The following is a 57,671-nucleotide window of genomic DNA, read 5'->3' as shown; positions in this document are numbered from 1 at the left end:
AGCCGGCCCCCGGAACCGTCCGGCCGCGGCCCGCCGCCGCGCCGCCACGGTCCACACCCCGAGCCCGGCCAGCAGCAGGCTTCCGGCGCCGATCCCGCCGACCGCGACCGCCGTCATCACGGGACCGCCTCCGCCGCCCCGGCCCTCCGGCGCGGCCACCCGGTCCCCTTCCGCCACCTCGAACGCCCCTCGCGGCACCGACTCCCCCGCGTAGCCGGGGCCGGGCTGCGCCGAGCCCCCGACCCGTACGCGCAGGGTCAGCCCGAACGGACCCTCGCCGAAATCACCGGCCACTCCTGCCGCGAGGTGCACCACGAGGTAATAGGTGCCGGCGAACCGCATTCCGCGGACCTTCTCGGCGGCGGCGTGGCGGTTGGCGTACGCGACCGGTGGCACCGGGGCGAGGGCGGCGGTCGCCCGGCCGCCGTCGTATCCGGAGCCGGCGTCCTCCACCTGGCCGCGCGCCGGATTGTGCAGCGTCAGGCGCACGGCACCGGGCACGTACCCCCGTCCGCCGCCGGAACCGTCCAGTTCGGCGGTCGCGTACAGCTGCTGTCCCCAGTCGACCGGCACCGCGTAGAAGAGGGTCTGCCCCGGGCGGATGCCGTCGCGCCAGACTCCCTGCCCGAGGGGGGCCGCACCGGCGAAACCGGCGCCTCCCCGGCGCCTTCCGGGCTCGCCCGCGGGCGGGGCGGGCGAGGCGGAGTCCCAGGTCCCGGGCGCGCGTGTCGCACCGGGCCGCTCCAGTCCCGGCTCGGAGAACACGGCGAGCTCCAGGTCCCAGGCGCCCGGCGCGGACCGGTGCGAACCGGTCCGCTCGACGGTGACGTGGTAGGTGCCGGCGTCCCGGCAGCGCGTCTTGCCGGGAGAGATCTCCCGCAGGCCCCAGGCGGTGACGGGACGCGGGCTGCGCGCGGCGCCGACGGACGCGCTGTCGAAGGAACAGGAGCCGCCGTCGCCGTCCCGCACGGACACCCGGATGCCGTCGGCGGCGAAGACCGCGGTGCCGGGGCGGGGGACGGCAGTGACGGCGACGTACACGTTCGACGTCCCGTCGAGAGACAGGCGGTAGTGGACCGCGCCGTTCCCCGGCAGGGAGCTCCGGTACGTCTCACCGGGCGCCAGGCGTACGGCGTCCGCGGCGCTGTCCGCCCCCTCGGCCCGCCGGGCGTCCGCGGCGAAGGCGTAGCCGTCCGGCGGTTCGGTGGCCGAAGCGCCCCGGCCCGGCGTGGCGGCCGTGGCGCACAGCACCGCGAGCGTCGTGGAGAGCACCGCGGTCACGGCCGGCCGGCGCCTGGTCACCGTCCTCCGGCGCCCCGGTACGCGCCGGTCCGCCTCACACCGCTCCATCCCCCGCCACCCCTCGTCGTCAGCCGCCGGACCGGGGCCCATCCTGCCCCGCCGCCCCGCGCGCCATCCGCCCGTTCCGTACGACCGTCCGAAACATGCGGCTCTCCGTCCCCTCCCGGCGCGTCGGCACGGCGGACAACACAAAACCCCGACCGCGATGACGGCCGGGGTGATGCTCTGGTGACCGCTGAGTCCCGCGGGACTCAGCACCGTATGTCGTGGGGACTCACGAACCCGTGGGCACGGAGTCAGTCGCCTCCGTCCACAGGTCCTGCTCGGCGCGATCCGCCTGGATCTGGCGGTACACCAGGAGACCGCCGATGGCGGCCAGTGCGACCAGGAGCAGCTTCTTCACCGCGCGACCTCGTCTTTCCTTGACGTAGGGGACCTCTGGCGCCCGACTATACACACCGACCGATATCGATCGGTGACCTGCGTCGGTCCTCAACTCACCGCCGTCGGGCCGCAGTAGGAGAGGGACGAGCCGCCGGGTCCGGAGGGTGGTCACACCTCCACGGAAGGTGACTTTTGGCGGCCCTCCTCCCGTCTCCTCTCTTTTTCGCCCCTCTTGCGCCCATCCGGGTGGTGTTCATCTGAACATCGACGCGTCGGGCACGTCGGTCCGCCACTTCGCGCCGCGCATACACATCATGAGGAAAGTACGCAAATCGCCCGACCCGAAAGTGAGGGGCCATGGCCCGGATCAAGGTCACGCAGCTGTGGACCGCCATCGTCACCGCCTTCCTCGCGCTGTGCACGGCGCTCGGACTCATCACCACGACCGCCTCCGCGGCGGTACCGCAGACCGAGACGGAACGCAACAGCAACAACGACGAGACCAGCGGCACCACCGAGCATACGACGGCACCGGCCCTGTCCCCCTGGATCCGGCCCCACGCCCGGGCCCTGCCTCCCACGATGAAGCAGCGCATCCGCGCCGAGGCTCACGGCAAGGTCCCCAGCTGCCGCCACCGCCCGCTGTCGGACGCGTCCGGGGCCGCGCCGGCCGTCGCCCTCTGTGCCCCCACCGCACCCGCCGAGACGTCGACGGAGCCCCGTACATCGGGCGTCATCCCCCTGCAACGCTAGGCGGCACGGCCCGGCACGGCACGTGCCGCCGCCCGCACCCTTCCCCTGTCGTCACGGCGAACTTGCGTACAGCACGCCCGACACCGATCGGCAAGGCCCGGCGCCCCGCGGAGCGCCGGGCCTCGCCACTGCCCCGGACACGCCGGCCGGCGGGCCGCCACCCGCCACGGACACCCGCCACAGACACCCGCCACAGACACCCGCCACAGACACTCGGCGCCCGGCACTCGGCTCCCGGCCCTTCCGACAGGCCGCCACCGGCACCACGGCGAACACCACAGCGACCGCCCCGACGAACACCACGGCGGACACCACGGCGGACACCACGGTGAACGCCGAAGACCCCCGGTCCTACTGGACCGGGGGTCTTCGTGCTGGTGGGGCTAACAGGATTTGAACCTGTGGCCTCATCCTTATCAGGGATGCGCTCTAACCAACTGAGCTATAGCCCCGCCGCGCTCTGCGGTGTGTGTCCCGCGCGCTGACTCCTGAAGATTAGCGCACGACGCGGGCAGTCCCAAAATCGGTGGTCGGGGACGGGACGAAACCGCCCGTTCCCGGCACCCGCGTCTCCTCATCCACCGGATGCGCGGGCCGGTCCCGGCCGGCTCACTCGTCCTCGGCGAGCGTCAGCTCCACACCGCCGACGAAACCGGCCGAGAGGTTGTAGATGAACGCGCCCAGCGTCGCCAGGGCCGTGGCGAGGACGACGTCGATGACCGCGATGATCGACGTGAAGAGCAGGACGTTGGGCAGCGACAGGAACGACTGCAGGTCGAAGCCGTTGGACTCGTTCGAGCCGGTCGCCTCGGAGATCGTGCCGCCGACCGTCGAGAAGACGCCCATGGCGTCCATGACCATCCACAGCACGGCGGCCGCGACGATCGTGCAGATGCCCAGCGCGATGGAGAGCAGGAAGCTCACCTTCATCACCGACCACGGGTCGGCCTTCGCCACGCGCAGCCGCGCCTTGCGGACGCGGGGCGTGGTGCTCGCGCCCGTGCGCGGCCGGCGCACGGCGCTGCCCGGCGCGGCCGTCTGGTAGGCCTGCGGCGGGTGGTAGGGCCCGGCGGGCTGCTGTGTCCGCCGCTCTCCCGGCAGCGGTGAGGCCGCCTGCGGGGCGGCTCCCTGCGCGCCGGCGCCCGGAGCGGCCGGGCCCGCTCCCGCCGCGTACTGCTGGGTGTGCGGGCCTCGGGTGTCCGTCACAGTTCCCCCCTGGGATCCATGAGTGTCATACGAGGAAGAGGACGAAGACGGGGCCGTCTCCGTTGCGTGCGCGGCGGAGCCACGGCCGCCGCCGTCCGTTTCCGTACCCCTGGGGGTACCGGCCGATCCGGCGCCCGTGGCTCCGCTCACGCTGACTCACTCCTCGTGCTACTCGGCCGAGGGCGCCTCACCCTCGTCCGTGCCGGCGGTCGCGGCGTCGTCGGCGGCCTCGTCGACGACGATGTCGCCGTCGACCTCCTCCGCCTCGCGCCCCGCCTCGGCGTTGCGTGCGATGCCGACGACGGCATCGCGCTTGCCCAGATTGATCAGTTGGACGCCCATGGTGTCACGGCCCGTCTCCCTGACCTCGTTGACTCGCGTGCGAATCACACCGCCCGAGAGTGTGATGGCGAGGATCTCGTCGGTCTCCTCGACCACCAGCGCACCCACGAGCGAACCGCGGTCCTCGACGATCTTGGCGGCCTTGATGCCGAGGCCGCCGCGGCCCTGGACGCGGTACTCGTCGACGGGGGTCCGCTTCGCGTACCCGCCGTCGGTGGCAGTGAACACGAACGTACCGGGTCGCACCACATTCATCGAGAGCAGTTCGTCGCCCTCGCGGAAACTCATGCCCTTGACGCCCGAGGTGGCACGGCCCATGGGCCGCAGGGTGTCGTCCGAGGCGGTGAACCTGATCGATTGCGCCTTCTTGCTGATCAGCAGAAGATCGTCGTCGGCCGAGACGAGCTCGGCGCCGATCAGTTCGTCGTCGGTTCCGTCCTCCCGCGCGCGCAGATTGATCGCGATGACACCGCCGGAGCGCGGGGAGTCGTAGTCCTTCAGCGGCGTCTTCTTCACCAGGCCGGACTTGGTGGCCAGGACCAGGTACGGCGCCGCCCCGTAGTCGCGGATGGCGAGGATCTCGGCGATCGCCTCGTCCGGCTGGAAGGCGAGCAGGTTCGCCACGTGCTGGCCGCGCGCGTCCCGGCCGGCCTCGGGCAGCTCGTAGGCCTTGGCGCGGTAGACACGGCCCTTGTTGGTGAAGAACAGCAGCCAGTGGTGCGTGGTGGAGACGAAGAAGTGGTCGACGATGTCGTCTTCCTTCAGCTTCGCGCCGCGCACGCCCTTGCCACCGCGCTTCTGGGCCCGGTAGTCGTCGGTCTTGGTGCGCTTGATGTAGCCGCCGCGCGTGACCGTGACGACGATGTCCTCTTCGGCGATCAGGTCCTCGATGGACATGTCGCCCTCGTAGGGGATCAGCTTCGTCTTGCGGTCGTCGCCGTACTTCTCGACGATCGCGGCCAGCTCCTCGCTGACGATGCCGCGCTGGCGGGCCGGCGAGGCGAGGATCTCGTTGTACTCGTTGATCTTGGCCTGGAGCTCGTCGTGCTCCTGGACGATCTTCTGGCGCTCCAGGGCGGCCAGGCGGCGCAGCTGCATCTCCAGGATCGCGTTGGCCTGGATCTCGTCGATGGCGAGGAGGTCCATCAGGCCGCCGCGCGCGATCTCTACGGTGTCGCTGCGCCGGATCAGCGCGATGACCTCGTCGATGGCGTCCAGGGCCTTCAGCAGACCGCGCAGGATGTGCGCGCGCTCCTCGGCCTTGCGCAGCCGGAAACGGGTCCGGCGGACGATGACCTCGATCTGGTGCGCCACCCAGTGGCGGATGAACGCGTCCAGGGAGAGGGTGCGCGGCACGCCGTCGACCAGCGCCAGCATGTTGGCGCCGAAGTTGGTCTGCAGGTCGGTGTGCTTGTAGAGGTTGTTCAGGACGACCTTGGCGACCGCGTCCCGCTTCAGGACGATCACGAGCCGCTGGCCCGTGCGGGACGACGTCTCGTCGCGGACGTCCGCGATGCCGCCGATCCGGCCGTCCTTCACCAGGTCGGCGATCTTCTGCGCCAGGTTGTCCGGGTTGACCTGGTACGGCAGCTCCGTGACCACCAGGCACTGGCGGTTCTGGATCTCCTCGACCTCGACGACCGCGCGCATGGTGATGGAGCCGCGGCCGGTGCGGTACGCCTCCTCGATGCCCTTGCGGCCGACGACGAGCGCGCCGGTGGGGAAGTCGGGGCCCTTGATGCGCTCGATGAGCGCGTCGAGCAGCTCCTCGTGGGACGCCTCGGGGTTCTCCAGGTACCACTGGGCGCCGGCGGCGACCTCGCGCAGGTTGTGCGGCGGGATGTTGGTCGCCATGCCGACCGCGATGCCGGCCGATCCGTTGATCAGCAGGTTCGGGAAGCGGGCCGGCAGGACGGTCGGCTCCTGGGAGCGGCCGTCGTAGTTGTCCGTGAAGTCGACGGTCTCCTCGTCGATGTCGCGGACCATCTCCATCGACAGCGGCGCCATCTTGCACTCGGTGTAGCGCATGGCCGCCGCCGGGTCGTTGCCCGGGGAGCCGAAGTTGCCGTTGGAGTCCACCAGCGGCATCCGCATCGACCAGGGCTGGGCGAGGCGCACCAGCGCGTCGTAGATGGAGCTGTCGCCGTGCGGGTGGTAGTTGCCCATGACGTCGCCGACGACGCGGGCGCACTTGTAGAAGCCGCGCTCGGGACGGTAGCCGCCGTCGTACATGGCGTACAGCACGCGGCGGTGGACGGGCTTGAGGCCGTCGCGGACGTCCGGCAGCGCACGCGAGACGATGACGGACATCGCGTAGTCGAGGTAGGAGCGCTGCATCTCCGTCTCGAGCCCGACGGGCTCGACACGCATCGCCAGGGCGTCACCCTCGGGCGTCGTCACAGGGGTGTTCTCGTCGGTCATTGCTGGTGAAGGTCCTTCCTGGTGCGGTCAGCTGAGACCGACTCAGATGTCGAGGAAGCGGACGTCCTTGGCGTTGCGCTGGATGAACGCGCGGCGGGCCTCGACGTCCTCGCCCATCAGGACCGAGAACAGGTCGTCGGCCTGGGCGGCGTCGTCGAGGGTGACCTGGCCGAGGACGCGGTGCTCCTGGTCCATGGTCGTGATGCGCAGCTCCTCGGCGTTCATCTCGCCGAGGCCCTTGAAGCGCTGGACGGAGTCCTCGCGGATGCGCTTGCCGGCCTGGCGGCCCATCTCGATCAGGGCGTCGCGCTCGCGGTCGGAGTACGCGTACTCGAAGTCGTCCTTGCCCCACTTGATCTTGTAGAGCGGCGGGCGGGAGAGGTACACGTGCCCGGCCTCGACCAGCGGCCGCATGAAGCGGAACAGGAAGGTCAGCAGCAGGGTGTTGATGTGCTGGCCGTCGACGTCGGCGTCCGCCATCAGGATGATCTTGTGGTAGCGGAGCTTCTCGATGTCGAAGTCCTCGTGCACGCCCGTGCCGAACGCGGAGATCATCGCCTGGATCTCCTGGTTCTGCAGGATGCGGTCGATGCGCGCCTTCTCGACGTTGAGGATCTTGCCGCGGATCGGGAGGATCGCCTGGTACTGCGGGTTGCGGCCGGACTTGGCCGAGCCGCCGGCGGAGTCGCCCTCGACGATGAAGATCTCGCACTTGGCCGGGTCGTTGGACTGGCAGTCGGCCAGCTTGCCCGGCAGGGACGCCGTCTCCAGCAGCCCCTTGCGGCGGGTCAGGTCGCGCGCCTTGCGCGCCGCCACGCGCGCGGTGGCCGCCTGGATGCCCTTGCGGACGATGTCCGCGGCCTCGTTCGGGTTGCGGTCCAGCCAGTCGTTGAGGTGCTCGTAGACCGCCTTCTGCACGAAGGTCTTCGCCTCCGTGTTGCCCAGCTTGGTCTTGGTCTGGCCCTCGAACTGCGGCTCGCTCAGCTTGACCGAGATGATCGCGGTCAGGCCCTCGCGGATGTCGTCGCCGGTGAGGTTGTCGTCCTTCTCGCGCAGCAGCTTCTTGTCCCGCGCGTACTTGTTGATCAGGGACGTCAGCGCGGCGCGGAAGCCCTCTTCGTGGGTGCCGCCCTCGTGGGTGTGGATGATGTTGGCGAAGGAGTACACGCCCTCGCTGTAGCCGCTGTTCCACTGCATCGCGACCTCGAGGGACAGGCTCTTGTCCTTGTCCTCGGCCTCCAGGTCGATGATCGTGGGGTGGACGACCTCGCCCTTGCGGGCGTTGAGGTACTTCACGAAGTCGACGATGCCGCCCTCGTAGTGGTACGTGACGGTCTTCGCCTCGCCCTTCTCGTCGGCGCCCGCCTCGTCCGCCCCGGCGGTGGCCTTCGCCGACTCGCGCTCGTCGGTGAGCCTGATCGTCAGGCCCTTGTTGAGGAACGCCATCTCCTGGAAACGCCGCGACAGCGTCTCGAAGGAGTACTCCGTGGTCTCGAAGATGTCCGGGTCGGCCCAGAAGGTGACCGAGGTGCCGGTCTCCTCGGTCGCCTCGTGCTTGGCCAGCGGCGCCGTCGGCACGCCCATCTTGTAGTCCTGCGTCCAGCGGTGGCCGTCGGTCCTGACCTCGACGGACACCTTGCTGGACAGGGCGTTCACGACGGACACGCCCACGCCGTGCAGACCGCCGGAGACCGCGTAACCGCCGCCGCCGAACTTGCCGCCCGCGTGCAGCACCGTCAGCACGACCTCGACGGCCGGCTTGCCCTCGGAGGGCACGATGCCCACGGGGATGCCACGGCCGTTGTCGACGACGCGCACCCCGCCGTCGGCGAGGATCGTCACGTCGATGGTGTCCGCGTGACCGGCCAGCGCCTCGTCGACGGAGTTGTCGACGACCTCGTACACGAGGTGGTGCAGTCCGCGCTCGCCGGTCGAGCCGATGTACATGCCGGGTCGCTTGCGGACCGCGTCCAGACCCTCGAGGACGGTGATGGCACTCGCGTCGTACGAGGCGGTGACCTCGCCGCTGGAGGTGCTCGCCGCGTCGTTCACGCCGGTGTCGGTGGACGGAATGTTCTCGTTGGGGTTGCCGGAATCGGCCACGAAGCGCCCTTTCTGGCACAGCACGAGCCGGGCTCCTGGGGGTTCCCCCCTTCGGGGGGAGGGTTGCCGGAGCGGCTGCGGCATGTTGCGTTGGTAAGCCTTGATCAGCGTTGCTCAGCTTTTCCCGGACGGTCCCCACGATTGGGGCGGGATCGTCTTCCAGTCTACCGGTAGCACTGACAACGATGGGGGTTTGCCGGTACCTGAGCTCTCATGTGGCGCCCTGAACCGTCCTCGGACTACTCCCGATATGCGGATGGGGGCCCCAAGAGGCTCACAGCGCCACTCAGAGCTTTGGGCCGTCAACCCTTGGCTACGTCGGAGTCAGCTCCAGATTCGCAACCGTGTGCGGTTGTACGACAAGAGGGACGCCGCCGGTACGAACACACCGTCGACGCCCCTCTTTGTGATGTCGGTCACGCGTGCACGGCCGCCGGGCAACCTGCCCGATCCGGACCGTTCCGGCCCGTGATCCGGGGCCGCCGGACCCGCGATCCGGTCCTCGGCTCACCCGCGGGCGCCCCGCTCACCCGTAGGTGTCACCCGGCCCCGTACTCCCGGGAGCGCGCAGCGGTCCGTAGCGGCGGGCGGGGCCACCGGGGCCCTGCACCTTGAGCATGCGCACCGAGCCGTGGCCCAGGTCCTCGTTGAGGCGGGCCACCAGGGTGGGCGCGAGCAGACGCAGGTTGGTCGCCCAGACCGTGGAGTCGCAGCGCACCACCAGCACCCGCTCGTCCTCGTCGTACTTCTCCGGCACGCAGTGCTTGGCCACGTCCTCGCCCACGATCTGCGGCCAGCGGCCCATCACACCGCCCACTGCCGCCGGGGTCTCCCACCCGCGCTCGGTGATCAGCCGGCTGATCGCCGAGCCGAGCCGCATCGGGTCGCGGCCGTCGGCGCGCGCGCCGGACCGCAGGCCGCCGCGCCGCGCCTGCTTCTTCTGCTGTACCGCGTCCCCCCGCGCGCGTGCAGCCTCCCGCGCCGCCCGCAGCGCCACGCGCGCGAGGTCGACACCGGAGGGCTCGGGGGTCTTCCCGGGTACGGATCCGTCGGGGCTCATCCCTGCTCTCCCCTCTCGCCCGTGCACGTTCCCGCCGTCCTCACACGCGCTCGACCGTCCCCTCGGAGACCGCGAACCGCGCCCCCGCCAGCACATGCGGTACGTCGTCGTCGACCGCGGCCGTCACCAGCACCTGCTCGCCGGGCGCCACCAGCTCCGCCAGCCGTTCGCGGCGGCGGGCGTCCAGCTCGGCGAAGACGTCGTCGAGGACGAGCACCGGCTCGTTGCCCTCGGCGCGCAGCAGGTCGTAGGAGGCCAGCCGCAGCGCCAGCGCGTAGGACCAGGACTCGCCGTGGGAGGCGTATCCCTTGGCGGGCAGCTGGCCGAGCCTGAGCAGCAGGTCGTCCCGGTGCGGGCCGACGAGGGTGACGCCCCGCTCGATCTCCTGTCTGCGGGCGTCGGCGAGCGCGGCCAGCAGCTGCTCGTGGAGGTCCTCGCGCGTGTGGGCCTCACCCGGGGCCGACGGCTTGTACTCCAGGGCGATGGGCCCGCCGCCGGGCGCCAGCTGCTCGTACGCCTTGTCGGCCAGCGGCTGGATCGCGGCGATCAGGTCCAGGCGCTGGGCGAGCAGCTCGGCGCCCGCGCGCGCGAGGTGCTGGTCCCAGACGTCGAGGGTGGACAGGTCCAGGGTGCGGCCGCCGTGCCGGCGGGCCAGCGCGGCCGACTTCAGCAGGGTGTTGCGCTGCTTGAGGACGCGGTCGTAGTCGGAGCGGACCCCGGCCATGCGCGGGGAGCGCGCGGTGATCAGCTCGTCGAGGAAGCGGCGCCGCTCCCCGGGGTCGCCCTTGACCAGGGCGAGGTCCTCGGGCGCGAAGAGCACGGTCCGTACGATGCCCAGCACGTCACGGGGCCTGACCTGTGAGGACCGGTTGATGCGGGCGCGGTTGGCGCGGCCCGGGTTCAGCTCCAGCTCGATCAGCTGCTGCCGGTCGCCCTGGCGCACCTGCGCCCGGACGATCGCCCGGTCGGCGCCCATGCGGACCAGGGGAGCGTCGGAGGAGACGCGGTGGCTGCCGAGGGTGGCGAGATAGCCGACGGCCTCGACGAGATTGGTCTTGCCCTGCCCGTTGGGGCCGACGAAGGCGGTGACGCCCGGGTCCAGCGGGACCTCGACCCGGGCGTACGAGCGGAAGTCGGCCAGCGACAGATGCGTGACGTGCATGGTCGTTCGCCGACCTCTCCAACCTTCGGGTACTGCTTACTTCTTCTCGACCGCGTGGCCGCCGAACTGGTTGCGCAGCGCCGCGATCATCTTCATCTGCGGCGAGTCCTCCTGGCGGGAGGCGAACCGCGCGAACAGCGACGCGGTGATCGCCGGCAGCGGCACCGCGTTGTCGATCGCGGCCTCCACCGTCCAGCGTCCCTCGCCCGAGTCCTGCGCGTAACCGCGCAGCCCCTCCAGGTGCTCGTCGTCGTCCAGGGCGTTGACGGCCAGGTCGAGCAGCCAGGAGCGGATGACCGTACCCTCCTGCCAGGAGCGGAAGACCTCGCGGACGTTCTCCACGGAGTCGACCTTCTCCAGCAGCTCCCAGCCCTCGGCGTAGGCCTGCATCATCGCGTACTCGATGCCGTTGTGGACCATCTTCGCGAAGTGGCCCGCGCCGACCTTGCCCGCGTGCACCGAGCCGAAGTCGCCCTCGGGCTTGAGCGCGTCGAAGACCGGCTGCACCTTGGCGACGTTCTCGGCGTCACCGCCGTACATCAGCGCGTAGCCGTTCTCCAGGCCCCACACACCGCCGGAGACACCGCAGTCGACGAAGCCGATGCCCTTGGCGGCCAGCTCGGCGGCGTGCTTCTCGTCGTCGGTCCAGCGGGAGTTGCCGCCGTCCACGACGACGTCGCCGGGCTCCAGCAGCTCGGCGAGCCGGTCGATGGTGGTCTGGGTGGGCTCGCCGGCCGGGACCATCACCCAGACCACGCGCGGGCCCTTCAACTTGCCCACCAGCTCTTCCAGGCTGTGGACATCCGCGACGTCCGGGTTGCGGTCGTATCCGATGACGGTGTGGCCCGCGCGGCGGATCCGCTCGCGCATGTTGCCGCCCATCTTGCCGAGGCCGACGAGACCGAGCTCCATCAGTTGTGTCCTTAGGTGTGCGAGGTGGCGTGACGGCACGTCCGTGCCCGGCGGCCCGCACCCGTCGGGGGGCGGGCCACGGCACGTCGTACCCACGTCCGAGCCTAAACCCGGACGTGCCCGCACAGCTGTGGGCGTACGCGCTCAGACGACGCCCTCACCTGCGGATTCGTCCGGGCCCGCGCACCGGGGCGCGGGCCGTCGCCGGTCCGGGACGCGGTCAGCCGCTGAGCCGCACCGGCATGATCAGGTACTTGTACGCCTCGTCCGCCTCGGCGTCCACGGCCGGCTTGCCGCTGAGCAGCGCGGGCTTGGTGGACGTCGTGAAGGAGAGCTGGGCCACCGGGGAGTCGATGGCGCTCAGGCCGTCCAGCAGGAAGGTCGGGTTGAAGGCGATCGAGATGTCGTCGCCCTCCAGCTGCGCGTCGACCCTTTCCACAGCCTGTGCATCGTCGCTGGAACCGGCTTCCAGGATGAGCACGCCCTGCTCGAAGCTGAGCCGCACCGGGGTGTTGCGCTCGGCGACCAGGGCCACGCGCTTGACGGCCTCCACGAAGGGCGCGGTCTCGATCACGGCGACGCTGTTGAACTCCGTCGGGAACAGCGTGCGGTACTTCGGGAGGTCGCCCTCCAGCAGACGGGTCGTGGTGCGGCGCCCGGCGCCCTCGAAACCGATCAGGCCCTCGCCCGCGCCCGAGCCGGACAGCGCCAGGGTCACCTGGTCGCCGCTGGTCAGGGCCTTGGCGGTGTCCAGGAGCGTCTTGGCGGGCACCAGGGCGACCGCGGAGGCTTCCGGGTTCTCCGGCTTCCACAGGAACTCGCGGACCGCGAAGCGGTAGCGGTCGGTGGAGGCCAGCGTGACCGTGTCGCCCTCGATCTCGATGCGCACACCGGTGAGGACGGGCAGTGTGTCGTCGCGGCCCGCGGCGATGGCGACCTGCTGCACGGCGGAGGCGAAGACCTCGCCGGGGACCGTGCCCGTCGCGTTCGGCATCTGCGGCAGGGCCGGGTACTCCTCCACAGGCAGGGTGTGGAGTGTGAATCGCGAGGTGCCGCACACCACCGTCGCCCGTACACCGTCTGTGGAAATCTCCACCGGCCGGTTGGGGAGGGCGCGGGAGATGTCGGCCAGCAGGCGGCCGGAGACGAGGACCGTGCCCTCCTCCTCGACCTCGGCCTCCACCGACACCCGCGCGGAGACCTCGTAGTCGAAGCTGGACAGGCTCAGCTGTCCGTCCTCGGCCTTCAGCAGCAGGCCGGCGAGGACAGGCGCCGGCGGACGGGCCGGGAGGCTGCGTGCCGCCCAGGCCACTGCCTCCGCGAGTACGTCGCGTTCCACCCGGATCTTCACCGTAAGCCGCCTCCTGCTGTTGCCGGCGCTTCTCGCCCTGCTTCGCCTTCGTCGTCTGACTCGGTGTCGCGGGCCCCTGGGGAGGGAAGGACACCGGGGTCCAGTCTGACGCACCGCACTGACAGCAGGTGCCCCTCGGGGTCAAGTCGTACCGGGCCGCGGCCGGAGGCGAGAGGGCGAGTTGTGCACAGGCCCCGCTTCGAAACGGATTCCGCGCTCTCTCTAGTCGGACGTAGTAGTAGGGCCTGTGGATACCGTGGATAACTACGTTTCCCCAGCTCAGCACGGTGATTTTGTCCACCGGCCCTGTGGGTGACACCCGTGGACAACCCGGGGTCTCTGTGGAGAACGGAAAGTTCTGCACACCCCATGCACAGGCAGGGGCGACTTCTCCCCAGCGTCGTCCCCAGTTTTACCCGTCTTTCCCACAGCCCAATCCGGCACCTTCATGTGACGCCTTTCACTCGAAGCGGTGAGAAGGCGGGTCGTGTTGCCGAACAGTGGACAGCCATGTGGAGAAGCTGCCGATGCCTGGGGACAAGCGTCCTCAGCCTGTGGATCGACCGTGGACAACGCGACGGCCGGTATGCGGGTCGCCTTGTCGTCCACAGGCTGTGGATAACGTTTGTCCACTAATCCACAGGCACCTGACCTGGGCCGATGATCTTTCGCCGCGCGGCCCTGTGGACAAGATCGGGACAACTTCCCAGTCCCCAGGGTGTGGACGCAAGAAAGTCGGCGGATCTGTGGAGGACGGCCGTAACTCCGCAGGTATTCGAACGCCGGGGCCGGCAGCGCGACGTCGCCGTACGACGGTGGAGCGCGCCGTGCGGGCCGGGAAGCGGCCGACGGGGCGGGACGCGGGAGGCGGTGGGTGGCGAAGTGGGCAGATCTCGCCACACGCGAGGGGTGGCGGCGCGGGGGCGGCTCGGAGGGGCTGTGCGTGGCGTGGAGGGTCCTGCGCGGCGTAGGCGGGGTCCTCGCCGGACACGCGGACGCGCGGGTGATGTGTGGCCGCCGCCCGCCGGGGGGAGGGAAGACCTCCCGGCGGCGGACGGGCGGCCCCGCGGCGGGCACGCGCGAAGGCGCCCCCGGAACCCTTCCGGAGGCGCCTCGGCGACGTGGGCGGCGCACGGCGGCGGTCCGGCCCGTCAGCCGTTCTTGATGCGGTTCGTGAGCTCCGTGACCTGGTTGTAGATGGAACGCCGCTCGGCCATCAGATTCCGGATCTTGCGGTCGGCGTGCATCACCGTCGTGTGGTCGCGGCCGCCGAACAGCGCGCCGATCTTCGGCAGCGACAGGTCCGTCAGCTCGCGGCACAGATACATGGCGATCTGCCGGGCCGTGACCAGCTGACGGCCGCGCGAACTGCCGCACAGATCCTCGACCGTGAGGCCGAAGTAGTCCGCGGTCGCGCTCATGATCGCCGTGGAGGTGATCTCGGGCGTGGAGTCCTCGCCGCCGGGGATCAGGTCCTTCAGGACGATCTCCGTCAGGCCCAGGTCCACCGGCTGCCGGTTGAGCGAGGCGAACGCCGTCACCCGGATCAGCGCGCCCTCCAGCTCACGGATGTTGCGCGAGATCCGGGAGGCGATGAACTCCAGCACCTCCGGCGGGGCGTTCAGCTGCTCCTGCACCGCCTTCTTGCGCAGGATCGCGATGCGCGTCTCCAGCTCGGGCGGCTGGACGTCGGTGATCAGGCCCCACTCGAAACGGTTCCGCAGCCGGTCCTCCAGCGTCACCAGCTGCTTGGGCGGCCGGTCGCTGGAGAGCACGATCTGCTTGTTGGCGTTGTGGAGCGTGTTGAACGTGTGGAAGAACTCCTCCTGCGTCGACTCCTTGTCCGCCAGGAACTGGATGTCGTCGACGAGCAGGATGTCCATCTCGCGGTAGCGCTTGCGGAAGCTGTCGCCCTTGCCGTCGCGGATGGAGTTGATGAACTCGTTGGTGAACTCCTCCGAGCTCACGTACCGCACCCGCGTGCCGGGGTACAGACTCCGCGCGTAGTGCCCGATCGCGTGCAGCAAGTGCGTCTTGCCGAGCCCGGACTCGCCGTAGATGAACAGCGGGTTGTACGCCTTCGCGGGTGCCTCGGCGACGGCGACGGCCGCCGCGTGCGCGAACCGGTTGGAGGCGCCGATCACGAACGTGTCGAAGAGGTACTTCGGGTTCAGGCGTGCGGTCGGCTCGCCCGGCCCGGTCGCCGGCGCGGGCTGCGCGGCCAGCGGTCCCGGCGCGCCGGTGGCGGGCAGGGCGGGGCCGGCCGGGCCGCCGCGGTGGACGTGCCCCGGGCCGGACGGCGGCTCGGGCAGCTCCCGGCGCGCGTCCCGCTGCTCGTAGTCGCCCCGCGCCTGCTCGTAGTCGCCGCGCTGCGCGTCGTGCGACGGGCGCTCCGCGGACTGGGGGGACTGCGGGCGGTAGTCCTGCTGGTAGGCGTCCTGCGGGTACGGCTCCTGCGCGTACCCGTCCTTCGCGTACGGCTCCTGGCCGTAGGTGTCCTGGTTGTACGCGTCCCGGGGGGAGGAGCCGTACGACTCCGGCGGGGGCGACGCGTACGGCTCCCGCTCCGGGAAGCCGAGCCGCTGCTGCTGCCAGCCGTAGTCGTCCTGCGCCGGACGCGGCCAGGAGCCGGGCTCCGGACGCTGGTACTCCGCCGGATAGGCGGGACGGGCCGCCGGGAGCTGGTCGCCGGAGCCGCCCGGCATCTGCTCGGCGCGGTGACGGCCGTAGCCCTCGTACGGGCCGTGCTGGTCGTAGGGGCCGCCCGGACCGGAGGACGGCTCGGGCTCGTCGTAGCGCGGCTGGGGGCGGGCGGGCGGCGCCGGCGGGGCGGCGGGCTCGCCCGCGGAGTCGTCGACGGTGATCGCGATGCGGATCGGGCGGCCGCACTCCCGGCTCAGCGTGTCGCTGACGACCGGTGCGAGGCGGCCCTCGAGCACACCCTTCGCGAACTCGTTCGGTACGGCGAGCAGGGCGGTGTCGGCGACCAGCGCGAGCGGCTGGGTGCGCCGGATCCAGTGCTCGTCCTTCGCCTCGACCCCCTGGCCGCGGCCCTCGCCGAGGAGCTGCTCCAGTACACGCGGCCACACTGCGGCAAGATCGGCAGGTACGTCAGCCACAGGGCACGCTCTCTCACAAGTCCCCCGAACGTGTGGTTCGGGGACGGGTCGGGATCAGACTCGGGCGGCCGGTGGAATCAATCGGCCGGGAGGGGACAAAGGAACGAATCGGAGTTCAGCCACGGTAGTCAGGGCGACGGGTGCGGTTCAAGTTGTTGTCCCCAGCCTGTGGACAGTGTCTCCCCTACGTCACCGGTTTGACCGGATGGCGCAGCCCCGCGTACCGTGACCAGGTCGAGTTGTCGATGGCTGCTGCCGCCTGCCTCCGATGGGCACAGATCGCGTCAGGTGATCGGAAAGCGGTGCACTGGGGCGTAACGCGAGCTACTCGTGGGCGCACGGTGACAGCCAGGACGGCACCCCGCCACCATCGATTTTTACTGGAGCCCCCGAGTGAGCAAGCGCACCTTCCAGCCGAACAACCGTCGTCGCGCGAAGACCCACGGCTTCCGGCTGCGTATGCGCACCCGTGCCGGCCGCGCGATCCTCGCGTCCCGCCGCAGCAAGGGTCGCGCCCGTCTGTCCGCCTGATCCCGGTCAGGTCATGACGTCGTGCTGCCCACCGAGAACCGGCTGAGGCGGCGCGAGGACTTCGCGACCGCGGTACGTCGAGGTCGTCGGGCCGGACGCCCGCACCTCGTCGTCCACCTTCGAAGCGGTGCCACGGACCCGCACGCGCCTGGGGGGAGCGCTCCCCCGACGCGTGCGGGTTTCGTCGTGAGCAAGGCCGTGGGTGGCGCGGTGGTGCGCAACAAGGTGAAGCGCAGGCTTCGTCATCTGATGCGCGAGCGGATCGGTCTGTTTCCCCCCGGTAGCCTGGTAGTCGTACGAGCGCTGCCCGGTGCGGGCGACGCCGACCATGCACAGCTGGCCCGAGACCTGGACGCCGCACTCCAGCGGCTCCTGGGAGGGGGCGCGCGATGAAGTACCCGCTGCTGGCCCTGATCAAGCTGTACCAGTGGACGATCAGTCCTCTGCTCGGGCCGGTGTGCAAGTACTACCCGTCGTGTTCCCATTACGGCTACACGGCCATCGACCGGCACGGTGCCCTCAAGGGGACGGCCCTCACCGCCTGGCGCATCCTGCGGTGCAACCCCTGGTCGCTGGGCGGGGTGGACCACGTCCCCCCGCGCAAGCGGCCGCGATGGCACGAAATGCTGCGTGACGCCTGGCGCGCACGCAGGGGCGGGCCCTCCGCCGCCGAACCGGCCACCGAGGGACAGACTTCTCCCGCGAGTCCGTCGAGTCCTCCGGGCCCGGCCGCAGAGACCTCGTCCCATGCCCAAGGAGCATGATTAGTGGACACGATTGCCAGCCTCTTCAGCTTCATCACAACACCCGTCTCCTGGGTCATCGTCCAGTTCCACAAGGTGTACGGCGGACTCTTCGGCCCGGACACCGGCTGGGCCTGGGGCCTGTCCATCGTGTCCCTGGTGGTCCTGATCCGTATCTGCCTGATCCCGCTCTTCGTGAAGCAGATCAAGGCGACGCGGGCCATGCAGACGCTCCAGCCGGAGATGAAGAAGATCCAGGAGCGCTACAAGAACGACCGGCAGCGTCAGTCCGAAGAGATGATGAAGCTGTACAAGGAGTCGGGCACCAACCCGCTCTCCTCGTGCCTTCCCATCCTGGCGCAGTCCCCGTTCTTCTTCGCCCTGTACCACGTGCTCAACGCGATCGCGTCGAACGACACCATCGGCGTGATCAACAACCGTCTGCTCGACAGCGCGCAGAAGGCCCACATCTTCGGCGCTCCGCTGGCCGCGAAGTTCACCGACAGCTCGTCCAAGGTGGAGGCGCTCGGCGCCACCCTCACCGACGTGCGGGTGATCACGGCCATCATGATCGTCCTGATGTCGGCGTCGCAGTTCTTCACGCAGCGCCAGCTGATGACGAAGAACGTCGACACGACGGTGAAGACGCCGTTCATGCAGCAGCAGAAGATGCTGATGTACGTCTTCCCGATCATGTTCGCCGTCTTCGGCATCAACTTCCCGGTCGGTGTCCTCGTCTACTGGCTGACCACCAACGTGTGGACCATGGGCCAGCAGATGTACGTCATCCACAACAACCCGACCCCGGGTTCCAAGGCTCAGGCCGCCTACCTGGAGCGCCTGCACAAGCGCGTCGTCCACCACGGCAAGACCCGTGGCCGCGGTGAGCGGGCCATCGTCAAGGCCATCGTCGCCAAGGGCCGCGACCGCAACGAGTACGAGCGCAAGTTCATCAACGGGCTGAACAAGGCGGGACTGGCCGCCCAGGCCGACGGCACCATCGTGAAGAGCGAGGCCACGGCTGCCGCGCAGGGCGCGGACGGTGTGTCGGCGACGGATGCCGCCGGCGCTGCCGCCGCCGCGAGGCGGCAGCAGCCGAAGCGGCAGACCAAGGCGCAGCGCCAGGCCGGTGCGAAGGCGGCCGGCGAGCCCGAGACGAAGACCTCGCTGAGTAAGTCCGACGAACCTCAGGACACCAAGCCCGCCGGTGGCAAGAAGGGCCAGCAGAAGCCCGCCGCCGGTACCCGCAGCAAGGCCCAGTCCGGACAGCGCAAGGGTCCGCAGCGGCCCAAGTCCCCGTCGAAGAAGTAAGAAGGAGTCCATCCCGTGACGGAAGGCACCATCTCCGCCGCTGCCGAGGGCGCAGACACTCTGACCCGCCTGGAGCAGGAGGGTGAGATCGCGGCGGACTACCTGGAGGGTCTGCTCGACATCGCCGACCTCGACGGCGACATCGACATGGACGTCGAGGCCGACCGTGCCTCCGTCTCGATCATCAGCGACACGGGCAGCCGCGACCTGCAGAAGCTGGTCGGCCGTGACGGCGAGGTGCTGGAGGCTCTGCAGGAGCTCACGCGCCTGGCCGTGCTCCGGGAGACCGGGGACCGCAGTCGGCTGATGCTCGACATCGCGGGCTACCGGGCCAGGAAGCGCGCCGAGCTCTCCGAGCTGGGTGCCAAGGCCGCCGCCGAGGCCAAGAGCAGCGGCGAGGCCGTGCGGCTCAAGCCGATGACGCCCTTCGAGCGCAAGGTCGTGCACGACGCGGTGAAGGCGGCGGGCCTGCGCAGCGAGTCCGAGGGCGAGGAGCCGCAGCGCTTCGTCGTCGTGCTGCCCGCCTGATCGGCCCCGCGTTTTCCCGGCCCCGTCTGTTGCGCAGGCGGGGCCGGTCTTTGTCAGCCTGATAGTTCTGGTGGTTCTGGTGTCGGCGCCCAGCGCGTCGGCGCGGTACGGAAGGACGGTCCCCCGTGACGGAGGCAGCGGAGCTTCCCCCTGCGCCCGAGCAGGCCCGCGAGGTGTTCGGCGATCGCTTCGCGGACGCGGTCCGCTATGCGGAGCTGCTCGCCGAGGCGGGAGTGCAGCGCGGCCTGATCGGCCCGCGTGAGGTTCCCCGGCTGTGGGAGCGGCACCTGCTCAACTGCGCGGTGCTCGCCGAGGCGGTGCCCGAGGGGGTCACGGTGTGCGACGTGGGCTCGGGGGCCGGTCTGCCCGGGATCCCGCTGGCGCTCGTCCGTGACGACCTGAAGATCACCCTGCTGGAGCCGCTCCTGCGCCGCACCACCTTCCTGACCGAGGTCGTGGAACTGCTGGGCCTGGACCACGTGACCGTCGTCCGGGGCCGGGCCGAGGAGGTCATGGGCAAGCTCCCGCCCGTCCATGTGGTGACGGCCCGGGCCGTGGCACCGCTGGATCGCCTGGCCACCTGGGGCATTCCCCTGCTGCGTCCGTACGGCGAGATGCTCGCCCTCAAGGGCGACACCGCCGAGGAGGAGTTGAAGAGTGCCGCCACCGCGCTGAGCAAGCTGGGCGCCGTGGAGACATCCATCCTGCACGTCGGCGAGGGGATCGTGGACCCGATGTCCACGGTCGTGCGGGTCGAGGTCGGGGAAAGCCCCGGGGGTGTGCGCTTCGCCGCCAAACGGGCGAAGGCGGCCCGGACGGGGAGGGCCCGGCGTCGCCGGGGGTAGCCGGGCCGGGCGGGAGCGGAAGCGCGTCGGCGGCCGGCCGGGTGACACCGGCGGGGCGGAGAGGACCGCCGACGAGACGTACTCCACACAAGCCGCCAAACCTACGCACGCCGGAGTGTCGCGACAGATCGACCAAGGCGGCTGTGCATCGTGTTTCACGTGAAACGTCGCTCACTGCTGCACGGCATCATCGATCGGGGCCGCGCTGCGGCCGAACCCCGCGACCGTAAGCCTCTGGGGTCTCTCACGTCGTCGAAGACGCCCGGGGAGCAGTCTCCCGCCGAAGACGAAGCCCCTTCCCTCGTGGAGGTCACGGAGATGTCCACAGAGGTGGATTTCTCCACAGAAGATCAGACCTCACTGGTTCACGACCCCGAAGGCATGGGAGGCTCTGTTCATTGCGAGCCTGAAGTCGAGGAGAGTGAATCCTTGCGGTCCGACGCCAATATCGCGGGGCCGATGACCGATCCGGTCCCCGGTCCCCGTACCGAGTCGATGGGAGCGGATGTTTCACGTGAAACGCCGCCCCCGATGGACGACACTCCGATCGGTCGAGCTGCCCAGCTGGCGGTGGAGGCTCTGGGCCGCGCCGGCGAGGGCATGCCGCGGCCCGAACAGACCCGGATCATCGTGGTCGCCAACCAGAAGGGCGGCGTCGGCAAGACGACGACGACCGTCAACCTGGCGGCGTCGCTGGCCCTGCACGGCGGGCGCGTCCTGGTGATCGACCTCGACCCCCAGGGCAACGCGTCCACCGCTCTGGGTATCGATCACCATGCCGAGGTTCCGTCCATCTACGACGTGCTGGTCGAGAGCAAACCGCTCTCGGACGTCGTCCAGCCGGTCCTTGACGTCGAAGGTCTCTTCTGTGCTCCCGCCACCATCGATCTCGCCGGTGCGGAGATCGAGCTGGTGTCGCTGGTGGCGCGGGAAAGCCGGCTACAGCGGGCGATCCAGGCCTACGAGCAGCCGCTGGACTACATCCTCATCGACTGCCCGCCGTCCCTGGGCCTGCTGACGGTCAACGCCCTCGTCGCCGGCCAGGAGGTGCTGATCCCCATTCAGTGTGAGTACTACGCGCTGGAAGGCCTGGGGCAGCTGCTGCGGAACGTCGACCTGGTGCGGGGGCACCTCAACCCCACGCTCCATGTGTCGACGATCCTGCTCACCATGTACGACGGCCGGACACGGCTCGCTTCTCAGGTCGCGGAAGAGGTGCGCAACCACTTCGGTGACGAGGTGCTGCGGACGAGCATTCCGCGGTCGGTCCGTATCTCGGAGGCACCGAGCTATGGGCAGACCGTGCTGACCTACGATCCAGGATCAAGTGGTGCCCTCTCCTATCTGGAGGCGGCACGAGAAATCGCGCTGAGGGGTGTCGGCGTCAGCTACGACCCGACCCACGCCCACATCGGCGCCCAGAACAACCCGAACATGGTGGAGGGGATGCAGTGAGCGAGCGACGAAGGGGGTTGGGTCGTGGTCTCGGCGCTCTGATTCCTCCTGCCCCGACGGAGAAGACGGTGGCTTCGGCCGCGCTGGGGAGTGCCGCTTCCCCCTCTCCTGCGACGGTCCCCGGGCTGACGACCGACCGTGGGGTGGCCGCGGCGAAGGTGGCCACACTGCCGCGTGTTTCACGTGAAACAGAGCAGTCCGCAGGGACCGCCACGGAGGTTCCCGCGTCTCCCCTGGGAGCACATTTCGCGGAGATTCCTCTCGACGCCATCACGCCGAATCCTCGGCAGCCGCGTGTGGTGTTCGACGAGGACGCCCTGGCGGAGCTCGTCACCTCCATCAAGGAGGTCGGTCTCCTCCAGCCGGTCGTCGTCCGGCAGGTGGGTCCGGCGCGCTACGAGCTCATCATGGGTGAGCGCCGCTGGCGTGCATGCCGTGAGGCGGGACTGAAGGTGATCCCCGCGATCGTGCGGGCCACGGAGGACGAGAAGCTTCTCCTGGACGCTCTCCTGGAGAACCTGCACCGGGCTCAGCTCAACCCGCTGGAAGAGGCCGCCGCCTACGACCAGCTGCTGAACGAGTTCAACTGCACCCACGACCAGCTGGCGGACCGCATCGGCCGTTCCCGCCCGCAGGTCTCCAACACGCTGCGTCTGCTGAAGCTCTCGTCGGCGGTCCAGCGACGGGTCGCCGCCGGAGTGCTCTCGGCCGGACACGCGCGGGCGCTGCTGGCGGTGGAGGACCCGGAGGAGCAGGACCGGCTGGCCCATCGGATCGTGGCCGAAGGACTGTCGGTCCGGGCTGTCGAAGAGATCGTGACCCTGATGGGTTCCCGGCCGCAGAAGCCGCAGCGCTCGAAGGGGCCGCGGGCCGGCTCCCGGGTCTCTCCGGCTCTCACCGACCTCGCGACGCGGCTCTCGGACCGCTTCGAGACGCGGGTGAAGGTCGACCTGGGGCAGAAGAAGGGCAAGATCACGGTCGAGTTCGCCTCCCTGGAGGACCTCGAACGCATCCTGGGCACCCTGGCTCCCGGCGAGGGGCCGGTGCTCCAGCAGAAGCTGCAGGAGAGTGATTCCGAGGAGACGGATTCCTGATCTCCGGGTGGGCGGGGCGGCTGGTGCCGCCCCGCAGGTGACAGGGCGGACCGTGTCCGGTGTGTACCGGAACAGGCCCGCCCTTTTGCTTTCCCTCGGTTTCGAGGGAATCGCATCGTGGATACGATGCGTGCGGGTATGGCGCACTCACCTGCTGGAACCTCTGAGAGGAAGGCATGGGGCCATGCGAACGATGAGCCGGACCGGGCTGGTGGGCGCAGGGCTGGGGCTGGGCGCGGTCGGCGGGTTCATCGGCAGCCTGCTCAGGGAACGGAGTGCTCTGACAGCCGCCCGCAGCGCGGCGGGCCTAGGAAGCGAGGAACAGCCTTCATGGGGCGTCGGCTCGTACCGCTCACGTTGGACAACCTTCAGGACCTTCCCCAGCGCTGTCGCTCGTGTGTCTTCTGGGAGCTGGACCCCGTCAGCGGCGAGGCCGCGGTAAAGGCGGGCACATCTGCCCTGGAGAAGGAAGCCTGGATCTCCGCGGTGCTGCTGGACTGGGGGTCCTGCGGCCGGGTCGTCTACGTCGACGACGTACCGGTGGGCTTCGTGCTCTATGCCCCTCCCGCCTATGTGCCACGCTCCACGGCGTTCCCCACGAGTCCCGTCTCACCCGATGCCGTGCAGCTGATCACCGCGTTCATCATGCCGGGCTACCAGGGCCAGGGGCTGGGCCGCGTCATGGTCCAGACCGTCGCCAAGGATCTCCTGCGGCGGGGGTTCAAGGCGATCGAGGCGTTCGGAGACGCCCGCTGGAAAGAGCCGGCCTGCCTGCTCCCGGCCGACCATCTGCTGGCGGTGGGCTTCAAGACGGTCCGGCCGCACCCCACACACCCGCGGCTCCGCTTGGAGCTGCGGTCCACGCTGTCGTGGAAGGAAGACGTGGAGATGGCACTCGACCGGCTGCTCGGCGCGGTGCAGAAGGAACCGGCTCTCAGGCCGCTCTGAGAAGAACCACCACCGGAGCGACGATGGACGAAGGGGCCGGCCCTGCCGGGCCGGCCCCTTCGTGTTTCACGTGAAACCAGGTTCCGTGAAACGTCACTCGGCGATGAACTCCTCAAGGTCGCGCACGAGCGCGGCCTTGGGCTTGGCGCCGACGATGGTCTTGGCGACCTCGCCACCCTGGTAGACGTTCAGGGTCGGGATGGACATGACGCCGTACTTGGCGGCCGTACCCGGGTTCTCGTCGATGTTCAGCTTGACGACCTCGATCTTGTCACCGTACTCGGCGGCGATCGCCTCCAGGGACGGCGCAATCTGGCGGCAGGGACCGCACCAGGCGGCCCAGAAGTCCACCAGCACGGGCTTGTCGCTCTTGAGGACGTCCTGCTCGAAGGAGTCGTCGGTCACATTCTTCAGGGTGCCGGCCACGGCGGGCTCCTTAACTGGTTGGTGCGTGGCGAATGGGGGGTCAGACAGTGGTCTTCTCGGGCTCGGCCTGGTCCACGTCGGCCAGCGCGGCGAGGAAGCGCTCGGCGTCCAGCGCGGCGGAGCAGCCGGTACCGGCCGCGGTGATCGCCTGGCGGTAGGTGTGGTCGACCACGTCACCGGCGGCGAAGACACCGGTCACGTTCGTGCGCGTCGAGGGAGCGGCGACCTTCAGGTAGCCCTCCTCGTCCAGCTCCAGCTGGCCCTTGAAGAGCTCGGTGCGCGGGTCGTGGCCGATCGCGATGAACAGGCCGGTCACCGCCAGGTCCGAGAGCTCGCCGGTCTTCACGTTGCGCAGCTTCAGGCCCGACAGCTTCTGCTCGCCCTGGATCTCGGCGACCTCGCTGTCCCAGATGAAGCTGATCTTCGGGTCGGCGAAGGCACGCTCCTGCATCGCCTTGGAGGCGCGCAGGGTGTCCCGGCGGTGGACGATCGTCACGGACTTGGCGAAGCGGGAGAGGAACGTGGCTTCCTCCATCGCGGTGTCACCGCCACCGATGACGGCGATGTCCTGGTCCTTGAAGAAGAAGCCGTCGCAGGTGGCGCACCAGGAGACCCCGCGGCCGGAGAGGGCGTCCTCGTTCGGCAGGCCGAGCTTGCGGTGCTGCGATCCGGTGGCGACGATCACGGCCTTGGCCCGATGGACCGTGCCCGCGGTGTCGGTGACGGTCTTGATCTCGCCGGTCAGGTCGACGGCGACGATGTCGTCCGGAACGAGCTCGGCACCGAAGCGCTCGGCCTGGGCACGCATGTTGTCCATGAGCTCGGGGCCCATGATGCCGTCCTGGAAGCCCGGGAAGTTCTCCACCTCGGTCGTGTTCATCAGCGCGCCACCGGCGGTGACGGCGCCCTCGAACACCAGTGGCTTCAGCGACGCGCGCGCGGTGTAGAGCGCCGCCGTGTAGCCGGCGGGCCCGGAGCCGATGATGATCACGTTACGGACGTCGCTCACGGCTTGATTCCTCGTCTCTGGACTGCGTCATACGGCCTGGGGGAGCTTCTCTGGGAACTCTCACCCCACCCAACGGATCCTAAGGGGCGTGCATTCCCGCTGTGCCCGGGCACACGGAGAGGGCGGACGGGCACGCAGGGAAGCCGTACCGAGCCGGTGGTCCGTACGGCGAAGACCAAGCGTGAGTCTCAGGGAGTGTACGAGCGTTTCAGGAGCACCTTGGCCGCGCCGGTCGAGGGATCGTCCACACATGCTGTCTCGACGATGTAGACGGTGACCCTGCGGTCGTCGGAGATCTCGGACAACACGAGGAGCAGCGCCTTCCTGCCCTGGTAGACGCCCTCCTCCGTGGCGAGCGGCGGGTCTTCCCGGCCGATGCCCTGCTGGACGCACGCGGGGACCGCAGGCTGGGTGAAGACGCGGTTGCCGCTCTCCGGCTCGGTCTGGGCACCGAGGCTGCGCGGCGTGCGGGACTCGCTCCGCTCTCCCTGCCTCTCGGCCAGGAGGGCGGAGACCTGCCGCTGGAGCTTCCCCTCGGAGAAGGTGTCCGCGGCCGAGGACCGGTGGCCGCCTGTCTCCCCCGGCGGCGTACCGTCATCGAGGGACGACACGACCACGGTGCCGAGTCCCAGAGCGGCCGCCGCGAACACGGCACCGAGGGCGGCGATCCTGCGCCGCCCGCTCCGCTTGCCGTCCTTGCGGCCCGGTCCCGTGGTGGAGCGGCGGGCGCTGCCGGCAGGACGGTCGGCCGGTGCCGGTGTTTCACGTGAAACAGGGGCGCGGTCGCTCCTCTGCGGCTCGGGGAGCGCCACCTTGGCCGCCGAGACCTCTCCGGGCTCGGGTGTCGTGGCGCTGAGCAGTGCTTCCGCCGCGAGGGCGGCGTCGATACGGCCGGCCACGTCGGCGGGCATGCGTGGGGGTCCCGGCACTGTGCCGAGCAGCCCCCGGATCTCCTCCAGCGATGCGTAGACGTCCGCGCAGAGCTCGCACGTGTCCAAGTGCCGCCGTACATCGGTGGTGCGTGGAGGTGGCAGCAGGCCCTCGGCGAGGTCGGAGATCTCCGCGACGTCCGGGTGCCCGCTCATGTCCGTCGGCGACGACGTCACGCTCGTCCACCTCCGCCCTTCACTGCGGCTGAATCGCTTGGCCCTGCGTCCGGCGGCCCCGCCTTGGGAGGTCCCGCCGCGGGTGGGACGGATGTCCCCGTCGTCTGGTTCCGTTCCGTGTCCGCCGGCTTTCCGCCGCCGGTGCCGCCTTCGGGGCGCAGATCGGTGAGCAACGGCAGGAGTCGTGCTCTCCCCCGGGCGCACCGGCTCTTCACCGTGCCGGTCGGCACCTCCAGGATCCGGGCGGCCTCGGCCACCGGGTAGCCCTGCATGTCCACCAGGACGAGCGCCGCGCGCTGCTCGGGCGGCAGGGTGGCCAGGGCCGCCAGCAGCCGGCGGTGCAGATCGTTGCGTTCGGCGGGCGCCGAGGCCGACTCGTGCGGCTCCAGCAGCTGCTCCAGACGCTCGGTGTCCTCGACCGGGGCCGTCCTCCGGGAGGCCGCTTTGCGGGCGCGGTCGAGACAGGCGTTCACCGTGATGCGGTGAAGCCACGTGGTGACGGCCGACTGGCCTCGGAAGGTGTGGGCGGCCCGATAGGCGGAGACAAGGGCGTCCTGGACGGCGTCGGCGGCCTCCTCGCGGTCTCCCAGCGTCCGCAGGGCCACGGCCCAGAGACGGTCGCGGTGGCGGCGGACGAGTTCGCCGAAAGCGTCCGGGTCACCTGCCACGTGTCGGGCCAGGAGGTCCTGATCGCTGCTGCCGCCGTAGGCGGTGCCATCGGTCATCGAACCTCCCCCCTGGTGTCCGTCCGGCTCTCAGCCCTTGAAGGTCACATCGGTGATGGCCTGCTTGTAACCGGCGTTGCTGTACTCGTCACCGGATGCGTACGGCAGGGCCGTGAGCCATACGAGTACGTACTGGGTCTTGACCTGCTTGGTGACCTTCACCACCGCGTTGTTCCCGCTCGTCGTGACGGTGCCGATCTTCTGCATCGCGTCGAGCGAGGGCGGCTGCAAGGAGTCGGCCGCGTACAGCTCGACCGTCGTGTGGTTGCCGCCGTAGTAGAGCCCTATGTCCGCGGTCGAGATCTCCTGTGCCGAGCCGAGGTCGTAGACGATGCCCACACCCGGTTTGTACGGGGCGAGGACCGGGCCGTCGATGAAGCTGTTGGTCCGCCAGTACGACGAGCTGTCGCCGTCGTAGGTCTTGCCGACGTCCGCCGGGTGCTGGGCGTCACCCTTGGCGACGAACTCCTGCGCCGCGTGGATCACGAACGGCTTGACCGGCTTGGTCCGTGCCTTGTTCTTGTCGCTCTCGTCCGTGGTCTGCGTCTGGTTCTGGTCGTCGGCCTTGCCGCCCCGTTCCATCAGCGCGTCCGCCAGCTGCCAGCTCCCCAGGCCCAGGGCGGCGATGAGGAGCGCGGAGACGGCCCACTTGAGGGCCTTGCCGGTGCGGCTCTGCAACGGGGGCGGCGGAGTGGGGACCGGCTGGGTGACGCCGGCATGCGGAGCCGACCGGCCGTAGGCTCCCTGCTGGTACGTCGTGTGCTGGTACTCCGGCGGTGCGGTGAACGCCGGCTCCGGCGGGCGGATGCGCGGCATCTCGCCGATCGCCTTGACCAGCTCCTCCGGTGTGGTGCAGGGGGACTCGTGGCGGGAGGCGGTGGCGCCGTCGTTGACGAGCGCCCGCATGGCGAGCTCGGACAGACCGCGGTGGACACCGGCACGCACCTGGTCGGGCGGGATCAGACCGAGGTCCTTGGGCAGGCCGGACAGGCCGTAGGCGTCGTTCTCGTACGGCCACCGCTGGGTGAGCGCCGCGTACAGCAGAGCGCCGACGGCCTCGGTGTCGGCGCGCTGCGGGGTGTCGGAGACGATGCCGCGCAGCGCGGCGTTCACCGCGAGGCCGCGGATGCGCCACTGGCCGGTCGACGTGCGCAGGACCGCGTTGGGGTTCAGGCGGAGGTGGGCGAGGCCCTCGCGGTGGGCGGCGGCCATGGCGGCGGCGACCTGGCTGACCATCTGGTAGGCGTCGTACGGCTCCAGCGGGCCGGCGGCGAGGAGCGCGGTCAGCTCGGTGGCGTCGGGGAGCCACTCGTGGACGACGTAGACGAGGTCGTTCTCCTCCACGGCGTCCAGCACCTGGACGAAGCGGGGGTCCCCGAGCAGCGCGGAGGAGCGGGCGGCGGCCAGCACGGAGCGGGCCCGCGCGTGGTTCGCGGGGAGGACGTGGACGCCGACGGCGCGGCGGAGCTTCTCGTCCACGGCCCGCCAACTGCTGAATCCGTCCAGACGGGTGACGCACTCCTCGAGGCGGTAACGCCTGGCGAGCTTGTGGCCGCTGTGCAGTTCGGGAACCGGGACCTTGCCGGAACCCTCGGTCCGGGCGCTTCCCTGTACCTCGTCGCTTTCCGTGTCCCGCTCCCGGTTCTGGGCCACCCCGTCGGCCGTGGACTGGTCCGCCTGTGCGGTCAGCGACTGCTCGCCGCTGGTGTCTGCCACGTCGACGGCAGCCGTGCTCCGTTCCGCCACCGTCGTTCCTGCCTCCCCATTCGTTGCGCGCCGGCCGGCACTCGTTGCGCGCCGTCCGACGCCGAGACCAATTGTGCCCACAGTCCGCCGCTATGCACGACACACGGGGGCGGACGATGGTTGTGCGCCTACCCCCCGTCTCAGCGTCCCAGCCGCCCGCGCACCGTGCCCACGAGCGAGTTCAGTTCCTCGATCCGCATGCGGCGGGCGGCGACGTAGAAGACACCGAGCAGGACGATCCCCCCGGCCGCCAGCGCGGCGAAGGAACCGATGACGCCCTGGCCGAGGGTGCGGCTGATGCCGTAGCAGGCCGCTCCGCTGAGGAGGGCGGCCGGCACCGACGCGATGCCCAGCCGGGCGTACGTGCGCAGCACCCGGGAGCCGTCCAGGTCCCCGCCGAGCCGCTTGCGCAGCCGGCGCCAGGCGACACCGACGCCGATCGCGTAGGCCAGGCCGTAGGAGGCCGCCATGCCGACCACGGCCCAGCGCGGCGGGATCAGGAAGTAACACAGGGCCGAGGCACCGGCGTTGACCGCGGCCACGATGACCGTGTTGTAGAAGGGCGTCCGGGTGTCCTCGTAGGCGTAGAAGGCACGCAGGACGACGTACTGCACGGAGTACGGGATCAGGCCGAGGCCGAACGCCATCAGCATGTAGCCCATGTTGGTGGCTTCGCTCGTGCCCGAAGAACCGAACATGAGCGTGCACATCGGGATGCCGAGGGAGACGAACCCGAAGGCGACGGGCACGATGGCGACCGCCGTGGTGCGCAGGCCCTGGGAGATGTCGTCGCGTACCGCTCCGCCGTCGTTCTCGGCCGCCGAGCGGGAGAGGCGGGGCAGCAGGGCCGCCATCAGGGAGACGGTGATGATGGCCTGGGGCAGGCCCCAGATCAGCTGGGCGTTGGCGTAGGCGGCGAAGCCCGTGCCGTCGACGGGCGACGTTTCTCCCGCCGCGGTGGACAGCTGGATGACGATCATGGCGCCCGCCTGGTTGGCGAGGACGAACAGCACCGTCCACTTGGCGAGCGTCACGGCCTTGCCGAGACCGTGTCCCTTCCAGTCGAAGCGCAGCCGCAGCCGGAAGCCGGTCTCGCGCAGATACGGGATCATCGCCAGCGCCTGCACGACGAGACCCAGCAGTACGCCGATGCCGAGCAGCCGCTCGCCCTCCGGCGGGATGTTCGTGACCTTCATCCCGGAGTTCGCCGCGGTGCCGTAGACCCAGATGAACATGCCCAGCGTCACGATGATGACGATGTTGTTCAGGACGGGCGTCCACATCATCGCGCCGAACCGGCCACGGGCGTTGAGGATCTGGCCCATCACCACGTGCAGGCCCATGAAGAAGATCGAGGGCAGGAAGTAGCGGACGAAGGTGATGCCGACCTCGTTGGCGGCCGGGTCGCTGGCGACGGAGTTGGAGAGCAGGCGGATCAAAAGCGGCGCCGCGAAGACCGCGATCACCGTGAGCGCGCCGAGCGCCACCATGACCAGGGTCAGCAGACGGTTGGCGTAGGCCTCGCCGCCGTCCTCGTCCTCCTTCATGGCCCGCACCAGCTGCGGTACGAAGACCGAGTTGAGTCCGCCGCCGACGGTCAGGATGTAGATCATCGTCGGCAGCTGGTAGGCGACCTGGAACGTGTCGCCGAGCAGGCCGACGCCCAGCGCCGAGACGATCATCGCGGAGCGGACGAACCCGGTGAGCCGGGAGACCATCGTGCCCGCCGCCATTATGGCGCTGGACTTCAGCAGGCCCGAGGCACGGCCGCTCTTCTTCGGGGCGGCGGCCGGTGCGGGAGCGGGTGCCGTTTCCTGAGCGGGTTCCTCGACCACCGGGGGCGGCACGGTGGCGTACGGGCCGGGGCCCGCCGCCGCGTACGGCCCGGGCGCCTGGGCCTCGCCGTACTGGGTCTGGGGCTGGGGCGCGCCGTACTGGCCCTGGTCCTGGCTCTGTCCTGGAGTTGCCGCACCGTACGGTCCCTGCCCCTGCGCCGCCGCGTACGGGCCGTGGGCCGGAGCGCCTCCGTACGGGCCGGGCGTCTGCGAGGGTCCCGGCACGGACGGCGGTTCGTACGACGGGTGGCCGCCGCCCTGCTGCTGATCCCTGAACAGGTGCGCGAAGGCATCCGGCTCGTGGCGCTGCTCGCCGGCGTGGGAGACCAGGTCGTCCACGCCCACGAACTGGGTCGTGCGCGGATCGTCGCCGTACGGCAGGTACTGGGTGGGGCCCTCCGGCTCCGGCGCCGGGGGCTGGGCCCACACGTGCGGGTCGGGCGCGTACGGCGACTGGGGCGGCCGGCCGTACAGCGGCTGCTGCGGCGGGTGGGCGCCGGGGGACGGCGGGGGGTGCGCGGCGCGGTCGTAGAGCGCCTCGGCGACCGGGTCCTGCGCGGAGAGGTCCTGGGACCGGTAGGGGTCCTGGTCGTAGGCGTCCTGGAGGTACATGTCCGCGGGGTGCTCCGGCGGCGCCTGGCCCTGCTCGGGCGGCGGGCCCTCGGGGTAGCCCGAGCTGCCCACGGCCTGGCCGCGGTCACCGTCGTACGGCGCGTTCATGGTTACCCCACCTCATCGTCCGGTCACGGGCCCACCGGCCACGACATCCTCAACGGTCCACTCTCTCACCCGTGCCGGACGGGCCGGCGCTTTCCGCTGCGGTGTCCGGTGCAGGGTCACCCGGCTGCTCGGGAGCCTCCGCCCGGGAGTCCGCCCCGGACTTCTGAGGACGGTCTTCGGGGTCTTCCGGGTTCTCCGGGCCGTCCGCGGCACCGCCCGTGACGCCGGAGCCGTCCTCCTCGTCCGCGCGGGCGGCGGCCCGCTTGCGCTGGGTGTACATGCGGAAACCGGCGAGGACGAGCAGCAGGGCGCCACCGCCGATGACCAGCATCACGGTGGCCGTGATCTCGGTGACCTTCACGTCGAAGGTGACGGGGTCGCCGTACGGCTGCCCGTCCTCCGTGAACAGCTGGGCGATCACCGTCGCCCGGCCGTTCGCGTTGGCCGACGTGGTGAACTTCACCGACTGGCTGTGGCCGCCGGAGACCGCGACGGGCTGTTCCTGGTAGTCGGCCCCGTTGATCTTGAGGCGGGTCGGGTTGGTCGAGGTGAGCCGCAGCACCAGGCGGTCGACGCCCTGCACCAGGTTGTTCTGGACGGTCACGGGGATCGTGGCGCTGCGGCCGGAGAGCTTCGTCTCCGACTTGTCGATCAGCCTGACCTGCCCGGCCAGGCTGTCCAGGTACCGCTCCACGCCGGCGCGGAAGGAGCCCGCCTGTGAGGCCCGGCCGCGCCAGGACGTGGACATCTCGCGGTTCATGGACCGCCCGAAGGGGGTCACCACCCGGGACTCGTCCGACAGGACCACCCGGAACTTGTCGAGCTTGCCCTGCGTGCGCGCCATCTGTTCGAACGCCGAGCGCGGCAGTTCCTGCTTGCGCAGCGAGGACGGGTAGGCGGAGGCGGACGGCACCTTGGTGGTGGCGTCGGGGTCAGGCTTGGCCGCGGCGGCGGCCGTCAGGTCCTGGGTCTCGGACCAGGTGCTGCTCTGCAGGGCCGTCAGCGCCTCGGCCATCGCCCGGGCCTGGCTCCCGGTCGGCATGCGCTGCGGTGCCACGACGATGCTGCGCTGCTTGCCGGTCTGGAGACCGAGCGCCAGGCTCTGGGCGAGGAAGTGCTGCACCGCGAGCGTGGACGCGGAGGCGTCCGTCAGGTCACCGTGGAACGCCGTGGACAGCCGGGCGTCCGCGACGACCGCCGTCGTGCCGCCGCCGATGGGCCGGGCCGCGGAGGGCGTGTAGGACAGGCCGCCGGTCTCCTTCAGGCTGTCGCTGCGGGCGATCACCTTGTCGGCGCCCGCGGAGGTGGCGACCTTGACGATCGACGGGTCGACCGCGCCCTCCACCGGCCAGGCGAAGTCCGTGACCGGTTTCACGTGGAGGATCGTCTCCACCGTGCTGGTGACGACGTCCGTGGCGTCCTTCAGCCGGCTCAGCGAGCCGGCGATGCCCGTGCCGTTGTGGGCGAGAGAGGCCAGGTCGGGATCGGCGAACGGCAGCGCGACGACCTCCTTGTCCGCCACCGCGTCCTGCAGCTCGGCGAGCCACTGCTTGGCGACCGCCTGGTGGCTGCCGGCGATGGTGGTGCCGTTCTCCCCGTGGACCTGGTAGCTGCGGGTCATGGCGTCCACGGAGGCCAGCAGGTCCGGGTCGATCACCCAGGTGACGTCGAGGTCCTTGCCGAGCGCCACCATCTGGTTCAGCCGCCCGCCGGGGGAGATCTCCGCGGCCAGGTCCTCGTTGCGGAAGACTGGCGTCTGCTGCTCGTTCGAGTCCGTCTCCGCCGTCATGTGGGCGGTCGAGACGAGCGGCCACAGAAACGTCGTCTTCGTCTTGGTGCCGGCCTCGTCGGGCTGCCAGGGCAGGAAGGTCCGCTGGACGCCGAGGACCCGCTCCCAGGACTGCGCGGACGTCCGCCCCGTCAGCGAGACGGCGAACTCGTACACGCCGTCCTTGTCCAGGCCGAGCTCGTCGGCCGGAACCGAGATGTTGAAGTGCTCGGCCACCCCGGGGGTGAGCTTGGAGAACTTCTCGGTGTACTTGTCGCCGGGCTCCGCTCCCAGGGGGCCTTCGAGGTCGTCGCTGTTGCGGGAGACGGTGTCGAGCGCGGAGCGCGTGTCGTGCCGGGGGCCCACGTGCAGGTCCACCTCGGCGTCGGTGACCGTCCGCTTGCCGGTGTTCGTCACCGTGCCCGACACGGTGACCGTGTCCCCGTCCGTGGGGATCGCGGGGCTGAGCGAGTCGATGGCGACGGCGACCTTTCCTCCGCCGGAGGCGGCCTGCGCGGACTCCGGTGGCCCGGCGTGCGCGGAGCCCGCCGCGGGCAGCTGGACGAGGGCGGCCAGCAGGGGCGCCCCCGCGAGCAGGGCGACGGTGCGCCGCGGACGGCGGCGGGCAGGTGAGGGACTGGTCCCCTGGAAGTCTGCCGCCTCGGCCACGCGCTCGCCCGTCCCTCGTCGTCGTCAGTGGTCGTCGGAATGTGCGTCCACGCATGGTAACGATGCGCGCTGAGGGGAAGTGCCGCGGAGTGCGTCACAAGATCGCCGGCGGCCCCGGGTGTCCCGTATGCGCATGTATGGCGCAGGCCGCTTTCCCCGGCCCCGGCAGCGCGCCTCGTGCGGGTGTGCGCGGGGCGGCCGGGCCTGCTCGTGCGCAGGTCCGGGGTGGGGCCGGTGCCAGGTCGTCGGCGCTGCCGGCAGGAGCCCCTCACTGCTCGGGCCACGTACCCTCTTCTGTTGTGCCGAACGCCAACGAAGACACCCCCCGCGCCCTGAGCCAGGCGCAGCACCGCGCGGTGAGCGAACTGCTGCGGGTCGCGCCGGTCGCCGACGACCTCGCCCGCCGTTTCCAGGAGGCCGGGTTCTCCCTCGCCCTGGTCGGCGGGTCGGTCCGGGATGCGCTGCTCGGCCGGCTCGGCAACGACCTGGACTTCACGACCGACGCCCGGCCGCAGGACGTCCTCAAGATCGTGCGGCCGTGGGCGGACGCCGTCTGGGAGGTCGGGATCGCCTTCGGCACGGTCGGGGCGCAGAAGAGCGGCTACCAGATCGAGGTGACCACCTACCGGTCGGAGGCGTACGACCGCACCTCCCGCAAGCCCGAGGTGTCGTACGGCGACTCCATCGAGGAAGATCTCGTCCGGCGGGACTTCACGGTCAACGCGATGGCCGTCGCGCTGCCGGAGAAGGAGTTCATCGATCCCCACGGCGGGCTCCAGGACCTCGCGGCCCGTGTGCTGCGGACGCCGGGCACCCCGGAGGAGTCCTTCTCCGACGATCCGCTGCGGATGATGCGGGCCGCGCGGTTCGCGGCGCAGCTGGACTTCGACGTGGCTCCCGAGGTCGTGACGGCCATGACGGAGATGGCCGGGCGCCTCGAGATCGTCTCGGCCGAGCGGGTCCGTGACGAGCTCAACAAGCTGATCCTCTCCGCGCACCCGCGCAAGGGCCTGACGCTCCTGGTCGACACCGGTCTCGCCGAGCACGTCCTGCCCGAGCTGCCGGCGCTGCGCCTGGAGAGCGACGAGCACCACCGGCACAAGGACGTCTACGAGCACACGCTGATCGTCCTGGAACAGGCGATGGCGCTGGAGACCGACGGCCCCGACCTGACTCTCCGCCTGGCCGCCCTGCTGCACGACATCGGCAAGCCGCGCACCCGCCGCTTCGAGAAGGACGGCCGGGTCTCGTTCCACCACCACGAAGTGGTCGGGGCGAAGATGACCAAGAAGCGCATGACGGCGCTGAAGTACTCCAACGAACTGGTCAGGGACGTCTCGCGCCTGGTCGAGCTGCACCTGCGTTTCCACGGGTACGGCACGGGCGAGTGGACGGACTCGGCGGTGCGCCGCTACGTCCGGGACGCGGGCCCGCTGCTCGACCGCCTGCACAAGCTGACCCGCTCGGACTGCACGACCCGCAACAAGCGCAAGGCCGCCGCGCTGTCGCGGGCCTACGACGGCCTGGAAGAGCGCATCGCCAAGCTCCAGGAGCAGGAGGAACTGGACTCCATCCGTCCTGACCTCGACGGCAACCAGATCATGGAGATCCTCGGCGTCCGTCCCGGCCCGGCGGTCGGCCGTGCGTACAAGCACATGCTGGAGCTCCGCCTGGAGAACGGGCCGATGGAGCATGACGAGGCGGTGGCGGCGCTCAAGGAGTGGTGGGCCGCGCAGGAGAGCTGAGGGCCTGCCGGGGGGCGTGTTTCACGTGAAACACGCTTCACCCACACGAAGAGGGAGGGGCGGTGTTTCACGTGAAACGCCGCCCCTCCCTCTTCGTGTGGACGCTATTGCGCTCAGACTTCCTTCAGGCAGAGAACCACGTTGTGACCCTCGCCCACCTGGTAGTACGAGATCTCTGCTTCCGCGACGGTTTCACACTTGCTGCTGTCGCTGGTGTCCTCGAACTTCTCGACGACCTTGAACTGGGCGCCACTGGAGGAACAGTCCACCGTCTTGAGATCGGGCGTCGTCTGCGTGCCCTCGTTGTGCATGCAACTGCCGACCGCGGTGGTCTCGGCGTCGCTCTGGCCGAGGTACCACTTGCCGAGGGCGACGGCTATCGCGATGACGACGAAGGCGAGGATGCGGATCACCGTCTTACTCACGCGCTTGCTGGGCGTGGGCGGCGGGACCGGGGCGGGCATGGTGCCCTGCTGGGGGAATCCCGGCTGCCCCTGGGCGTAGGGGTTCTGCCCCTGGGGCGGGTACGGGGCCTGGCCCTGGGGCGGACCGTAGGGCTGCTGGCCCTGCGCAAACGGATTGCCCTGGGGCGGCGGAGTGGTCACTGGGGATCTCCCTCAGACATCAGTGCGTGACGCGAACATGTCGCATAAGACGCACGTAAGCTACCGGGCCGCACTGACAACGCTGTAACCCGAAAGGGCACTGTGGCCTTGATGTGATCCTTACTGCCGTGCAAAGCGGGCCATAGCGCCGGCAATCGCCGCGTAGACCACGGCGACCGTGAGCACCAGCGGCACCGAGCGGCCGTCCGGCGGCAGCATCAACGCGGCGACCCCGGCGGCGCCGACGAAGGCGATGTTGAACAGCACGTCGTAGACGGAGAAGATCCGGCCGCGGAAGGCGTCCTCGACCGAGGACTGCACGATCGTGTCCGTCGCGATCTTCGAACCCTGGGTCGTCAGTCCCAGCACGAACGCCGCGACCAGCAGGGGCGCGGTCGCGAACGGCAGGCCGAGGGCGGGTTCCAGCACCGCGGCGACCGTCGCGCACACGACCATCCAGCGGCCGGGACCGAGCCGCCCCGCCGCCCAGGGCGTGATCACGGCCGCCACGAAGAAACCGGCGCCCGAGACGCCCAGCGCCAGCCCCAGCAGGGCGAGCCCCTCGTCGGTGCCGGAGGTCAGCGCGTACCGGCACAGCATGAGCAGCATGACCAGCAGGGCGCCGTAGCAGAACCGCATCAGCGTCATCGCGGCCAGTGCCCAGGCGGCCTCGCGGCGGGGCGGCGCGGCGAGATGACGTACCCCCGCCGCCAGGTCGCGGGCCGTGCCGGCGAGCGCCGCCCCCAGCCGGGGACGGACCACCGCGCGGTCGGGACCCAGCAGCTCCACGGCCATGCGCAGCGAGGCGAGCGCACCGCACAGGTACAGCAGGGCGCCCAGCAGGACGACGGCGGAGTCGGAGTCCGCGGCCACCAGGCGCACCACGAAGGCGAGCCCGCCCCCCGCGGTCGCGGCCAGCGTCCCGGCCGTCGGGGAGAGGGAGTTGGCGATCACCAGCCGCTCGGCGTCGACCACGCGGGGCAGAGAGGCGGACAGGCCGGCGAGGACGAAGCGGTTGACGGCGGTGACGCACAGGGCGGAGACGTAGAAGAGCCAGTCCGGAACCGAGACGGTCATCAGGGCGGCGGTCACCGTCGCCAGCAGGGCGCGCAGCAGATTGCCGTGGAGGAAGACCTGGCGGCGGCGCCAGCGGTCGAGCAGGACCCCGGCGAACGGGCCCACCAGGGAGTACGGGAGCAGCAGCACCGCCATCGCGGAGGCGATCGCGCCCGGCGAGGTCTGCTTCTCCGGCGAGAAGACCACGTAGGTGGCGAGCCCGATCTGGTAGACACCGTCGGCGCCCTGGGAGAGCAGGCGTACGGCGAGCAGGCGCCGGAAGTCCCGGAACCGGAGCAGGACCCGCAGATCGCGTACGACAGCCATGGGGCACAGCCTCACATACGGGGAAGGTCCCCGGGTCATGCGACCCGGGGACCCTCAACAGCCCTGGAGGACGGCGGAATCAGCGCTCGACCTCGCCGCGGATGAACTTCTCGACGTTCGCGCGGGCCTCGTCGTCGAAGTACTGGACCGGCGGGGACTTCATGAAGTACGAGGACGCGGAGAGCACCGGGCCGCCGATGCCGCGGTCCTTGGCGATCTTCGCAGCGCGCAGGGCGTCGATGATGACACCGGCCGAGTTCGGGGAGTCCCAGACCTCGAGCTTGTACTCCAGGTTCAGCGGGACGTCACCGAAGGCGCGGCCCTCGAGGCGGACGTAGGCCCACTTGCGGTCGTCGAGCCAGGCGACGTAGTCGGACGGGCCGATGTGGACGTTCTTCTCGCCCATGTCCCGGTCGGGGATCTGGGAGGTGACGGCCTGCGTCTTGGAGATCTTCTTCGACTCGAGGCGGTCGCGCTCGAGCATGTTCTTGAAGTCCATGTTGCCGCCGACGTTCAGCTGCATCGTGCGGTCCAGGATGACGCCCCGGTCCTCGAACAGCTTCGCCATGACGCGGTGCGTGATGGTGGCGCCGACCTGCGACTTGATGTCGTCACCGACGATCGGCACGCCCGCCTCGGTGAACTTGTCCGCCCACTCCTTGGTGCCGGCGATGAAGACCGGCAGCGCGTTGACGAAGGCGACCTTGGCGTCGATGGCGCACTGGGCGTAGAACTTCGCCGCGTCCTCGGAACCCACCGGCAGGTAGCAGACGAGGACGTCGACCTGCTGGTCCTTGAGGACCTGGACGACGTCGACCGGCTCCTCGGCGGACTCCTCGATGGTCTCGCGGTAGTACTTGCCGAGACCGTCGAGGGTGTGGCCGCGCTGCACCGTCACGCCGGTACGGGGGACGTCGCAGATCTTGATGGTGTTGTTCTCCGAGGCGCCGATGGCGTCCGCGAGGTCGAGGCCGACCTTCTTGGCGTCCACGTCGAAGGCGGCGACGAACTCGATGTCGCGCACGTGGTAGTCGCCGAACTGGACGTGCATCAGGCCCGGGACCTTGGCCGCCGGGTCGGCGTCCTTGTAGTACTCGACGCCCTGCACCAGCGATGCGGCGCAGTTGCCCACGCCGACGATGGCTACGCGAACCGAACCCATTCCGGTTGCTCCCTGTGTGTACGAGTGAGGCCCGTGCGGGGCGCTCACGTGGCGGTGTCGTCGGGCGTATCCGGCCGGGGCTCGTCCCCGGACCGGGGCAGGCCGCCCGTCGCTCCAGATGTGGTGTCCTGCTGAGCGGTCCCCCCGGAGCCGGAACCTCTCAGGTCCCGCCCGGCCCGCTCGCTCTCGATGAGCTCGTTCAGCCAGCGCACTTCGCGCTCCACGGACTCCATCCCATGGCGCTGGAGCTCAAGCGTGTAGTCGTCGAGGCGCTCCCGGGTGCGGGCCAGGGACGCGCGCATCTTCTCCAGGCGCTCCTCCAGCCGGCTGCGCCGGCCTTCGAGCACGCGCATGCGTACGTCGCGCGACGTCTGGCCGAAGAACGCGAAACGGGCGGCGAAGGTCTCGTCCTCGTACGCATCGGGGCCCGTCTGCGCGAGCAGCTGCTCGAAGTGCTCCTTGCCCTCCGCCGTCAGCCGGTAGACGATCTTGGCGCGGCGACCGGTGAGTGGAGCCGCGGCCTCGGCGGTGGTCCCCGGTTCCTCGATCAACCAGCCGTTCGCGACCAGCGTCTTGAGGCAGGGGTACAGCGTCCCGTAGCTGAACGCCCGGAACACACCCAGTGACGTATTGAGTCGTTTGCGCAGCTCATAGCCGTGCATCGGAGATTCACGGAGCAGGCCGAGAACGGCGAACTCGAGGATCCCGGAACGCCGGCTCATCGATCGCCTCCTCTCACCCGCGGACGTGCCGCGACGGTCTCACGGCGGCCTTTATGCCGCACTGATGTATCGACTCGATACATCACGACGATAGAACGGCCTTCCGGGTGCGACAAGAGGGGGGTGGGTGAACGGGATCACATCACCGATTCATCGGATGCAAGTTGCCTGATTTGAGATGAACTTCGGGACTCGGGGGTTTCGGCGGTGCGTAGTCTGTGCGCCATGCATACCTCCGGGAACCGAGTGACGCCCGGGGGCGTCCCTGTCCCCGGTGCAGTACGGGTGAATGCGGGGCCTCCTGCGTCCGTACGTCGGGGGGACCGGAAACCAGCCGCCGTTTCCAGGCGCGCCAGGGTGCGCCTGCCCGAGGAGTAGTCGTTCGATGAGCGAGCACCGTCGCAAACCGCCGCAGCCGCAGGGAGGCGGACGTGCCGCGGCCCGACGCGGCCAGTCCGGCTCGTCATCCGGTCGCCGCGCGGCACCGCGGGGCGCCACCGGGTCGCCGTCCGGCTCCTATGGGCCGGATTCGTACGGTCCGGGAGGTGAGGAGCGCCCCTACGGCAGCCGCGCCGAGGCCCGCCGTGCGGCGCAGCGCAGCGGGGGCGGGCGGCGCAGGGCCGCGGAGCCCGGCCGGGGCGGCAGGCGCGCGGCTCCCGGCGGTCCGGGCGGTCCCGGGCGGGGCCGCGAGCGCGCGGCGGCGTCCGGCCGGAAGCGGTTCATCGACTACCCGCGTTCCGGCAAGGACGGGTGGCGCCGCTGGACGCCCTCCTGGAAACTCGTCTCCGGCCTCTGCCTGGCCTTCGTCGGCGGTCTGATGGCCGTCGCGGGCATCGGGTACGCGATGGTGGAGGTTCCCACCGAGGAGAACGCGGCGGCTTCGTCGCAGAACAACGTCTACTACTGGGCCGACGGCACCCAGATGGTCGCCACGGGCAGCGGCCAGAACCGGCAGAACGTCTCGATCAGCCAGATCCCCAAGTCGATGCAGTGGGCGGTGATCTCGGCCGAGAACAAGAGCTTCTACGAGGACTCGGGCGTCGACCCCATGGGTATCGGCCGGGCGCTGTTCAACATGGCCACCGGCGGCGAGACGCAGGGCGGATCGACGATCACCCAGCAGTTCGTCAAGAACACCTACCTGAGCCAGGACCAGACGATCTCCCGGAAGTTCAAGGAGCTGTTCATCTCCATCAAGGTGGGCACGAAGCTCGACAAGAACGTGATCCTCCAGGGCTACTTGAACACCTCGTACTACGGCCGCGGCGCGTACGGCATCCAGGCCGCCGCCCAGACCTACTACGGCAAGGACGCGGACGATCTGACGGCCAGCGAGTCCGCCTTCCTCGCCGCGCTGCTCAAGGGCCCCACGTACTTCGACCCCGCGGGCAACGAGAACCTCGACCCCAGCGCGACGCCGAAGGACAACCGCGAGCGCTCCGAGAAGCGCTGGCGCTGGATCCTCGGGGAGATGCACAAGGACAAGCACCTCACCGACGCCGAGTACCAGAAGGCCGTCAGCAAGTACCCCGAGCCCCAGGGGCGCAAGGCCATCGCCGGCATGACCGGCCAGATCAGCTATCTGGTCGACACGGCCAAGAAGTACGTCCTCAGCCACTCGGACATCACCGAGGCCCAGTTCGACCAGGGCGGCTACCAGATCCACACGACCTTCGAGAAGGACAAGGTCAACGCCCTGGCCAAGGCTGTCCAGGACATCGAGAAGCAGAAGATCGACCCGGAGGACCGCCCGCAGGACCAGCACGTCCAGTTCGGTGCGGCGTCGGTGAAGCCGGGCGACGGCGCGATCGTCGCCCTCTACGGCGGCGCGGGGTACGAGAAGGGCCACTTCAACAACAACGCGGACACCTCCGGCGTCCCCGTCGGCTCCACCTGGAAGCCGTTCGTGCTCGCCGCGGCCATGCAGTACGGCACGTACAGGAGCGACGGTCAGGGCATCTCGCCGCTCAGCAAGTACAACGGCGACGACCATCTGAAGGTCAGGAAGCCGGACGGCAGCTACTACCTGCGCAAGGACAACTCGGTCTTCTACCAGGAGAACGAGACCGACCACCCCTGGGGTTACATCACCCTGCACAAGGCGATGGAGCAGTCCGTGAACACGCCGTTCGTCCAGCTCGGCGTGGACGTGGGCATGGACAAGGTGCGCGACGTGGCCCAGGCGTCCGGCATCCTGAAGGACAGCTTCGCCGACCTCAACCCCTCCTTCGCGCTCGGTACATCGACCCCCAGCGCGATCCGCATGGCCGACGCGTACGCGACGTTCGCGGCCTCCGGCAAGCAGGCGGACCCGTACTCGGTGACGTCCGTGAAGCACGACGGAGTCGAGGTGCCCGGCTTCACCAAGCCGAAGGTCACGCAGGCCATGCCCGCCAACGTCGCGGACAACGTCACCAGCACCCTGGAGAACGTCGTCCAGAACGGTACGGGCACGAAGGCGAAGGCCCTGGGCCGGGCGGCGGCCGGCAAGACCGGTACCACCGACGAGAACAAGTCCGCCTGGTTCGTCGGCTACACCCAGCAGCTGTCGACCTCGGTCGCGATGTTCCGCGAGGACCCCAAGAGCCACACGCTGCTGTCGATGAACGGCACCGCGGGCGACGACTCCATCCACGGTGGTGACGTCCCGGCGGCGGTGTGGACCGAGTACATGAAGGACGCACTCCAGGGCGAGGAGGACCCCGGCTTCCCCGAGGCCGCCCCCATCGGCAAGGTCCTCGACGGCGTCGGCGCCCCCGCCCCGACCCCTTCCTTCACTCCGGAGCCCAGCCCGACCGAGACGGAGAAGGCGAGCCCGACGCCCACGGAGACCGAGACCAGCGCCTCGCCCTCGCCGAGCGAGACCTGCGGCGTCTTCGACTGGCGGTGCGAGGACGAGGACACCGGCGGCAACGGGCCCGGCGGCCCGGAGACCGAGGTGCCGGAGCCGGGCCAGACACCGCCGACCGCTTCACCGTCGCAGTCGGAGAGCGACCGTCCGGGCAACGGCGACCACGGCAATCTCTTCGGCGGCCCGAACGGGCAGCAGTAGGAGCGGCACGGCGTCCCAGTGCGGGTGTTTCACGTGAAACACCCACATGTTCCACGTGAAACGAGGGCCGCCGCACCCGCACGGGTGCGGCGGCCCTCGCCGTATTCCCAGGCTTGTACGGCAGGATGTGCCCCATGCCCAGTGCAGAATCGACGCCAGCGAGCGCGCACGAGCCGGACCCGGTGCGGCCGAGGGTGCGGCCGACCCAGGAGGACGAGGTCGCCGCGGCCGGCAGTGAGCTGATCGGCGGGCCTCTCGGCCGGCGCGCCCTGGTGGGAACGTCCTGGTGGACGCCCGTGCGGGTGATCGCGCTGGTGGCGATCGGCATGTTCGCCCTCGGCCTGGTCCAGAAGGCGCCCTGCTACAACGGCGCCTGGTTCTTCGGAGCCAGCTCGCAGTACACGCACGCCTGCTACTCGGACATCCCGCACCTCTACCAGGGGCGGGGCTTCGCCGACGGGCTCGTGCCCTACTTCGACAAGCTCTCCGGCGACATGGAGTACCTCGAGTATCCGGTGCTGACCGGCGTGTTCATGGAGGCGGCGTCCTGGCTCACCCCGGGCAGCGGCAGCCTCCAGGACCAGGCGCAGTGGTACTGGATGGCCAACGCCGGGATGCTGATGGTCTGCGCGGCCGTCATCGCCGTCTGCGTGACCCGCACCCACGCCCGGCGCCCCTGGGACGGTCTGCTGGTCGCCCTGGCCCCGGCCTTCGCGCTCACCGCGACCATCAACTGGGACCTGCTGGCCGTCGCCCTGACCGCCACCGCGATGCTGATGTGGGCGCGAGGCCGGTCCCTCGCCGCCGGCATCCTGCTCGGGCTGGCCACGGCGGCCAAGCTCTACCCCTTCCTGCTGCTCGGCCCCCTGCTCGTGCTGTGCTGGCGCGCGGGCCGGTGGCGGGAGTTCGGGAAGGCCGTGGGAGGGGCGGCCGCCTCCTGGCTCGTGGTGAACGCCCCGGTGATGCTCTTCGCCTTCGAGGGCTGGTCGAAGTTCTACACGTTCAGCCAGGAACGAGGCGTCGACTTCGGGTCCTTCTGGCTGATCCTCGTCCAGAACTCGGACGACCCGCTCAGCACCGACACCGTCAACACGCTCGCCCTGGTCCTGATGGTGCTGTGCTGCGGCGGTATCGCGGCGCTCGCGCTGGCGGCGCCACGGCGCCCGCGGTTCGCCCAGCTCGCCTTCCTGGTCGTCGCCGCGTTCGTCCTCACCAACAAGGTCTACTCGCCGCAGTACGTCCTGTGGCTGGTGCCGCTGGCCGCGCTGGCCCGGCCGAAGTGGCGGGACTTCCTCGTCTGGCAGGCGTGCGAGGTGGCGTACTTCCTGGGTATCTGGCTCTACCTCGCCTACACGACCAGCGGAGACGCCCACAAGGGACTGCCGACCGACGGCTACCACTGGGCCATCGGCCTGCACCTGGTGGGCACGCTGTACCTGTGCGTCATGGTCGTGCGCGACATCCTGCTGCCGGAGCGGGACCCGGTGCGCCGGGCCGGTGACGACGACCCTTCGGGCGGTGTGCTCGACGGGGCGCCGGACGTCTTCGTGCTCGGTCCGCCGGCCCGTTCCGCACGGCGTGCCGCGCACGCCGACAGTCCTGCGCAGCACCCTCAGGTCGAGTGGGGAGCCGCCCGGACCGGTGACGGTTCTCCCTGAGCCGGTGATCTCCCTGAGCCGGTGATCTCCCTGAGCCGGTGATCTCCCCGAGCCGGTGATCTCCCCGAGCCGGCGACGAGAGGCGCGGGCGCCCGCGCCTGTCATGCGGAAGGCCGTACCCGGGAGACCGGGTACGGCCTTCGTGCTTTCTGCCTTCGCCTCTACGTGCTTTTGTGCACGCGCTCAGCGGTCGACGAGGCGGTCGAACTGCGTGGTGGTGTGCCGCAGGTGGGCCACCAGCTCGTCACCGACCTTCGGCTCCGGCGCGTCCGCGGGCACGAACAGGATCGAGACCTGCATGTGCGGCGGCTCGGCGAACCAGCGCTGCTTGCCGCCCCAGACGAACGGGGAGAGGTTCCGGTTGACGGTGGCGAGACCGGCCCGGGCCACACCCTTGGCGCGCGGCATGACGCCGTGCAGCGCCTTGGGAGCTTCCAGGCCCACCCCGTGCGACGTACCGCCCGCCACGACCACCAGGAAGCCGTCGGAGGCCGCCTTCTGCTGCCGGTAACCGAAGCGCTCACCCTTGGCCACGCGCGTGACGTCGAGAACGGAGCCGCGGTACTCGGTGGCCTCGTGGTCGCCCAGCCACAGCCGGGTGCCGATGCGGGCCCGGAAGCGGGTCTGCGGGAACTGCTGCTGGAGCCGGGCGAGATCCTCGGCCTTGAGGTGGCTGACGAACATGGTGTGCAGCGGCAGCCGGGCCGCGCGCAGCCGGTCCATCCAGCCGATGACCTCCTCGACGGCGTCCGAGCCGTCGGTGCGGTCCAGCGGCAGGTGGATGGCGAAGCCCTCCAGCCGGACGTTCTCTATGGCGGCGTGCAGCTGGGGCAGGTCCTGCTCGCTGATGCCGTGACGCTTCATCGAGGACATCACCTCGATGACCACACGGGCGCCGACGAGGCCGTACACGCCGTCGACGGACGACACCGAGCGCACCACCCGGTCGGGCAGCGGAACCGGCTCCTCGCCGCGCCGGTAGGGGGTCAGCACGAGCAGGTCACCGCTGAACCAGTCCTTGATCCGCGCGGCCTCGTACGTCGTGCCGACGGCGAGGACGTCCGCGCCCAGACGCGTGGCCTCCTCCGCGAGCCGCTCGTGCCCGAAGCCGTAGCCGTTGCCCTTGCAGACCGGGACGAGCCCCGGGAACTGCTCCTGCACATGCTTGTGGTGCGCCCGCCAGCGCGCGGTGTCGACGTAGAGCGTGAGCGCCATGGCCGGACCTGGAACCTTTCTCGTGGCTGCGGTGTATCAGAGGTGTGGGAATCGGGGGAACCATTGAAGCCGCCGACGGCACTGCGAAAGTGACCGGCGGCCGTTCAGCGGCGCGACATGTAGATGTCCAGCGCCTTGTGGAGCAGCTTGTTCAGCGGGAAGTCCCACTCGCCGAGGTACTCGGCGGCCTGGCCGCCCGTGCCCACCTTGAACTGGATCAGACCGAAGAGGTGATCGGTCTCGTCCAGCGAGTCGGAGATGCCGCGCAGGTCGTAGACGGTCGCGCCGAGCGCATAGGCGTCGCGCAGCATCCGCCACTGCATCGCGTTCGAGGGCCGGACCTCGCGGCCGATGTTGTCGGAGGCGCCGTAGGAGTACCAGACGTGTCCGCCCACGATCAGCATCGTGGCCGCGGACAGGTTCACGCCGTTGTGGCGGGCGAAGTACAGCCGCATGCGGTTGGGGTCCTCGCTGTTGAGGGCCGTCCACATGCGCTGGAAGTACGACAGCGGGCGGGGCCGGAACCGGTCGCGCACGGCCGTGATCTCGTACAGCCGCTGCCACTCCTCCAGATCGTGGTAGCCACCCTGGACGACCTCGACACCGGCCTTCTCGGCCTTCTTGATGTTGCGGCGCCACAGCTGGTTGAAGTTCTTGTGGACCTCTTCCAGGGACCGGTTGGCCAGCGGCACCTGGAAGACGTACCGGGGCTGTACGTCGCCGAAGCCGGCGCCGCCGTCCTCGCCCTGCTGCCAGCCCATGCGGCGCAGCTTGTCGGAGACCTCGAAGGCGCGCGGCTCGATGAAGTCGGCCTCCATGTCGCGCAGCCGCTTCACGTCCGGGTCCTGGATGCCCTTCTTGATGGTCGAGGCGTCCCAGCGCCGGATGATCACCGGGGGGCCCATCTTGACCGAAAAGGCGCCCTGCCGCTTCAGGTGCGCCAGCATCGGCTCCAGCCAGTCCTGGAGGTTGGGCGCGAACCAGTTGATGACCGGGCCCTCGGGCAGATAGGCGAGGTAGCGCTTGATCTTGGGGAGCTGCCGGTAGAGGACCAGCCCGGCACCGACCATCTGGCCGGTCCTGTCGTCGAACCAGCCGAGGTTCTCCGAGCGCCATTCCGCCTTCACGTCCGCCCAGGCCGGGACCTGCATGTGGCTCGCCGACGGCAGGCTCTGGATGTACGCCAGATGCTGCTCTCGACTGATGGTCCTCAGGGTCAGGCTCATTCGGGGCGCTCCTCGGGCTGGTGTGTCCCCATGTGGTCAGGGGCTCCGGCTCTCAGGGCCTGTCCGGTGGATCCTGCCGGAGACGCGGGTCTGGCTCCGCTGGTCGGGTCGCTTCCTTCCTCCGACCTGATCCGCCGGACAGGCCCTAGCGCCGAAGCCTACTGCGCCCCGGGGGCGCCCCTGCTGGGCGTAGGGCACCTGAGCCCCGGCCTGTTGGCGGCCGGGGTGTTTCCCGGTGTTCCGAACGGGTGGTGTCCGTGGCGTCAGTCGACGACCCCGCCGAAGAGACCGCCGTGCGCCATGCCCAGGAAAAAGCCGATGCCCGCGGCCCCGAGACCGATGATCAGCCCGAAGCGCTCGCGGGTGGTCTCGGAGATCCACTGCCCGTAGGCACCGGTGAGGAGCCCGATCAGGCCGGTCCACGAGCTGAGCAGGTGCAGATGGTGGAACATCGCCGTGATGAAGGACGTGATGCCCAGCACCAGGGTCGCCGCGAGGAGCACGTCCTGGCGCGGATGGGGCTTGCCGTCCGTGGCGAAAAGGCCGCCGGCGGTGTTGGGTCGCAATGCCTGTGCCATGGGGCACCTCCTGCGAAAGGCGGCGCATCGTAGCGCCATACACACCCGATGTGTACAGATTGACCGGCTCCGCGGCCGGATTTCAACCGGAAGCGGGTGTGCGGGTAGTCTGTACCGTCTGCACCGGTGTCTGCCCAGGCAGGCAGTCAGGCGGTCAGGTCGGTGCCCGGTTCCGTCCGGGCGACCTGGGACAACCGCCGCTCGCCCCCGATTGTCAGTGGCGTCTGTTTGACTGACGGGCACTGTTGCACACGCATCGCAACCCTCCTGCCACGGAACGACCGTGGCCGCTGAGTCCAAAGGAGGTGGGTTCCACATGCGTCACTACGAGGTGATGGTCATCCTCGACCCCGATCTCGAGGAGCGCGCTGTCTCCCCGCTGATCGAGAACTTCCTTTCCGTCGTCCGTGACGGTGGCGGAAAGGTCGAGAAGGTCGACACCTGGGGCCGTCGTCGTCTCGCGTACGAGATCAAGAAGAAGCCCGAGGGCATCTACTCGGTCATCGACCTGCAGGCCGAGCCTGCGGTCGTCAAGGAGCTCGACCGCCAGATGAACCTGAACGAGTCGGTCCTCCGGACCAAGGTCCTCCGTCCCGAGACCCACTGAGCCTTCCGCTCAGCCGATCCCGGGATCCGAGTAGCAGCACAAGCAGCCAGCAGCAAACCCGCCGAGAGGTTCCCCCATGGCAGGCGAGACCGTCATCACGGTCGTCGGCAATCTTGTCGACGACCCCGAGCTGCGCTTCACCCCGTCCGGTGCGGCCGTCGCGAAGTTCCGTATCGCGTCCACTCCCCGCACCTTCGACCGTCAGACCAACGAGTGGAAGGACGGCGAGAGCCTGTTCCTGACCTGCTCGGTCTGGCGTCAGGCGGCGGAGAACGTCGCCGAGTCGCTCCAGCGAGGCATGCGCGTCATCGTGCAGGGCCGGCTGAAGCAGCGGTCCTACGAGGACCGTGAGGGCGTCAAGCGCACGGTCTACGAGCTGGACGTCGATGAGGTCGGCGCCAGCCTGCGCAACGCCACGGCCAAGGTCACCAAGACCACGGGCCGCGGTGGCCAGGGTGGTTACGGCGGCGGTGGCGGCCAGGGCGGCGGCGGCTGGGGCGGTGGCCCCGGCGGCGGTCAGCAGGGCGGCGGCGCTCCTGCCGACGACCCGTGGGCGACCGGCGCTCCCGCCGGTGGCAACCAGGGCGGCGGCGGTGGCGGCGGCTGGGGCGGTGGCTCCGGCGGTGGCTACTCGGACGAGCCCCCCTTCTAGGCCGCGGAGCCGGGCTTTCGGGCCTGGCCGGGCCGAGGTGGGGGCCGTACCCACACTTCTTGATCACACAGGAGAATCACCATGGCGAAGCCGCCTGTGCGCAAGCCGAAGAAGAAGGTCTGCGCTTTCTGCAAGGACAAGGTCACGTACGTGGACTACAAGGACACGAACATGCTGCGGAAGTTCATTTCCGACCGCGGCAAGATCCGTGCCCGCCGCGTGACCGGCAACTGCACCCAGCACCAGCGTGACGTCGCCACGGCCGTGAAGAACAGCCGTGAGATGGCGCTGCTGCCCTACACGTCCACCGCGCGATAAGGGAAGGGTGACCGACTCATGAAGATCATCCTCACCCACGAGGTCACCGGCCTCGGTGCCGCGGGCGACGTCGTCGACGTCAAGGACGGTTACGCCCGTAACTACCTGATCCCGCGGAAGTTCGCGATCCGCTGGACCAAGGGCGGCGAGAAGGACGTCGAGCAGATCCGTCGTGCTCGCAAGATCCACGAGATCCAGACCATCGAGCAGGCCAACCAGGTGAAGGCCCAGCTCGAGGGTGTCAAGGTCCGCCTGGCCGTCCGCGCCGGCGACGCCGGTCGTCTCTTCGGTTCCGTCACCCAGGCCGACATCGCCTCGGCGATCAAGGCTGCCGGTGGCCCCGAGGTCGACAAGCGCCGCATCGAGGTGGCCGCGCCGATCAAGACCCTGGGCGCCCACGAGACGTCCGTGCGTCTGCACCCCGAGGTTGCCGCCAAGGTCAACATCGAGGTGGTCGCGGCCTGAGTGCCGCGCTCGCTGAAGCGGTGAGATGGGGCCGCACCCCCGCGGGGGTGCGGCCCCATCGTCATACCGGTGAGGAGCCCGGACGCCGGAAGCCGCCGCCCGGAACGCGAGGTTTCACGTGGAACGGTCAGCGGGTCGCGCCGGTGACGACCCAGCGACCGGACCGGGTGCGCAGCCACAGCGTCAGCATCCGCACGGTCATCATCAGCGTCATGGCCACCCAGACGGCGGTGAGCCCGCCCCCGAGGACCGGCACGAGAAGCGCGACCGGTGTGAAGACCGCCAGGGTGATCAGCATGGCCCAGGCGAGGTAGGGCCCGTCGCCCGCGCCCATCAGAACACCGTCCAGGACGAAGACGACACCGCAGATCGGCTGGGACACGGCCACGATGATCAGAGCGGGCAACGCGGCGTCCTTGACCGCGGCATCACCGGTGAAGAGGGGCAGGAACGCCGGGCGGGCGAGTACCACCAGCAGGCCCAGCCCGATGCCGACCGCGATGCCCCACTCCACCATCCGGTGGCAGACCTCGCGGGCTCCCCGGGAGTCTCCGGCCCCGAGGTAACGCCCGATGATGGCCTGTCCCGCGATGGCGATGGCGTCGAGTGCGAAGGCGAGCAGGCTCCACAGGGACAGGATGATCTGGTGGGCGGCGATGTCGGCGTCACCGAGCCGGGCCGCGACGGCCGTGGCGATCATCAGGATCGCCCGCAGGGACAGCGTGCGCACCAGCAGGGGCACTCCGGCCTGTGCCGAGGCCCTGATCCCGGCGGCGTCCGGGCGCAGGGACGCGCCGTGCCGACGGGCTCCGCGGACGACCACCACGAGGTAGGCCGCGGCCATGCCGCACTGGGCGATGACGGTGCCCCAGGCGGAACCGGCGATGCCGAGACCGGCGCCGTAGACGAGCCCGGCGTTGAGGGCGGCGTTGGCGAGGAAACCCGCGATGGCGACGTAGAGCGGTGTCCTGGTGTCCTGCAGGCCACGGAGGACTCCGGTCGAGGCCAGCACCACCAGCATGGCGGGAATGCCGAGGGCGGAGATCCGCAGATAGGTGGTGGCGTACGGGGCCGCGGTGGTGGAGGCGCCGAAGAGGTCCACGAGGAACGGTGCCGTGGGCAGGACGACGGCGATGACGGCGGCACCGAGCAGCAGCGCCAGCCAGATGCCGTCCATGCCCTGGCGGATGGCGGACGGGAGGTCCCCCGCGCCGACCCGGCGGGCGACGGCCGCCGTGGTGGCGTAGGCGAGGAAGATGAAGACGCTGACGGCGGTGGTCAGGAGGGCCGAGGCGACGCCGAGCCCGGCGAGCTGGGCCGTGCCGAGATGGCCGACGATCGCGCTGTCGGCCATGACGAAGAGTGGTTCGGCGACGAGTGCGCCGAAGGCCGGGACGGCCAGAGCGACGATCTCTCGGTCGTGTTGTCGCCGGACGGTCCGGGAGCGCACGGGGGCCTGTGTCATGAGCACCAATCTAACCGTCCACAGGTAATAGTTGCAAAGGTTGTGTGACCCTTACTCTTCGTCTCTGGGTGTGTGCTTCTGTGCACGGTCGGCAGCGATCTTGCGCGGATGGGGGAAGTTTTTCTTCTGCACAGCCAGTGGATGTAAAAACCGCAGGTCAGAGCGGTTTCCTCAAGGTCGGCGAGGGCTTGTTCACAGGGCTGTCCACCGGCTCGTGCACAGGTTTGGCGGAGTTCTCCACAGCATCGGGCCCGTCGTCCACATGGCCTGTGGATAACCAGATTGGCTGTCGCTGCCCGGGGCCCTACGGTGGTCCGGCGCCTGCTCTGTCCACCGGGTTGCAAACCATGGCAAAACCGGCGGGCGGAAACCGGAGTCGGGCGTCTCATGTGTCAGTGCCGTGCCGTAGAAAAGAGGGGCACGGCTAGGTCCGCTCCGCGGACGGGAGGAGGTGGCTCGGTGAGCATTTCCGAGCCCTTGGACGAGCCGTGGGCCGACAGCGGTCCCAGTGATCGTCTGCCCGCCTCCCGCCGGCGCGTGGACGGCTCCCGCGGCCGTGACGAGCAGCACGACCGCGGCCGGGACGCCGGGGAGTGGGACGGCACGGGATCGTCGTTCGAGCGCGTCCCGCCGCAGGATCTGGAGGCCGAGCAGTCGGTCCTCGGCGGCATGCTCCTGTCCAAGGACGCCATCGCCGACGTCGTGGAGATCCTCAAGGGCCGTGACTTCTACAAGCCGGCCCACGAGACGATCTTCCAGGCGATCCTCGACGTCTACGCCAAGGGCGAGCCGGCCGACCCCATCACGATCGCCGCCGAGCTGACCAAGCGAGGGGAGATCAACAAGGTCGGCGGGGCGGCATATCTGCACACGCTCGTCCAGACCGTCCCGACGGCGGCGAACGCGGCGTACTACGCGGAGATCGTCCAGGAGCGGGCCGTCCTGCGCCGCCTGGTCGAAGCCGGAACGCGGATCACCCAGATGGGATACGCGGCCGACGACGACGTGGACGAGATCGTCAACCGCGCCCAGGCGGAGGTCTACGCCGTCACCGAGCAGCGCACGAGCGAGGACTACCTGCCGCTCGGCGACATCATGGAGGGCGCGCTCGACGAGATCGAGGCGATCGGCTCACGCAGCGGCGAGATGACCGGTGTGCCCACGGGCTTCACCGACTTCGACTCGCTCACCAACGGCCTGCACCCGGGCCAGATGATCGTCATCGCCGCCCGTCCCGCCATGGGCAAGTCGACGCTCGCGCTGGACTTCGCGCGCGCCGCGTCGATCAAGCACAACCTGCCGAGCGTCATCTTCTCGCTGGAGATGGGGCGCAACGAGATCGCGATGCGTCTGCTGTCCGCGGAGGCCCGCGTCGCCCTGCACCACATGCGGTCTGGCACGATGACGGACGACGACTGGACGCGCCTGGCCCGCCGGATGCCGGACGTCTCCGCCGCTCCGCTGTACATCGACGACTCCCCGAACCTGTCGATGATGGAGATCCGTGCCAAGTGCCGCCGGCTCAAGCAGCGCAACGACCTCAAGCTGGTCGTGATCGACTACCTCCAGCTGATGCAGTCGGGTGGTTCCAAGCGCGCCGAGAGCCGCCAGCAGGAGGTCTCGGACATGTCCCGGAACCTCAAGCTGCTGGCCAAGGAGCTGGAGATCCCGGTCATCGCCCTCTCCCAGCTGAACCGTGGTCCCGAACAGCGCACCGACAAGAAGCCGATGGTCTCCGACCTGCGTGAGTCCGGCTCCATCGAGCAGGACGCCGACATGGTCATCCTGCTGCACCGCGAGGACGCCTACGAGAAGGAGTCGCCGCGTGCGGGCGAGGCCGACCTGATCGTCGCCAAGCACCGTAACGGCCCGACGGCGACCATCACAGTCGCCTTCCAGGGGCACTACTCGCGGTTCGTGGACATGGCCCAGACCTGATCGGCCGCCCTGCAGGGTCTCAGATTTCGTGGCCGGATCTCACGAGCGGTGGCCAAGCGACGGCATGTCCGACACGAAGCTGAGACCGGCAGGTCAAGTCGCCCACTTGCAGGGGGATCGGGCTCTGATGCCGGTGCCCTGGTGGGAGCCCGCTGACACCGTGGGGTCACGGGGCATCGTTCGTGGGCTTGGGGGTGTGCGGTGGGGAGATCGCCGCGACGGTGAGAGGGAACACCCATCCAAGCCGTGAGGCAGCGGGAAGCTGTTCAGCGCCTCGTCTCGTACCTGGTCAGGACCACGCCGCCGGGAAACGTCCGCGTCTCCACCAGGTTCAGGTTCACCCAGCTGTCCAGCGCGGTGAAGAACGGCGTGCCGCCGCCCACCAGGACCGGATAGGCGGCGATCACGTACTCGTCGATCAGTCCGGCGCGCATGGCCGCCCCGGCGAGCGTTGCGCCGCCGATGTGCATCGGGGCGCCGTCCTCGGCCTTGAGCCGGGTGATCTCGGCGATCGCGTCGCCGGTGACCAGGCGGGTGTTCCAGTCGACCCTGTCGATCGTCGAGGAGAACACCACCTTCGGCGTGTCCCGCCAGTTCCGCGCGAACTCGATCTCCGCCGGGGTGGCGTCGGGCTGCTGGTCGCCGGTCGGCCAGTAGGAGCTCATCGTCTCCCACAGCTTGCGCCCGTACAGCGACAGGCCACTCGCCTGCTCGTGGACGAGCCACCACTGGAACAGCTCGTGGCTCGGTGGTCCGCTCCAGCCGATGTCGTCGCCTGCCGCGGCGATGTAACCGTCCAGGGACAGGTTCATGCCGTAGATCAGTTTCCGCATGGCCCAGCCTTCCGTCCGTGGGCATCCGGCGTATAGACCAGCGCGGCGAGGGAAACTCATCGGTGCGCGATCCGGGCTCGCAGGTAGTCCTCGCGCGCAGGGCTCAGCGAGGTGCGCTCGGCCGACACGGGCAAGCCACCCGATCTCGGCCTCGCCCTTGCGAGGAAATGCCACGGATTTGAGACTGATCATGGGTGACAAGGCTGTGAGGCAGCCAAGAGCGCCCAGGTCACGCAAGATCGATATGTCGTGAGCGGTGATACTCCACATGCCCCGGGAAATCGGCTCGACGCGGGACGCGCGGGCGGATGGACTGAGGGACATGACGTCATCCCACGAAGATCTGTTTCCCGGAACACCTCACGCAGAGCTGCTTCCCGGAACCCGCCGTGCGCTGCTGCACCGGATCGCCGTCGCCCAGGCCGAAGGGCGTGCGCCGTCGTTGGTCGCCGCGGTCGTACGGGACGGGCGGGCGGTGTGGCACGGGGCACGGACCTCGGTGGACGGGCACGGCCCGGACGAGAACGTGCAGTACCGGATCGGCTCGATCACCAAGACCTTCACCGCCGTGCTGGTGCTGCGGCTGCGTGACGAGGGCTTGCTCGATCTCGGTGACCCACTGGAGAAGCATCTGCCGGAGACGGGCGCGGGAGAGGCGACGATCGCCGAGCTGCTCGCTCACACGGGTGGCCTTGCCGCCGAGTCGCCGGCGCCGTGGTGGGAACGGACCCCCGGCACCCTGCGTCCCGAACTCGCCGACGTGGTGGGCGAACAGCCCTTCCGGCACCCGGTCGGCCGCAGGTTCCACTACTCGAACCCCGGTTACACGCTGCTGGGCGCGCTGGTCGAGAAGTTGCGCGGTGCTCCCTGGGAGGAGGTGCTCAGGGCAGAGGTGCTCGAACCCCTGGGCCTGGACCGTACGAGCACACGTCCGCAGGCACCGCACGCGGGTGGCTGGGCGGTGCATCCGTGGGCCGACGTCATCCTGCCCGAGCCCACCGAGGATCTCGGACGGATGGCGCCGGCCGGCCAGCTGTGGTCGACCACCGGTGACCTGGCGCGGTTCGCCGCTTTCCTGGCGAAGGGCGACGACCGGGTGCTCGGCGCGCGGACCGTGCGGGAGATGCGGACGCCTGCGGCGCCGGCCGAGGCGGCGGATGTCGTGGACGGCGTGACCTATGGGCTGGGCCTGCAGATCCAGAGCCGGGACGGGCGGCTGCTGGTGGGGCATTCCGGCTCGCTGCCGGGCTTCCTGGCCAACCTCACGCTCAGCGTGGAGGACGACGTTGCGGCCGTGGTCCTGGCCAACTGCACCTCTGGTCCGCTGCTGTCCCTGGTGGGTGCGGATCTGGTCCGCACCGTCGCCGAGGCAGAGCCGCGGATTCCCGAGCCGTGGCGGCCGATGGCCGATGTCGAGACGTCCGTTCTGGAACTGGCAGGCCCGTGGTACTGGGGGACGCATGCCTTCGCGCTCCGGCTGGCGGCCGACGGGGTGGTGTCGCTGGAGCCGCTGTCCGGAAGCGGTCGGCGCTCGCGCTTCCGGCGTGACAGCGAGGACACCTGGACCGGGCTGGAGGGCTACTACGCCGGAGAGACCTTGCGTGCCGTGCGGCGGCCGGACGGAAGCCTGAGCCATCTCGACCTGGGATCGTTCGTGTTCACCCGCCGGCCGTACGACGAGACGGCTCCGGTGCCGGGCGGAGTGGACCCCGAGGGGTGGCGGGGCATCGGCTAGCGGACCGCAGGGGCGAGGGTGCCCGGTTTCACGTGGAACAGGGTGCCCTCGCCGCGTTCACAGGGCGAGCTTGAAGCCCACGTGCGAGGCCGTGAAGCCGAGCCGTTCGTAGAAGCGGTGCGCGTCGGTACGGCTTTTGTCGGAGGTCAGCTGCACCAACTGGCAGTTCTGCCGCCGCGATTCGGCGATCGCCCACTCGATGAGCTGCGTCCCCAGGCCGTTGCCGCGTTCGTCGGCGTGGACGCGCACGGCCTCGATGAGCGACCGGAGGGCGCCGCGACGGGACAGGCCCGGGATGATCGTGAGATGGAGCGTGCCGACGACACGCTCCTCGCGCACGGCCACCATCAGATGCTGGTTCGGGTCATCGCTGAGGCGTTTGAAGGCCGGGAGATAAGGGGCCAGGTCATCGGGCGACTCGCGCTGGGCGCCCAGAGGGTCGTCGGCGAGCATCGCGACGATGGCCGGGACGTCCTCCTCGGTCGCAGGCCGTATTTCAAGATCTCTCATGGCCGCACTCTACGCAGTGAAGGGCGGGGCGGTACGGCCTAGGCGGGCACCGGTGCCTTCAGCGTCTCCACGGCCCGGACCAGTGGGGCGAGATCCGGGTTCTCGGCCGCCTCGTCCAGCGCCTCACGCAGCGCGGCGTCGTTCGTCGGACGGGCCTCTCCCAGGAGTTCGAGGCCCGCTTCGGTGACGTTCGTGTAGATGCCGCGGCGGTCGGTGGGGCAGAGGTACCGCTCCAGCAGGCCCCGGTCTTCCAGTCGGCTGACCAGACGGGTGGTGGCGCTCTGGCTCAGGACGACCGCGTCGGCGACCTGCTTCATCTGCAGATGGCCCCCGTCCCCGTCGTGCTGTCGGCTCAACACGTCGAGCAGGGAGTACTCCCGCACACTCAGGCCGTGCCGGGCCTGCAGTGCGCGTTCGATGTGCGCCTCGATCCTCCCGTGCAGCAGGGACAGGGCGCACCAGCCCTGGGCGAGGGCGGTGAGCGCGGGGTCTGTCGCTGTCATTGGCGTTTCCTCCGTCCCGGAGCGGCTGGAATCCAGGATAGGGCAGGCACGCAATAGCCTGCGCTTGCCCATATCCAGCGTCTGCAACTATTGTGAGCGCATGTAAGGCGCTCCTGCAATCGTTTGGGAAGGTGTACCCCCATGCCTCTCGCGCTCTTGGCCCTCGCGATCGGGGCCTTCGGGATCGGAACGACCGAATTCGTGATCATGGGTTTGCTGCCCGAGGTCGCGGGTGACTTCGGGGTCTCCATCCCCACGGCAGGCTTCCTGGTGACCGGCTACGCGCTCGGCGTGATGTTCGGCGCTCCGCTGATGACCGTGCTGGGCACCAAGATCTCGCGCAAGCGGATGCTGATGCTGCTGATGGTCCTGTTCATCGCCGGCAATCTGCTCTCCGCCCTCGCCCCCGTCTTCGGGGTCATGCTGATCGGCCGTGTGGTCGCCTCGCTCGCCCACGGCGCGTTCTTCGGCATCGGCTCGGTCGTCGCCGCGGACCTGGTCGCGCCCGACAAGAAGGCCGGTGCGATCGCGATGATGTTCACCGGGCTGACCGTCGCCAACGTCGTCGGTGTCCCCCTCGGCACGCTCGTCGGGCAGTCCCTCGGCTGGCGCGTCACCTTCGCCCTCGTCGCCGCCCTCGGTGTGATCGGCCTGGCCGGCATCGCGAAGCTGGTTCCCGACCTGCCCAAGCAGGACGGCGTGCACCTGCGGCACGAGCTGGCCGCGTTCAGGAACGTCCAGGTACTGCTCGCCATGGCGATGACCGTCCTCGGCTTCGGCGGGGTCTTCGCCGCCATCACCTACATCGCGCCGATGATGACGCACGCCGCGGGCTTCGCCGACGGCTCCGTCACCTGGCTGCTGGTCCTCTTCGGCCTCGGCATGGTCGGCGGCAACCTCGTCGGCGGCAAGTTCGCCGACCGGGCGCTGATGCCCATGCTCTACGTCTCGCTGGGCGCCCTCGCCCTCGTCCTCGCGCTCTTCACGCTCACCGCACACGACAAGATCGCGGCCGCCGTGACCATCACGCTGATCGGCGCACTCGGGTTCGCCACCGTGCCGCCGCTGCAGAAGCGCGTCCTGGACCAGGCGCACGGCGCTCCGACGCTGGCGTCGGCGGTGAATATCGGAGCCTTCAACCTCGGCAACGCGCTGGCGGCATGGCTCGGCGGCCTGGTCATCGCGGCGGGCCTCGGTTACACCGCCCCCAACTGGGTCGGTGCCGTCCTGGCCGCGGCCGCCCTGGTCCTCGCCGTCGTCTCAGCCGCCCTGGAGCGGCGCGGCAGCGGTGTCCCCAGCGCTGTCGTCACGGCTTCCGTACCCGCCGAACAGCAGCGGACCGCCGTCCACCACTGAACCACGGTCCTCACCGGCGCCGCGGGACCAGGGCCGCTCCCGCGGCGCGGCCGACCGTCACCCACAACCGCCTCTCGTGACCTCCCCGGGACCGGGCGGGGCGCAGCACCGGGCCCCACGACCGAGCGGCACCACCCCGCCGCCACAGGCGGCACCCTCTCGCACCCCTCAGGAGAATCTCAATGATCGTGTCAAGCCGCCTGCGTGACCGGCGGGACGGAGGTGAACAGCCTCTTGTCGCGCAGCATCGCCCACAGCACGTTGACCCGTCGGCGGGCGAGTGCGAGCAATGCCTGCGTGTGGATCAGGCCCTCGGCGCGTTTCTTGAGGTAGTAGTCCCTCGAAGGTCCCGGTCGCATCATCGCGGAC

Annotated in this window: 48 protein-coding genes, 1 tRNA gene and 1 pseudogene (1 of these 50 running past the window's edge); 20 read left to right on the top strand and 30 right to left on the bottom strand. The window is 69.9% G+C overall.

All coding sequences use genetic code 11. The features are described from left to right. Together ABZ340_RS28015 and ABZ340_RS28010 are read right to left on the bottom strand one after the other, a co-directional pair. Window positions 1-1,281 carry the 5' portion of a hypothetical protein gene (locus ABZ340_RS28015; RefSeq protein WP_358784607.1) on the bottom strand. The gene continues 18 nt to the left of window position 1, outside the view, so only the first 1,281 of its 1,299 coding nucleotides appear in the window; it begins with the start codon at window positions 1,279-1,281; its stop codon lies beyond the left edge, outside the window. A gap of 295 nt (window positions 1,282-1,576) precedes the next feature. Further along, complete coding sequence (locus tag ABZ340_RS28010; RefSeq protein ID WP_003999697.1) at window positions 1,577-1,705, bottom strand: DLW-39 family protein; 129 nt, start codon at window positions 1,703-1,705, stop codon at window positions 1,577-1,579. Window positions 1,706-2,043: 338 nt separating this feature from the next. Here ABZ340_RS28010 and ABZ340_RS28005 point away from each other — a divergent pair, with 338 nt between their 5' ends. Then, complete coding sequence (locus tag ABZ340_RS28005) at window positions 2,044-2,439, top strand: DUF6344 domain-containing protein (RefSeq protein WP_358784606.1); 396 nt, start codon at window positions 2,044-2,046, stop codon at window positions 2,437-2,439. A 375-nt stretch (window positions 2,440-2,814) separates the two neighbouring features. Here ABZ340_RS28005 and ABZ340_RS28000 read toward each other — a convergent pair. The 9 genes from ABZ340_RS28000 to dnaA form a co-directional block, all read right to left on the bottom strand. Then, window positions 2,815-2,891: transfer RNA gene (locus ABZ340_RS28000), tRNA-Ile, on the bottom strand. Window positions 2,892-3,048: 157 nt separating this feature from the next. Beyond that, window positions 3,049-3,795 carry a DUF3566 domain-containing protein gene (locus tag ABZ340_RS27995; RefSeq protein ID WP_358784605.1) on the bottom strand — a complete coding sequence of 249 codons (747 nt, stop codon included), beginning with the start codon at window positions 3,793-3,795 and terminating at the stop codon, window positions 3,049-3,051. A gap of 18 nt (window positions 3,796-3,813) precedes the next feature. Then, window positions 3,814-6,408: a DNA gyrase subunit A gene (gene gyrA / locus ABZ340_RS27990; protein ID WP_358784604.1), complete on the bottom strand. Its 2,595-nt coding sequence runs from the start codon at window positions 6,406-6,408 to the stop codon at window positions 3,814-3,816. Window positions 6,409-6,450: 42 nt separating this feature from the next. Next, a complete protein-coding gene (gene gyrB / locus ABZ340_RS27985; protein WP_358784613.1) occupies window positions 6,451-8,511 on the bottom strand; it encodes a DNA topoisomerase (ATP-hydrolyzing) subunit B in 2,061 nt (686 codons plus the stop codon). 526 nt (window positions 8,512-9,037) lie between these two features. After that, on the bottom strand, window positions 9,038-9,571 hold the full coding sequence (locus tag ABZ340_RS27980; RefSeq protein ID WP_358784603.1) for a DciA family protein: 534 nt from the start codon (window positions 9,569-9,571) through the stop codon (window positions 9,038-9,040). Between the two features lie 40 nt (window positions 9,572-9,611). Further along, entirely contained in the window at window positions 9,612-10,733 is a 1,122-nt protein-coding gene (gene recF, locus ABZ340_RS27975) for a DNA replication/repair protein RecF (RefSeq protein WP_358784602.1), read from the bottom strand. Between the two features lie 36 nt (window positions 10,734-10,769). After that, the gene (gnd, locus tag ABZ340_RS27970; RefSeq protein WP_358784601.1) at window positions 10,770-11,645 is read right to left on the bottom strand and encodes a phosphogluconate dehydrogenase (NAD(+)-dependent, decarboxylating); all 876 of its coding nucleotides are present in this window, start codon (window positions 11,643-11,645) and stop codon (window positions 10,770-10,772) included. Between the two features lie 220 nt (window positions 11,646-11,865). Further along, entirely contained in the window at window positions 11,866-12,996 is a 1,131-nt protein-coding gene (gene dnaN, locus ABZ340_RS27965) for a DNA polymerase III subunit beta (RefSeq protein WP_358784600.1), read from the bottom strand. A 1,151-nt stretch (window positions 12,997-14,147) separates the two neighbouring features. Further along, a complete protein-coding gene (dnaA, locus tag ABZ340_RS27960) occupies window positions 14,148-16,115 on the bottom strand; it encodes a chromosomal replication initiator protein DnaA (RefSeq protein WP_358784599.1) in 1,968 nt (655 codons plus the stop codon). 393 nt (window positions 16,116-16,508) lie between these two features. Between dnaA and rpmH the strand changes: the two genes are divergently transcribed. The 9 genes from rpmH to ABZ340_RS27915 all read left to right on the top strand — a co-directional run bounded on the left by rpmH (window position 16,509) and on the right by ABZ340_RS27915 (window position 23,570). Then, entirely contained in the window at window positions 16,509-16,646 is a 138-nt protein-coding gene (gene rpmH, locus ABZ340_RS27955) for a 50S ribosomal protein L34 (protein WP_003956500.1), read from the top strand. 21 nt (window positions 16,647-16,667) lie between these two features. Continuing rightward, complete coding sequence (gene rnpA / locus ABZ340_RS27950) at window positions 16,668-17,039, top strand: ribonuclease P protein component (protein WP_358784598.1); 372 nt, start codon at window positions 16,668-16,670, stop codon at window positions 17,037-17,039. Continuing rightward, window positions 17,036-17,410 (top strand): membrane protein insertion efficiency factor YidD, encoded by a 375-nt coding sequence (gene yidD, locus ABZ340_RS27945; RefSeq protein WP_358784597.1) that lies wholly within the window; start codon window positions 17,036-17,038, stop codon window positions 17,408-17,410. Before rnpA ends, yidD begins: the two co-directional genes overlap by 4 nt. A gap of 3 nt (window positions 17,411-17,413) precedes the next feature. Continuing rightward, a complete protein-coding gene (gene yidC, locus ABZ340_RS27940; RefSeq protein WP_358784596.1) occupies window positions 17,414-18,700 on the top strand; it encodes a membrane protein insertase YidC in 1,287 nt (428 codons plus the stop codon). 15 nt (window positions 18,701-18,715) lie between these two features. Beyond that, window positions 18,716-19,228: a R3H domain-containing nucleic acid-binding protein gene (locus tag ABZ340_RS27935; protein ID WP_358784595.1), complete on the top strand. Its 513-nt coding sequence runs from the start codon at window positions 18,716-18,718 to the stop codon at window positions 19,226-19,228. A gap of 125 nt (window positions 19,229-19,353) precedes the next feature. After that, window positions 19,354-20,073 (top strand): 16S rRNA (guanine(527)-N(7))-methyltransferase RsmG, encoded by a 720-nt coding sequence (rsmG, locus tag ABZ340_RS27930; protein WP_358784594.1) that lies wholly within the window; start codon window positions 19,354-19,356, stop codon window positions 20,071-20,073. A gap of 381 nt (window positions 20,074-20,454) precedes the next feature. Continuing rightward, window positions 20,455-21,528, top strand: coding sequence for a ParA family protein (locus tag ABZ340_RS27925; RefSeq protein WP_358784612.1), 1,074 nt, complete (start codon window positions 20,455-20,457; stop codon window positions 21,526-21,528). Then, window positions 21,525-22,622 (top strand): ParB/RepB/Spo0J family partition protein, encoded by a 1,098-nt coding sequence (locus ABZ340_RS27920; RefSeq protein ID WP_358784593.1) that lies wholly within the window; start codon window positions 21,525-21,527, stop codon window positions 22,620-22,622. The genes ABZ340_RS27925 and ABZ340_RS27920 overlap by 4 nt, the downstream gene beginning before the upstream one ends. 330 nt (window positions 22,623-22,952) lie before the next feature. Continuing rightward, window positions 22,953-23,570, top strand: a complete 618-nt coding sequence (locus ABZ340_RS27915) for a GNAT family N-acetyltransferase (RefSeq protein WP_358784592.1) — start codon at window positions 22,953-22,955, stop codon at window positions 23,568-23,570. Between the two features lie 93 nt (window positions 23,571-23,663). Here the strand turns inward: ABZ340_RS27915 and trxA are convergent, their stop codons facing one another. From trxA to ABZ340_RS27880, 7 genes are all read right to left on the bottom strand, one after another. Further along, window positions 23,664-23,996 (bottom strand): thioredoxin, encoded by a 333-nt coding sequence (gene trxA, locus ABZ340_RS27910; protein ID WP_358784591.1) that lies wholly within the window; start codon window positions 23,994-23,996, stop codon window positions 23,664-23,666. Window positions 23,997-24,036: 40 nt separating this feature from the next. Beyond that, window positions 24,037-25,005: a thioredoxin-disulfide reductase gene (gene trxB / locus ABZ340_RS27905; protein WP_358784590.1), complete on the bottom strand. Its 969-nt coding sequence runs from the start codon at window positions 25,003-25,005 to the stop codon at window positions 24,037-24,039. A gap of 188 nt (window positions 25,006-25,193) precedes the next feature. After that, a complete protein-coding gene (locus ABZ340_RS27900; RefSeq protein ID WP_358784611.1) occupies window positions 25,194-26,090 on the bottom strand; it encodes a hypothetical protein in 897 nt (298 codons plus the stop codon). A 17-nt stretch (window positions 26,091-26,107) separates the two neighbouring features. After that, window positions 26,108-26,836, bottom strand: coding sequence for an RNA polymerase sigma factor SigM (gene sigM, locus ABZ340_RS27895; protein WP_358784589.1), 729 nt, complete (start codon window positions 26,834-26,836; stop codon window positions 26,108-26,110). A 30-nt stretch (window positions 26,837-26,866) separates the two neighbouring features. Further along, entirely contained in the window at window positions 26,867-28,582 is a 1,716-nt protein-coding gene (locus tag ABZ340_RS27890; protein ID WP_358784588.1) for a protein kinase family protein, read from the bottom strand. Window positions 28,583-28,722: 140 nt separating this feature from the next. After that, window positions 28,723-31,137 (bottom strand): murein biosynthesis integral membrane protein MurJ, encoded by a 2,415-nt coding sequence (gene murJ, locus ABZ340_RS27885; protein ID WP_358784587.1) that lies wholly within the window; start codon window positions 31,135-31,137, stop codon window positions 28,723-28,725. Window positions 31,138-31,186: 49 nt separating this feature from the next. Further along, a complete protein-coding gene (locus tag ABZ340_RS27880) occupies window positions 31,187-33,574 on the bottom strand; it encodes a DUF6049 family protein (protein ID WP_358784586.1) in 2,388 nt (795 codons plus the stop codon). Between the two features lie 299 nt (window positions 33,575-33,873). On the opposite strand from ABZ340_RS27880, the gene ABZ340_RS27875 reads away from it, so the two are divergent. Next, window positions 33,874-35,319 carry a CCA tRNA nucleotidyltransferase gene (locus tag ABZ340_RS27875; protein ID WP_358784585.1) on the top strand — a complete coding sequence of 482 codons (1,446 nt, stop codon included), beginning with the start codon at window positions 33,874-33,876 and terminating at the stop codon, window positions 35,317-35,319. A 113-nt stretch (window positions 35,320-35,432) separates the two neighbouring features. Here the strand turns inward: ABZ340_RS27875 and ABZ340_RS27870 are convergent, their stop codons facing one another. The 4 genes from ABZ340_RS27870 to ABZ340_RS27855 form a co-directional block, all read right to left on the bottom strand. Further along, window positions 35,433-35,744, bottom strand: a complete 312-nt coding sequence (locus tag ABZ340_RS27870) for a hypothetical protein (RefSeq protein ID WP_358784584.1) — start codon at window positions 35,742-35,744, stop codon at window positions 35,433-35,435. 300 nt (window positions 35,745-36,044) lie between these two features. Then, window positions 36,045-37,307 carry an MFS transporter gene (locus tag ABZ340_RS27865; protein ID WP_358784583.1) on the bottom strand — a complete coding sequence of 421 codons (1,263 nt, stop codon included), beginning with the start codon at window positions 37,305-37,307 and terminating at the stop codon, window positions 36,045-36,047. 79 nt (window positions 37,308-37,386) lie between these two features. After that, window positions 37,387-38,469, bottom strand: coding sequence for an inositol-3-phosphate synthase (locus ABZ340_RS27860; protein ID WP_358784582.1), 1,083 nt, complete (start codon window positions 38,467-38,469; stop codon window positions 37,387-37,389). 44 nt (window positions 38,470-38,513) lie between these two features. After that, window positions 38,514-39,191, bottom strand: coding sequence for a helix-turn-helix transcriptional regulator (locus tag ABZ340_RS27855; RefSeq protein WP_358784581.1), 678 nt, complete (start codon window positions 39,189-39,191; stop codon window positions 38,514-38,516). Window positions 39,192-39,576: 385 nt separating this feature from the next. Between ABZ340_RS27855 and ABZ340_RS27850 the strand changes: the two genes are divergently transcribed. Together ABZ340_RS27850 and ABZ340_RS27845 are read left to right on the top strand one after the other, a co-directional pair. Continuing rightward, window positions 39,577-42,243, top strand: coding sequence for a transglycosylase domain-containing protein (locus tag ABZ340_RS27850; RefSeq protein WP_358784580.1), 2,667 nt, complete (start codon window positions 39,577-39,579; stop codon window positions 42,241-42,243). A gap of 125 nt (window positions 42,244-42,368) precedes the next feature. Then, window positions 42,369-43,901: a glycosyltransferase 87 family protein gene (locus tag ABZ340_RS27845; RefSeq protein WP_358784610.1), complete on the top strand. Its 1,533-nt coding sequence runs from the start codon at window positions 42,369-42,371 to the stop codon at window positions 43,899-43,901. Between the two features lie 183 nt (window positions 43,902-44,084). On the opposite strand, the gene ABZ340_RS27840 is transcribed toward ABZ340_RS27845, so the two are convergent. The 3 genes from ABZ340_RS27840 to ABZ340_RS27830 form a co-directional block, all read right to left on the bottom strand. Continuing rightward, window positions 44,085-45,116 (bottom strand): alanine racemase, encoded by a 1,032-nt coding sequence (locus ABZ340_RS27840; RefSeq protein ID WP_358784579.1) that lies wholly within the window; start codon window positions 45,114-45,116, stop codon window positions 44,085-44,087. A gap of 104 nt (window positions 45,117-45,220) precedes the next feature. Beyond that, entirely contained in the window at window positions 45,221-46,342 is a 1,122-nt protein-coding gene (gene femX / locus ABZ340_RS27835; protein WP_358784578.1) for a peptidoglycan bridge formation glycyltransferase FemX, read from the bottom strand. Window positions 46,343-46,605: 263 nt separating this feature from the next. Then, a complete protein-coding gene (locus ABZ340_RS27830) occupies window positions 46,606-46,920 on the bottom strand; it encodes a hypothetical protein (protein ID WP_358784577.1) in 315 nt (104 codons plus the stop codon). Between the two features lie 316 nt (window positions 46,921-47,236). On the opposite strand from ABZ340_RS27830, the gene rpsF reads away from it, so the two are divergent. The 4 genes from rpsF (at window position 47,237) to rplI (ending at window position 48,962) form a co-directional block, all read left to right on the top strand. Then, on the top strand, window positions 47,237-47,527 hold the full coding sequence (rpsF, locus tag ABZ340_RS27825; RefSeq protein WP_014673750.1) for a 30S ribosomal protein S6: 291 nt from the start codon (window positions 47,237-47,239) through the stop codon (window positions 47,525-47,527). Window positions 47,528-47,603: 76 nt separating this feature from the next. Beyond that, window positions 47,604-48,179: a single-stranded DNA-binding protein gene (locus ABZ340_RS27820; RefSeq protein WP_358784576.1), complete on the top strand. Its 576-nt coding sequence runs from the start codon at window positions 47,604-47,606 to the stop codon at window positions 48,177-48,179. 81 nt (window positions 48,180-48,260) lie between these two features. Then, window positions 48,261-48,497 (top strand): 30S ribosomal protein S18, encoded by a 237-nt coding sequence (rpsR, locus tag ABZ340_RS27815; protein ID WP_003949403.1) that lies wholly within the window; start codon window positions 48,261-48,263, stop codon window positions 48,495-48,497. 18 nt (window positions 48,498-48,515) lie between these two features. Next, window positions 48,516-48,962 carry a 50S ribosomal protein L9 gene (gene rplI / locus ABZ340_RS27810; protein WP_358784575.1) on the top strand — a complete coding sequence of 149 codons (447 nt, stop codon included), beginning with the start codon at window positions 48,516-48,518 and terminating at the stop codon, window positions 48,960-48,962. Between the two features lie 127 nt (window positions 48,963-49,089). Here rplI and ABZ340_RS27805 read toward each other — a convergent pair whose 3' ends face one another. Further along, window positions 49,090-50,427, bottom strand: a complete 1,338-nt coding sequence (locus tag ABZ340_RS27805) for an MATE family efflux transporter (protein WP_358784574.1) — start codon at window positions 50,425-50,427, stop codon at window positions 49,090-49,092. Window positions 50,428-50,886: 459 nt separating this feature from the next. On the opposite strand from ABZ340_RS27805, the gene dnaB reads away from it, so the two are divergent. Then, window positions 50,887-52,365, top strand: coding sequence for a replicative DNA helicase (dnaB, locus tag ABZ340_RS27800; protein WP_358784573.1), 1,479 nt, complete (start codon window positions 50,887-50,889; stop codon window positions 52,363-52,365). A 266-nt stretch (window positions 52,366-52,631) separates the two neighbouring features. Here dnaB and ABZ340_RS27795 read toward each other — a convergent pair whose 3' ends face one another. Next, complete coding sequence (locus ABZ340_RS27795; RefSeq protein ID WP_358784572.1) at window positions 52,632-53,198, bottom strand: dihydrofolate reductase family protein; 567 nt, start codon at window positions 53,196-53,198, stop codon at window positions 52,632-52,634. Between the two features lie 322 nt (window positions 53,199-53,520). Between ABZ340_RS27795 and ABZ340_RS27790 the strand changes: the two genes are divergently transcribed. Next, window positions 53,521-54,933, top strand: coding sequence for a serine hydrolase domain-containing protein (locus ABZ340_RS27790; RefSeq protein ID WP_358784571.1), 1,413 nt, complete (start codon window positions 53,521-53,523; stop codon window positions 54,931-54,933). 57 nt (window positions 54,934-54,990) lie between these two features. On the opposite strand, the gene ABZ340_RS27785 is transcribed toward ABZ340_RS27790, so the two are convergent. Both ABZ340_RS27785 and ABZ340_RS27780 read right to left on the bottom strand, forming a co-directional pair. Continuing rightward, window positions 54,991-55,443, bottom strand: a complete 453-nt coding sequence (locus ABZ340_RS27785) for a GNAT family N-acetyltransferase (protein WP_358784570.1) — start codon at window positions 55,441-55,443, stop codon at window positions 54,991-54,993. A 38-nt stretch (window positions 55,444-55,481) separates the two neighbouring features. Next, window positions 55,482-55,946: a MarR family transcriptional regulator gene (locus ABZ340_RS27780; RefSeq protein WP_358784569.1), complete on the bottom strand. Its 465-nt coding sequence runs from the start codon at window positions 55,944-55,946 to the stop codon at window positions 55,482-55,484. Window positions 55,947-56,087: 141 nt separating this feature from the next. Between ABZ340_RS27780 and ABZ340_RS27775 the strand changes: the two genes are divergently transcribed. After that, on the top strand, window positions 56,088-57,302 hold the full coding sequence (locus tag ABZ340_RS27775; RefSeq protein ID WP_358784568.1) for an MFS transporter: 1,215 nt from the start codon (window positions 56,088-56,090) through the stop codon (window positions 57,300-57,302). Window positions 57,303-57,493: 191 nt separating this feature from the next. Here the strand turns inward: ABZ340_RS27775 and ABZ340_RS27770 are convergent. Further along, a pseudogene (locus tag ABZ340_RS27770) lies at window positions 57,494-57,671 on the bottom strand (IS110 family transposase); the annotation flags it as partial.

It is taken from the genome of Streptomyces sp. NPDC006134 (assembly GCF_040628835.1).
Taxonomy (GTDB): Bacteria; Actinomycetota; Actinomycetes; order Streptomycetales; family Streptomycetaceae; genus Streptomyces.
This window is presented reverse-complemented; position numbering and strand designations above follow the sequence as displayed.

Bases quoted from the DNA above. Each gene is read 5' to 3' on its own strand.
- ABZ340_RS28005 (WP_358784606.1), top strand. From the start codon at position 2,044: ATGGCCCGGATCAAGGTCACGCAGCTGTGGACCGCCATCGTCACCGCC.
- gyrA (WP_358784604.1), bottom strand. From the start codon at position 6,408: ATGACCGACGAGAACACCCCTGTGACGACGCCCGAGGGTGACGCCCTG.
- ABZ340_RS27980 (WP_358784603.1), bottom strand. From the start codon at position 9,571: ATGAGCCCCGACGGATCCGTACCCGGGAAGACCCCCGAGCCCTCCGGT.
- recF (WP_358784602.1), bottom strand. From the start codon at position 10,733: ATGCACGTCACGCATCTGTCGCTGGCCGACTTCCGCTCGTACGCCCGG.
- gnd (WP_358784601.1), bottom strand. From the start codon at position 11,645: ATGGAGCTCGGTCTCGTCGGCCTCGGCAAGATGGGCGGCAACATGCGC.
- yidD (WP_358784597.1), top strand. From the start codon at position 17,036: ATGAAGTACCCGCTGCTGGCCCTGATCAAGCTGTACCAGTGGACGATC.
- ABZ340_RS27925 (WP_358784612.1), top strand. From the start codon at position 20,455: ATGGGAGGCTCTGTTCATTGCGAGCCTGAAGTCGAGGAGAGTGAATCC.
- ABZ340_RS27915 (WP_358784592.1), top strand. From the start codon at position 22,953: ATGGGGCGTCGGCTCGTACCGCTCACGTTGGACAACCTTCAGGACCTT.
- ABZ340_RS27900 (WP_358784611.1), bottom strand. From the start codon at position 26,090: ATGAGCGGGCACCCGGACGTCGCGGAGATCTCCGACCTCGCCGAGGGC.
- sigM (WP_358784589.1), bottom strand. From the start codon at position 26,836: ATGACCGATGGCACCGCCTACGGCGGCAGCAGCGATCAGGACCTCCTG.
- murJ (WP_358784587.1), bottom strand. From the start codon at position 31,137: ATGAACGCGCCGTACGACGGTGACCGCGGCCAGGCCGTGGGCAGCTCG.
- ABZ340_RS27865 (WP_358784583.1), bottom strand. From the start codon at position 37,307: ATGGCTGTCGTACGCGATCTGCGGGTCCTGCTCCGGTTCCGGGACTTC.
- ABZ340_RS27860 (WP_358784582.1), bottom strand. From the start codon at position 38,469: ATGGGTTCGGTTCGCGTAGCCATCGTCGGCGTGGGCAACTGCGCCGCA.
- ABZ340_RS27855 (WP_358784581.1), bottom strand. From the start codon at position 39,191: ATGAGCCGGCGTTCCGGGATCCTCGAGTTCGCCGTTCTCGGCCTGCTC.
- ABZ340_RS27850 (WP_358784580.1), top strand. From the start codon at position 39,577: ATGAGCGAGCACCGTCGCAAACCGCCGCAGCCGCAGGGAGGCGGACGT.
- ABZ340_RS27845 (WP_358784610.1), top strand. From the start codon at position 42,369: ATGTGCCCCATGCCCAGTGCAGAATCGACGCCAGCGAGCGCGCACGAG.
- ABZ340_RS27840 (WP_358784579.1), bottom strand. From the start codon at position 45,116: ATGGCGCTCACGCTCTACGTCGACACCGCGCGCTGGCGGGCGCACCAC.
- femX (WP_358784578.1), bottom strand. From the start codon at position 46,342: ATGAGCCTGACCCTGAGGACCATCAGTCGAGAGCAGCATCTGGCGTAC.
- ABZ340_RS27830 (WP_358784577.1), bottom strand. From the start codon at position 46,920: ATGGCACAGGCATTGCGACCCAACACCGCCGGCGGCCTTTTCGCCACG.
- rpsF (WP_014673750.1), top strand. From the start codon at position 47,237: ATGCGTCACTACGAGGTGATGGTCATCCTCGACCCCGATCTCGAGGAG.
- ABZ340_RS27820 (WP_358784576.1), top strand. From the start codon at position 47,604: ATGGCAGGCGAGACCGTCATCACGGTCGTCGGCAATCTTGTCGACGAC.
- rpsR (WP_003949403.1), top strand. From the start codon at position 48,261: ATGGCGAAGCCGCCTGTGCGCAAGCCGAAGAAGAAGGTCTGCGCTTTC.
- rplI (WP_358784575.1), top strand. From the start codon at position 48,516: ATGAAGATCATCCTCACCCACGAGGTCACCGGCCTCGGTGCCGCGGGC.
- ABZ340_RS27805 (WP_358784574.1), bottom strand. From the start codon at position 50,427: ATGACACAGGCCCCCGTGCGCTCCCGGACCGTCCGGCGACAACACGAC.
- ABZ340_RS27795 (WP_358784572.1), bottom strand. From the start codon at position 53,198: ATGCGGAAACTGATCTACGGCATGAACCTGTCCCTGGACGGTTACATC.
- ABZ340_RS27790 (WP_358784571.1), top strand. From the start codon at position 53,521: ATGACGTCATCCCACGAAGATCTGTTTCCCGGAACACCTCACGCAGAG.
- ABZ340_RS27785 (WP_358784570.1), bottom strand. From the start codon at position 55,443: ATGAGAGATCTTGAAATACGGCCTGCGACCGAGGAGGACGTCCCGGCC.
- ABZ340_RS27780 (WP_358784569.1), bottom strand. From the start codon at position 55,946: ATGACAGCGACAGACCCCGCGCTCACCGCCCTCGCCCAGGGCTGGTGC.
- ABZ340_RS27775 (WP_358784568.1), top strand. From the start codon at position 56,088: ATGCCTCTCGCGCTCTTGGCCCTCGCGATCGGGGCCTTCGGGATCGGA.